This window comes from Bacillus sp. FSL R7-0685 (assembly GCF_038002425.1).
Classification (GTDB): Bacteria; Bacillota; Bacilli; order Bacillales; family Bacillaceae; genus Bacillus; species Bacillus subtilis.
Genome location: NZ_JBBOCN010000001.1, coordinates 1,779,376 through 1,837,046, shown reverse-complemented (window position 1 = coordinate 1,837,046; position 57,671 = coordinate 1,779,376). Strand labels below are relative to the sequence as shown.

Annotated in this window: 5 protein-coding genes (2 of these 5 only partly in view); all 5 read right to left on the bottom strand. The window is 46.3% G+C overall.

Features of this window, described 5'->3' with window-relative positions:
• A protein-coding gene (locus tag MKY50_RS09365; RefSeq protein WP_341116541.1) for a beta-ketoacyl synthase N-terminal-like domain-containing protein crosses the window boundary here: on the bottom strand, positions 1–149 show its beginning. The gene continues 7,486 nt to the left of window position 1, outside the view; only the first 149 of its 7,635 coding nucleotides appear in the window; the start codon lies at positions 147–149; its stop codon lies beyond the left edge, outside the window.
• Between the two features lie 14 nt (positions 150–163).
• The gene (locus MKY50_RS09360; RefSeq protein WP_341117302.1) at positions 164–16,630 is read right to left on the bottom strand and encodes a non-ribosomal peptide synthetase; all 16,467 of its coding nucleotides are present in this window, start codon (positions 16,628–16,630) and stop codon (positions 164–166) included.
• A gap of 67 nt (positions 16,631–16,697) precedes the next feature.
• Complete coding sequence (pksM, locus tag MKY50_RS09355; protein ID WP_341116538.1) at positions 16,698–29,498, bottom strand: polyketide synthase PksM; 12,801 nt, start codon at positions 29,496–29,498, stop codon at positions 16,698–16,700.
• Positions 29,499–29,513: 15 nt separating this feature from the next.
• Positions 29,514–43,130, bottom strand: coding sequence for a polyketide synthase PksL (gene pksL / locus MKY50_RS09350; RefSeq protein ID WP_341116537.1), 13,617 nt, complete (start codon positions 43,128–43,130; stop codon positions 29,514–29,516).
• Positions 43,114–57,671 carry the 3' portion of a polyketide synthase PksJ gene (gene pksJ / locus MKY50_RS09345; RefSeq protein ID WP_341116536.1) on the bottom strand. Its footprint extends 574 nt past the window's final position, so only the last 14,558 of its 15,132 coding nucleotides appear in the window; its start codon lies off the right edge, out of view; it ends in the stop codon at positions 43,114–43,116. Before pksJ ends, pksL begins: the two co-directional genes overlap by 17 nt.

Genomic DNA, 57,671 nt, shown 5'->3' with positions numbered 1-57,671 from the left:
TGATGCCGTTCTAAAATCGATTGGCTTTCTTCAAACCATCTGCCATAGAAATTCTCCAATACCGGCTGGGATTTACTTTCTTTGAAAAACCCTATGGACTGTAATTGTGCGAAAAGCATTTTACAGAGAATGTCTTCTGTGTTCAGCATTGGCGCTTCCCCTCCTATAACAGTTGTTGAATCTTTGTGCTGTCACCCGGGTGATAGCTTCGCAGCTTTTGAATGGCGGAGCCGTGAGTTTCCGGGTACACTTCAATCGTTTCTTCTGTCTGTTCCGCTTCATCATTCGTTTCGTTTGCCATTTTCATCATCACTAGCTGCTTCAGCGGTCCCCCGAGCAGCAATTCCAAAGCTTCCATTGCTTCAGGGGCTTCAATTGAGCCTATGCCTGCCTGAGCCATTCTCTTCTGGTAATCCGGTGATGAAACAACACCAATGCTTCCCCAATAACTCCAATTCATCACGGCCACTGTACAAGGCCATACTTGAGAAAGCCGTTGTGCAAAAGCATCCTTAAAACTGCAGCCCGCAGCGTAGTTGCTTTGTCCGGAAGCTCTTGCAAACGATTGTACGGAAGAGAAAAACAAAACAAAATCCAGTGGTTCATGCCGGAAAACTTGGGCCATTCGCACGCTTACATCAACCTTTGCAGCAAGAACGTTTCTGAAACATTCCTCACTCATATTCATCAGGCTTCGGTCTTGTAAGACAATCGCAGAATGGATGATGCCGTTGATTTCTCGATGCGTTTGTTTCATTGTTTCATACGCTCGTTCTAATTCCTCTCGGTTAGCCGCATCAGCTTGAATGTAATACGGGGCTGGCCCTAGACGCGCAAGTCTGTCCAGCTTGCTTTGAATGGCTGCATCCTTTTTCCTTCTGCCAATCCAAACGATCTGCGCCCGATATGTTCTGATCATATATTCACTCCACGCCTCACCAATACCACCAGCTCCGCCTATGACAACATAAACACCTCCGTGCTTATACTTCGTGTGCACCGGTTGATTGTTGTGTACTGGAATCAAACGAAGCTTATGCCAAATCTTGTTTCGATAGGCCCACGTATTCCCTTCTTGATCGGCAGGCAAGGAAAGGAGTTGAGATAACGGCAAATCTTCGTATTTTTTAACATCGATCAGCTTTGTCTGCCAATTTGGATATTCTTTTGCCATTGAACCGATCAGGCCGTGCACCCCGGCATCGACCGGGTCGACAATATCATGCTGATCAACATATTGTGTATTCACCGTCACGACCGTCCAGCTTATCTCCTTCTGTCCATAGCCTAAAGAAAGCATTGCCTTAATGAGCCTATACATTTGAATGACGCCTTGATCTTGGGCTTCAATCATTTCATCGCCGACTTCGCACTCTGTCACACGAGAAGGAGACATCCACACGATGTGGTCAAACGATCCGAGTGCTTCAAGCTGGCCTGTAATTCTATGAATTGATGCGTTCGGCTCAATGTACAGCTCCTTGGCAAACGGAAACTCCCTTTGAACAGCTTTTCTGCTGTTGTCATCCCCTCCGAGGATGACAACACGCTCATCAGCAGGCGAAATGATCCTCTTCTCCAGCTGCACTCGATCCCATATCGGCGCCATAAGAAGCGCTCCGTTAAGAGTTGCTTTGGAGTTTCCTAGTGATGTCGGCCCGTCTGGCGGTTGTATGCCTTCTTCCAGCAGCCTTGAGGTAATCCCCTTGATTCTTACACACACTCGGCCTTGTTCATCACACAAATCAATATCCAGTCTCTGTATTTTGTCCTCATTAGGACGAGATGTCACAGACACCCACATTTTATTTGTACACGGGCTGAATATTTCTAGCTCTTGCAGCGCAAAAGGCAGAGAAAGCTGCTCGTCACCGGAATTCAGCTTTAGCCCGATCGACGCTTGTAAAGCAGAATCGGCCATACTTGGATGAAGAACGAATTCATTCAGTGTGTGAGTTACACCAGCAGGCAGAGAAAGCTCTGCCAAGGCTTGATTGCGGCCGATGTAAAGCCGATCTATCCCTTGAAAACCAGGTCCGTAGTCAATGCCGATCGCCTTAAACAATTCATAACACTGGTCGTGTGAGAGTGTGCTTAAACTGCATTGATCTTGAAGCACGCTGATATCCTGGACTGGAATGTCTCCTGCCCCACGGATTGAAGCACTGCCTTGACAATGTATCTTTCGATCATTATGTGCAGCCTCTGTATAGACGTTAAAAGCAATCTCGCCGTCCTGCTGGGGATTTAGACTGATATCCACTTGCACAGGCTGGCCGTCCGCCACAATCGGCTGCACCCACACAACATTTTTGATGTGAATAACAGATTGTTGATCTTCGGTTCTTCTCACTGCTCTTGTAACGGCAGCATGAACCATCTCAAGATATGCCACGCCCGGCATAACCGGTTTTCCCTTCACCTTATGATCGGCGAAAAAGAACTCAGCACCTGTAAAGGCCGAGCTGAAACGCTGCTCTGACAAATCAGATGTGTTGACATGTATCAATGGATGCAAAGCTGCTGATTCGACTGTTTTTAAAGCTGTTTGATGGGCGGCTGCCTCCTCTTTCGTATCCGTTATCCAGTAGCGTTCTTTCGCAAATGGATAGGTAGGGAGGCTTATGCGTTTCGGCTGTTTGCCGTCATACAGTTTACTCCAGCCTATTTCCATGCCTTTTACCCATAAATCAAGCAGTCTTTCATATATGTGAGGCTCCCAGCTATTGTTGAGCGTTTTCTGTACTTCGTCATCTGATCTCAATGTTTGTGCGATACCTTTTTCTGCTCTGCCTCTGTACATGTACTTCGCATTGGTGCCCCCTTCTATAAAGAGGTTCAGTTTTTCCAGCAAGTCCCCAGTCGAGACAGCGATGATCCCTAATCTCTCCTCCATTGCATCACGCCCCTCTTGGAGTGTATAAGCAATATCAGTGAGGTCACGAGCAGTGATAGATCGCTTGCTGATAAAGTCTGCTAATTCACGGGCTTGGTCTTTCAGACGATCTTCATCCTTTGCCGACAAAATAAAGATGCCCGGGTGCTGTGCTGTCACAGCTGATGCTGTTGCAGGATGGGTTGTTTCTTTCGGAATATATTCCTCAATGACCACGTGGGCATTGACGCCGCCTATCCCGAACGAACTGATGCCTGCGCGGCGCGGCAGCTCTCGGCCGGCTTCATCCCGAAGCGCCTGCCACTCTCTCGATTCCTGCACAATATAAAACGGGCTGTCATCCAGTCTGATATATGGATTAACAGTTTCACTGTACAGACTTTTGACAAGCGTTTTATGCTTGAGCTGCAATAACACTTTAATGACACCCGCCACACCGGCCGCAAGCGATAAGTGACCGATGTTTGTTTTCGCTGATCCAAGTCCGCAATGGCTGCCATGAACAGCCGGGTCCCCCGTTTTTTCATACAGCTCTTTAAATGCCGCTTTTAAGCCGTTGATTTCTACTGGATCGCCCAGCTCGGTTCCAGTCCCATGCGCTTCAATATAAGTTACGGTTCTTGGATCAATTCCCGCTTTTTCATATGCTGTTTTTACGACATCCGCCTGAGCTTTCGGATTAGGAGTCGTTAGAGAATTTGCGCGGCCACCGTGGTTTACCGCACTTCCTTTAATGACACCGTAAATATGATCACCGTCTCGTTCAGCCGCTGTCAGCTTTTTCAGAAAGAGAATGCCGGCACCTTCACTGACTGCGAATCCATCGGCTTTGTCAGAAAATGTTTTGCATCTTCCTTCTTTGCTCAGCGCCCCGGCCTTATCATAGGCGATATGGCCTTGCGGAGTTACGACCGTGTTGACCCCTCCCGCAATCGCCATTTCACAGTTTCCATTTTCAATGGCGCAAACCGCATGATGAATGGCGACCAAAGAGCTTGAGCACGCAGTGTCGATCGGTTCACTCGGCCCATGAATGTTCAGGAAATAACTGACTCTATTCGGTCCTGCAGAAGGACTCATATTCGCAGCCGCTGAGCCTTCGATGTCTACATTTGACAGAAGTGAACTGTACCCTGTGTTTCCTGTCCCGATGAAGATGCCCGTTTTAGTTCCTGCCAGGCTTCTCGCTGAGTGTCCCGCTTCTTCTACCGCCTTCCACGCATAGGTCATTAACAGGCGCTGCTGAGGCTCCATCTGCTCAGCCTCCAGCGGAGATATGCCGAAGAACAATGGATCAAAGTCAGCTACTTCATCAATAAAACCGCCCCATTTGACGTTTGTTTTATTCGCTTCTTTCAGAGGGTCTCCGTAATACTCCTGCCAATCCCAGCGGTCTTTTGGAACCTCTGTAATACAATCTGTGCCCGATGACAGGTTCTTCCAATATTCCTCGACGTCCTTCGCCTTTGGGAAAACGCCGCTCATCCCAACAATCGCAATAGGCTCAGGCTTGTGATCAGCTTCCTTTTGCATTGGTGTTACCGAAGGTTTTACAAAGCGGTTTTCAGTCGAAAATCTCATATTTTTTATATTCTGTTCGACAGGCTGCATCGGCACCTCAGCTTTGGCAGGCGTTTGAGCTGTAAAAGCATTTGGATATTCTTCTGACAGATACCCTGCAAATGCATAAACAGTTGCGTGCTCAAAGAAGATCGTAGGCGTAAGATCCAGCTTGTACTTCTCATTCAGTGTATTTGCGAATTCAGTTAACGTAATCGAATCAAATCCATATTGATTAAACTCCATGTCCTGGTCAATCTCTTCAGGTTTGATTTTGAGCAATTGAGAGATTGTTTGCTTTAAAACTTCTTGAATGTGGTCGAACATATTTCCTTGATCCATTCTTGCTTCAGATGTCACCGGTACTTGCACTGTTTTCATTGGTACATCATCAGAAGACGGCTTTTGAGTCAGCTTTTCCCTCATCATGTCTTTGATTCCTTCCATGACGATGACTTGATCTTTGCCAAATGCCAAACCTTTATACAGCGCTTGAATGCCGGTCTCGGTCCGCATTGGAGTCACACCTGTGTTTTTCAACGTCATGTTTTCAATTTCTTTATTCGCGCGCATGCCGCCTTCTTTCCAGAGCGGCCAATTGATTGACAACGTTTGTCCGTGCCTATACATGGCGGTTACAAGCGCATTTCGATAAGCAGCATAACTGTCCATAAATGCATTAGCCATTGCATAATCGGCCTGTCCCGCGCTGCCGGCAACACTTGATATTGAAGAAAAGAGGATAAAGAAATCTAACGCAAGATGCTCGGTTGCCTCATCCACATTCACAAGCCCTTTCACCTTAGGAGCGAGAACTTGTGTCAGCTCTTCATTGGTTTTGCTCATAAGATAGTTATCTTTAATCAGCCCAGCGCTGTGAATGACACCATTCAAGTCTTCGTAATCAGACGTAATGCTTGTGATAAGCTCGGAGGCTGCTTCCGTTTGTGTCACGTCAACCTGCCTGTATTCTGCGCGAGCCCCTAATTGCTGAAGTTCGTTAAGCTCCGCCTGCTGATCCGCATTCAACGCGGATCTGCCTGTCAGAATGAGCACAGGCTGTTCGGCTTGGCGAGCAATCTCTTTTGCAAAAATAAACCCAAGTCCTCCTGCGCCGCCCGTGATGAGGTAAACACCTTTATCTCTCCACGGCATGCTTATTTCCCGATCATCTATTTGCATTTCATCCAGATCATTGATGTACCGTTTGCCTTTTTCATATTTGATGTGCTGATCTTCTGTGTGCCTTTTATTCTCTTTCAGTTTTTCTATTACACTTTCAATATTTTCATGTGAATCGATTTCAATCGTCTGGCCGATTAGTTTTTTATTCTCCAGGCCGGCGGTTTTAAGGAGCGCCGATAGCCCTGAGAATGAGTACTGCTTTCTTTGTGCAGAGGTAAGCAGCTGGATCAGAACATTGCCCTGAGGTCTGCTTTTGAGAAGACCCTGGACCGTCTCAAGCGCTTGTTCGGCATAATCTTGGAACCTCTCTGCAAGTCCTTCGCGGAATGACTCCAAAACGATGCATTCCGCTCCTGTCAATCTTGATTCAATGCGATCTTTTGAGAGGCCATTCATGTCGCAAAGCATGACAATGTGCCGTTCGTAATGAGGCTCAGGACTTTCTTTTTTAAAATCCTTAGGCACCCATTTTTCTTCAAACATCAGGGTTTCCAGCGTTTGATCAGATTCCGCCGATCCAGAGCCGCCTTCCGCTGCTCTGAAAGATAATCCTTTCATCCGTACGCAAACATTGCCGCTCTCATCTAAAATATCAATATCGCGCTTTTGCACCTTATCAGTTGCCTTGCTGCCTTGGCTGTATCTTGCGTATACCCACATTTCTGACGAACATGCTCCGAAGACTTCAAGCTCCTGGACCGCAAAAGGCAGTGTCAGCTGGTTATCCCCGGCGCCTGTCAAAATGCTTGACGCCTGCAAAGCAGAATCCATCAGCCCAGGGTGCATTTTGTATTGGCTGAGCGTATCTGCAGCTGACGGATGCAATGACAATTTTGCCAAAACAAATTGTTCAGCTGTATAGATTTTTTTCACTCCGCGATAAGCAGGACCATATTCAAATCCAATCATTCGATAGGTGTCGTATACTTCGTTTACGCTGAAATGGCTTTCCTGACACTGCTCCCGCAGAGATTGCAAATCAACCGCCGGCAGATTTTCAGCAGGATTCAATACCGCGCTGCCTTGACTGTAGACGATTGACTGTTCGCCAGTAACGTCTGAATGACCATAGATTTCATAAGAGATCTCACCATTTTCCCCCGGTAAAAGCCTAATGTGTACTTGTTGCGGCTGATCCTCTACAACAATAGGCCGCACCCACACCGCGTTCTTTAGCTTCATGGTGCGCGGTACACCTTGTACCTCTGCGGCCTGCTCAACAGCTGCCCGCGCCAATTCAAGATGAGCCACTCCCGGCAAAATTCGTTGGCCTTTCACAACATGATCAGCAAGGAAAAACTCTTCTCCCGTATAAATAGAGCTAAACCTTTGTTCCGAGAGATTCGATGTGTTTTGATGCATTAATGGATGCAGCACGGCTCCGCCAAGGCGGGAGGCTGCTTGATTTGCAACAATGCTGCTGCTTTTTTCAATATGATCAGAGATCCAATAACGGTCTTTTGCGAAAGGATACGTGGGCAAGCTGATGCGCTTTGGCAGATTCTCGCCATACAATTTCGTCCAGTCTACATCAAGCCCCTTTACCCATAATTCAAGCAATTTTGCATACTTTCCCCGTTCCATCCATTTCTCGACAGCTTCTTGAATCTCTTCGTCCTCTGTAAGCATTTGGAGTGTGCCTTTATCAATCCTGCCTTTAAATACATCCTCCACACCGCTTTTCTCCGCTGCAAAGTCTTTTAACTTTTGCTGTACATCCTCAATGGAACCGGAAATAATCCCGAGACGTTCTTCCATCGCATCCCGTCCGGCTTGCAGTGTATAAGCGATTCGGGCGAGATTTACGTCACTATATGTTTGCTTATCAAGCGCATCTGCCAGCTGCTGTGCATGTTCTTTTAGCCGCGCTTCATTTTTAGCCGATAAAACGAAGATACCCGGATGTTCCGGCGTGATGGATGGTATATTCTCATCGGATGCTTCCGGAATATATTCCTCGATAATCACGTGGGCGTTTACCCCGCCGATTCCAAATGAACTGACACCTGCCCGGCGAGGAAGCTCTTCTCCCCGTTCATTTTTCAGCGCTTTCCATTCTTCCGTTTCCCGTACAATATAGAACGGACTGTTTTTCAGCTGAATGTATGGATTCACGGTTTCGCAATGCAGACTTTTCACTAAGGTTTTATGCTTAAGCTGCAATAATATTTTAATAACTCCTGCTGCACCGGCTGCCAGCGATAAGTGGCCGATGTTTGTCTTTACAGACCCTAATCCGCAGTAAGGATTGGCTGATGTGTCTCCTTCATTTACACCCAATGCTTTAAAAGCTGATTTCAAACCGTTAATTTCAACCGGGTCTCCAAGCTCCGTCCCGGTTCCGTGGGCTTCAATGTAGGTCACGGTTTTCGGATCGATTCCCGCTTTTTGATATGCCGACTGAATAACATCTGCCTGTGCCTTCGGATTGGGAGTCGTTAAAGAGGCTGCACGGCCGCCGTGATTGATTGCACTGCCTTTTATGACTCCGTAAATGTGGTCTCCCGCTTCTTCAGCCGCTTTTAATTTTTTCAGGAACAGTATGCCGGCACCTTCCCCATGCGCAAAACCATCGGCTTGATTTGAAAACGTCTTGCATTTTCCTTCTTTGCTCAGTGCTCCCGCCTTATCAAAGCTGATATACACCTCAGGAAGGATAATCGTATTTACACCGCCGGCTAATGCCATGTCACAAGTGCCTTCCTCAATTGAAGAGATGGCATGGTGGATCGCCACTAGTGAACTTGAGCACGCTGTATCAATCGGTTCGCTCGGCCCGTGCAGATTAAGGAAATAACTGACCCGGTTCGGACCGACCGATGGGCTCGTATTGGCTGCCGCTGATCCTTCTATTGCCGAGTTCGCTTTAGATAGAAGAGAGCTGTATCCTGTATTTCCCGTTCCGATGAAGACGCCGGTCTTTGTGCCTGACAACCTTTTCGCCGAATATCCTGCATCTTCGATCGCTTTCCAGGCGTAAGTCAGCAGTAAGCGCTGCTGAGGTTCCATTTGTTCAGCTTCACGCGGGGAAATGCCAAAGAATAATGGATCAAAATCTGCAATACCGTCAATAAAACCGCCCCATTTCACGTTCGTTTTATTGACTTCCTTCGCCGGATCACCTTCATATTCACGCCAATCCCAGCGATCTTTCGGGATTTCCGTCATGCAGTCTTTGCCCTCTTTTAAGATGTTCCAGTACGCCTCAACGTCTTTCGCCATAGGGAAAATACCGCTTATGCCCACAATGGCAATTGGCTCAGGCCCAGCATCACTCTGTATGGCGTTTGGCAGCATGACTTGCTGCTTTCTGCGTCTTTTAGCTTTGGCACGCACGGCTTGTTCCTGTTTCGCGGCAGGCTGAATCTGAGCCGATACAGCGCGCACAGCAAATGTCTTCGCAAATACCGATTGATATTCTTCTGACAAATGCTTGCCAAACGCATGAATCGTCGGGTGGTCAAAAAATACGGTTGGCGTCAGCTCTAACTGATAGGCGCGATTGATATGGTTGGTGAATTCAGTCATGGAGATAGAATCAAAACCATACACCGTCATCTCGGCATGATCATCAATCGTTTCAAGCTTGACCTTTAACAGCTTGGCGATCTCTCGCTTTAACATCGCCTTTACTTTATCCAGCAAACTGTCTGTATCAATGCTATTTATTTGTTCAGTCATGTGTTCTGCTTCCTTCTTTTCCATAGGTGCTGAGGCGTTTTTGGCCAGCATGTTTTGTTTTATTTTCTGCACATCGCCTTCGATCACCATTACTTGGTTTGCTTCTGAATGAAGTGCTTGATATAATGCCTGAATTCCTTTTTCTGCCCTCATAGGAACAATACCGGCAAGTTGCACAAGCCTTTTCTCAGTTTCTTGATCGACCTGCATGCCTCCATCTCTCCATAAAGGCCAGTTTACAGAAAGCGTCTTCCCATGCCGCTGGCTGAGGTCGGCAAGCCTATTTCGATAGCCTGCATACATATCCATAAATACATTGGCTGCCGCATAGTCAGACTGGCCAATGCTCCCTAAACTTCCTGAAAGAGATGAAAAGAGAATAAAGAAGTCTAAAGGCAAATCCTTGCTCGCTTCGTCTAGATAAACAAGCCCTTTTACTTTAGGCGCCAGTACATCGTGCAGATCTTTTACCTGTTTATTAACCAGGTAGCTGTCCTTGATGATTCCGGCACTATGAAGAATACCGTTCAGACGGCCATATCTTTTTTGAATGTCGTCAATGAGCTGATAGACTTCAATTTTATTGGTAACATCTGTTTGCCGGTAGGTGATGTCAGCCCCCTTGCTATGAAGCTCTTTCAGCTTTTTGCTTTTGCTTTCGCTAAGAGGTGAGCGGCCCGCCAGAATGACTGTCGCATTTTTCGTTTGTTCCGCAATTTCCTTTGCAAAAATATGACCTAGTCCGCCGGCACCTCCTGTAATGAGATAAACGCCATTGTCTTTCCACAGTTTGCTGCCGTCTCCTTTTGCCTGTTTGATTTCACGCCAATCAGCAATATACCGTGTCCCGTTTTGATATTTGACATATGAATCGCTGCTCATTTGATTTTCTAACAGTTTGCCAGCAATGCTTTCTCCACTTTCTTCACTGCTGACTTCAATCATTTGGCCGGTTAGTTTGGCATTTTCCTGACAAGCTGTTTTCAGCAGTCCTGTCAACCCTGAAAACAATTGCTGTTCTCCCTCGGCAGAGGTCACGATCTGAACGAGAATGCCGTCTTTCGGTTTCGTACGAATGATCTCTTGTACCTTTTTAAACACTTGTTCTGTATAAGAATGGAAACGCCCATCTACTGAAGAAGGCCTTGCTTCCAGGCTGTATACATGGACATCCTCGATGGCTGCTTCAATTTGTTTTCTCGTCTCATGATCATATTCACATAGGAATACGAGATGCTCTGCATATTTTTTTGCAGCTAAGCTGTTAGCAGCCTTTTGTTCTTGCCAAACGGGCTGAAGCAATAAAGTTTCAGCGTTGATTTTTGATGGTTCGGTTTGTATATCTGCCTCCATCACTCTCGTCGAAAATCCTTTCAGCCGCACACAGATCATGCCATGCTCATCACATAGGTGAATATCGACTTTCTGTATCAAATCTCCTGGTTTGTTTTTCGAGTTGAATTGAACATAAACCCACATGTCAGAAACGCACTGACGAAAAACCTCAAGTTCCTCCAGTGCAAATGGCAGTGCTGCCTTAAAGTCTTCAGTGTCTGAAAGTTCCGCTCTGACGACATTTTGCAAATATTCAGCCGCCTGTAACGCCCCGTCCATTACACTTGGATGAAGAACATAATCGCCCAACGTATGTGCAACAGATTCTGGCAGTGATAATTTGGCAAGCAGCTGGCCGTCGCCTTTATATACGGCCTCTACACTCTTGTAACCTGGACCGTAATCGGCGCCGATCATCCCTTCATAAAACGAGGCAGCATCCATTTTGCTTTGATCACATTGTTTCTTGATCTTAGAAAGATCCAGTGCTTTTTCTCGCTTTAACTGAATCAATTCCGCTTTACCTTGGTTATATACAACTGGTTCTGCATCAGCGGATTCCGGCTCGCCATACATCCGATAAGCAATATGTCCGCCATCTTCATCGTAAAGTCCGATATTTACCTGAACCGGCTCACTTCCTGCTACAACCGGGCGAACCCACACGACATTTTTCAGCCTGATTCCAGTTTCATGATCCTCCAATCCGCCAATTCCTTGTTCTATAGCGGCTCTTGCCATTTCAAGCGTGACCGCCGCCGGCAAAATCGCCATGCCTTTAATGATATGCTCGGCAATAAAATACTCTTGTCCTGTGAAAATGGAGCTGAAACGCTGCTCTGACAGAACCGATGTATTATGGTGCACCAAAGGATGCAAACGAGATGGTTCAATTGTTGTGATAGCGCCGGTGCTGCTTTCAGGCCAGTATCGTTCTTCGGCAAAAGGGTATGTCGGCAAGCTGATGCGGCGTGGCTTTATATTTGGATAGAGCCTGCGCCATTCAACGTGAAAGCCATTTGCCCACATCTCGGCAAGCTTTCTCAATTCTTCTTTTGATATCCGCGATGAAGCCATATCATCTGCTTCAGCATTTCCAAACAGCTGTTCAGCGGATGTCATTCTCGTTTTTTCTCCTTGAATACAGCCTTCTGCGAGCGGCTTTCCAGTCACAAAAGCTTCCAGCTGATGTTTCCACTCTTCCAGATCGTTCACTATAAAAACGATCCTGTTATCCATTGCTTCACGGCCGACTTGGAAGGTATATGCAATATCTCTTAAAGAGAAATGCCTTTGCTCGTCTTGACTGATATAGGACAGCATTTCCTTCGCGTATACTTGGAGCCGTTCACTATTTTTAGCTGATATAGGAATGATGTAAGGCTGATTGCCTTCGTTTTCGGTACCTGCATCAGAAATGTTTTCATATTGCTCAAATATTGCATGGGCGTTAGTTCCGCCAAGGCCGAATGAGCTCAGAGCCGCCCGATGGACACCTGCGTGTTTCTCTAACGATTTTCGTTCACGGACAACATAAAAAGGAGAGCTTTCAAACTTTATATCCGGATTCGGCTCCGTACAGTTGATGGTCGGTGCAAGTTCATTATGGTATAAACTCATCGCAACTTTAATGCATCCGGCTAACCCCGCAGCTGTATCCAAATGGCCGATATTCGTTTTCACTGAACCAATTCCGCAAAATTGTGTTTTGTCGGTGTATTGCTTGTACACTTTATTTAGCGCAGACATTTCAATAGGATCGCCTAATTTCGTTCCCGTACCGTGTGCTTCAATATAACTGACCGTTTCAGGATGGATCTTGGTTGTATCCAATACATGCTGTATCACTTCTGTTTGGCCTTTTACACTTGGCGCATAGAAGCCGGCTTTTTCTGCCCCATCATTATTGATGCCTATTCCGCGCATAATCGCATAAATATGGTCTCCGTCTTTTACGGCATCCACAGCTTTTTTCAGCAGGATGACCGCTACGCCTTCGCCCCCGGCCATTCCGTCCGCCGAAGCATCGAACGCCTTTACATGCCCGTCGCTTGAAAAATTCAACCCGTTTTGGTGCACGTAGCCGATCGCTGATTGTGCGTGCAATGTTGCGCCTCCGACAAGCGCATATTGTGATTCGCCCGATGTCAGGCTTTTGTATGCTTGATATAAACCGACTAGTGATGAAGAACAGTTAGAATGAACAAAATAGCTTGGCCCTTTTAATCCGAGCTTATGTGAGATCATTGTGGGAATGGTTCCGCTTTGGGCTAAAACCCATGAGACATAGCCATCCGGTGATTCATGTCCTTCTGTTGTCTCCTTCGGCAATAACGTTCTATATGAATTGCTGCTTGCAGACATATATACACTTGTTGCCGGAATCTCCTTAGCCACATATCCTGCATCTTCAATCGCTTTCCAGGAGTGCAGCAATAAGAGGCGGAGCTGAGGGTCCATATACTCAGCATCTTTTGGCGAGATTTGAAAGAAACCGGGATCGAATAAGTCTTTCCCTTCGATCACAGATTGCACAGGCACATAGTCAGGATGCTGTATCAATTCTTCGGGAACTCCATTTGCGCGAAGCTCTTCTTCAGAAAAGAATCGTATGCTTTCTTTGCCTTCTTTGATGTGGTTCCAGAAGTCATGATGATTTTTCGCACCCGGGAACTGGCAAGATATCCCCACAATCGCAACACTGTCATCAAAATAAGGGGGAATCTTCTGTTCTAGGTGTTTTCTATCTTTTTTGATATCATAATGATCTTCATTTTGTGTCCCGGCTAGATCTGAGTTTTTCATCTCCAAAATATATTCACTGATTGCACGGATCGTGGAAAACTCAAACAGCTCAGTAACATGAAACTCACAATCGAATTCTTTTTTGATTCGTTCAGCCACAGCTACAGCCAGAAGCGAATCGCCGCCCGCATCGAAAAACCCGTCTTCCGGCCCAAATCCGCTGACCTTGAGCGTTTCCTCCCAAATACGCAGCACCTGATCCTCTATTTCCGTTAATTGCAAGTGATTTGGTTTCCTTCTGTTGAACACGATCTCGCGTTTTTCTAATTCTTTACGGTTCACTTTTCCGCTGGGCGATAATGGAAGCTCATCTAAGCGGATAAAGTGTGAAGGTATCATATATTCGGGCAGACTCGATTTTAGATGAAGGCGCAAATCTTTTGGATTGGCAGAGGCATGTCCGCTTTCCTCTGTATAATAAGCAGCGAGCTGTTGATGGCCCTCAAGCTGCTTCACCACTACCGCCTGATCTAAAATGCCCGGAAATTCACCGAGCTTTGTTTCTATTGCGCCCAGCTCGACGCGAAAACCGCGTATTTTGACTTGGCTGTCAATCCGTCCCAAGTATTCTATGTTGCCGTCAGGAAGCCACCTTGCTGAATCACCCGATTTATATAGCTTCGTCCCTGATTCAAAGGGATTATCAATAAATTTTTCAGCCGTAAGCCCCGGCTTTTTAAAGTAGCCTCTTGCTAAGCCGGCTCCAGCGATGCAAAGCTCACCTGGCTTTCCGATCGGGACAGGCTTCAAATGCTGGTCCACAATATAAATTTTCGTGTTGGAAACAGGCTTTCCAATCGGTGTATGGTGACTTGCGATATCTCCTTTTCCGCATCCGAAATACGCAGCGTAAATGGAGGCTTCCGTCGGTCCGTATATATTTTCAACACGGCAGTTTGTAAAGAGCGATACCGCCTTTTTCACTAATTCTTTAGGGAAGGCTTCACCTGCAACCATCATATACTTCAGCGGACCGTCCTCTGTGAATCGCTTGTTGTCTTTCGCCATTTCTAAAAAAACATGCAGCATGGCCGGCACAAAATTAATGTGAGTCACTTTATATGTTTCAATATAATCCATGCAAAGCTGCGGTGATTTCTCCCCATTAGGCGGAAGAATCACTAGACGGCCATCTCCAATAAACCATCCGAATAATTCTGAGATCGATACATCAAACACATAGTTCGTCTTCAATAAATATGCATCCTCAGCCGTTACAGGATAGTGAGATTCAAGAAAATTCAGGGTATTCATAATGCTCCGATGCTCTACCATAACCCCTTTAGGCTCTCCAGTGCTTCCCGATGTATAAATAATATAAGCGAGGTGTTCCGGTTTTACTTCCCGCTTTAAACCGCTGCTTTGCTGGTCTGTATAACCGTTTCGGCAAGCTAACTCGATATTGATCGCTTTTACACGGCTGCCAGTTAATCCGCTGATCCTATCATGAACGTTAGGTTGGGTGAGGACAATGGATGCCTGACTGTCTTTGAGCATGTACTTTAATCGTTCTTGCGGAAAACTTGGATCTAACGGCACATACGCTCCGCCAGCTTTCAGTATTCCTAAAATTCCGATGATCATATCAAACGAACGCTCTGCACAAATGCCAACGGGCTGTTCAGGTCTAACACCCTGATGTTGAAGGTAGACTGCCACAGATGTGCTTTTTTCATCTACTTCTTTATATGTAAGTGATCTGTCTTCAAACATCACAGCAACCGCATCGGGGGTTTGTTTCGCTTTTTCCTCAAACACCTCATGTATACACTTGTCATTTGCGATGTTTGTCCCTGTCGCATTCCATTGTTCCACCAAATTAGTTTGTTCTTGATTTAATCGCAAAGAGTAGGCTTCAAGCGGCAAAGACGGGTCCTCCATCATGTGCTGCGCGAGCTTCATATAGTTCTCCATCATGCTTTCAATGGAGGACAGTTCATACAAATCAGGGTTGTACAGAAGATGAAGCACTGTTTCATTTTCTTGCTCATATATTTCGAGCGCCAGCTCAAATTCACCCTCTTGCCGAATGTCTTCAATATATTCGATGCCAAGCGTTTGATACGGTTCGAGCACTTTTTGCAAGCCTGTTGCTTGAAAAAAGTTTTGGTACAGAAAAGCTGTTTGAAAAACCGGAGAATCCGCGGCCGAGCGGTCTACATTCAGCTCTCTTACCAATGCAGGGAACGGAAACGCCGCATGATCCAGGCCGTCAGCCACTGTCAGCTGCAGTTCCCGAATAAATGCTGTTAATGGCTGAGATCCGATATTCTTGCTCCGAACAGCCATCATATTGATAAAATAACCGATTAGGGTTTCAAATCTGTCTTCTTGCCGACCCATTGTCGGAACGCCAACAATGATATCCTTTTGTTTTGTATAATGATGCAGCAACACTTTGTAAATGGAGAGAAACACAACCGATTCATTCACATGATTGGTGCGGGCAAACGATTTAATTTGATTGCTCAGGTGATGAGGGAGCAAGCTTTTATAAGCTTGCCCCTTGAATTTTCGTGCTGAAGACCGCGGACGGTCAGCAGGCAAATCAAGAACTGGCAGACTCCCAGACAACTGTTCTTTCCAGTAAGCGAGATGCTCTTCCCCTTCTCTGCCAGTCAGCATCCGTTTTTCCCAATCGACAAAATCGTAATAATCAGCTGTTAATGGCTGCTGCAAGGGCTCAATCCCATTCAGCAATTGTTGATACGCTTCGAATAGCGCCGATATCAATGTCAGCATCGACACACCATCAAATATGATATGGTGAATTGTTATAAGAACAATGCATTCTTCTAACCGATGAAAAAGGTGTGTGCGCCATAACGGACCAGCATCCAACTGGAAAGGTTCTTTTGCTTTTTCTTTTAGAAAAGGAAAGATATCTGCTGATTTCATTGCTGATATATTCTCTTCCACAAAATAAAGATCCTTTGATAACTGAACCGATTGAAATGGAATGCCATTTTCTTCTTGAATCACACTGGCTAAGACCGGATATTGTCTCTGTACAAACAGAAGGGCTTTCCTGAACGTCTCTGCATGTATTGGTTTGCTGAAGCGAAAGCATAAAGGAATGTTATATGCACTCATCCCAGGAGACATTTTTTGAAGCATCCACAGCCCTTTTTGCCCTTCTGAAAGCGGGCTTTTCAACTGCTGCTTCATGCCTTTAAGATGTTCTTCCACCTCAGAAATGGTTAATTCTCCTGATCTGAAGGCATCGAGAATTTCTTTATGATTCATACGATTTACTCCCTTCTATGATGTTTTGCACACTCTTAAAATCCAATTTCCCTAGCGCCACCTCTTGCATCAATCCGATGATTTGCTCGTCTGTATACGTGCCCTTTATGTGATGTGCTGCTGCGCTATAATTTTGTTTTTCCGCTTTTAAGGCCAAATGGTCAGATAGAGTTTGGACTGTCTGACATTCAAGGATTTCCCGGCCGGCCATCTTCAGCTGCGTGGTTTTTTCGATATGCCGCATCAATTTTCGGCCAAGAATTGAATCCATCCCATAATCCAAAAAGTTTCTTTTGAAATTGATTCGATCCTCAGATATGCCCAATTCTCGTGCTAAAAATTGAACAATGATCTTTTGAATATGGGTTTTGCCATTCGGCTCGTCAATCTCTGTTTTCATATCTTGTGAATGCTGTTTAACGGCCTCTGATTGCTGAGTGCCTGACGAAACCCAATACCGTTCCCTTGCAAATGGATAACCAGGTAAAGAAACCATCCGAACGTGATCGCCATCATGAAGGAGTTCCCAAGGAATCTGATATCCTTTCACCCAGCATTCCGCGATGTTTTCCAAATTTCTTTCTTTTGCGAGAGCTTGCAGAACTGCTTCATCTTGTTCTTCTAACATCCCTTCTGTATATCCTGTATAAAGGGATCTCTGTTGGCCTGATACCCCACCATTCTTCATTGCTTCCACATATTCCTTCAATTTTCGCACCAATTGCTTCTGATTGTTTGCAACGATCGCGAGCCTTGCTTCCATGGCTTTTCTCCCAACCTGAAGCGTATATGCCACATCAGGTAAAGAAAGGTTATGATTCTGCTCCAGATACGCAATCATGCGGCAGGCAGCATCCTGAAGCCGATCGTCATTTTGGGCTGAAAGCACAATGATCTGCGGTGACCCTTGATGCCGCTGTGTGGACGGCTGATCATCCGGAATGTATTCTTCAATGACTGCATGTGCATTGGTGCCGCTGATTCCAGTCGTGCTGATCGTTCCCATCCTCGGCTTCTGATTTTTCCTGATCCACGAACGGTTTTCTTTGCAAAGCACAAATGGGCTTTCTTTAAACGGAATATACGGGTTTTCCGATTCACAGTGATGAGTGGCCGGAATGATCTGGTTTTTCATAGCCATCAGCATACTGATTAAAGCAACCGTTCCTGACGCTGCAAATGTGTGTCCGATTAAAGGTTTAATTGAGCTGATCATACAGAATTGCTTCTGCTTCGTATATTTGCTGAACACGCTCGTTAACGCTTGGACCTCAAGCGGATCACCAAGATTCGAGCCGGTACTGTGCGCCATCACATATTGAATATCGAGCGGATTGATTTCATTTTTTTCATAAATGTTTTCGATCAATTCTGCCTGGCTAAAAGGATTTGGCGCAGTAATGCCGTTGGTTTTGCCATCGTAATTCACGCCGCTGGCTTTGATGCAGCCATAAATATGATCTTTATCTTCAATTGCCTTTGATAATGGTTTCAAGAGAACAGCAGCCACCGCTTCACCTGGCACAAGACCATTGGCATCCTGGTCAAACACTTTGCATTGTCCGTTCGGAGACAGCATTTCGGCCCTTGTCAGCGCCTCAAAAGACATGTGAGAAATATTCAAGCTGACGCCGCCGGCTAAAGCCATTTCACAATCCCCCTGACGCAGAGCTGAACATGCCTGGTGAATCGCCACCAGTCCAGATGAACATGCTGCTGTCAAAGCCATATTAGGCCCTTTTAAATCCAATGCGTATGCGATTCTCGCAGACAATGTGGCGTTTTGTGTTCCGTTAATGTAATCCGAATCTCCGGTTAGATGCGCATATTCCCCTTCTTCCACACCTACATAAACACCGCAGGATTTTCCTTTTATCCGATCTCCCATATAGCCGGCGTCTTCAAACGTGTGCCATGCTTCCTCTAGAAAAATGCGCTGGCGCGGATCCATGCTTTCGGCTTCTTTAGGCGATATTTGAAAAAACAGCGGATCAAACCGGTCTATGTCCTTCAAAAATGCACCCCACCTTGGCACTGCTTTTTCTGGATCTCTGTTAGCTCTCCCCCAGTCCCGGCGTTCGCCCGGAATGTCAGAGATACACGATTTACCGTTTTTCAGATTATCCCACAGCTCATGGACCGAATCAGCTTGAGGGAACCTGCCGCTCATGCCGATAATGGCAATAGGCTCATCGTGAACCTGCCGAATGCTTTGTTTACTGGTTTCCGGTTCTGGAGCTACAGGAATTACTGCATAAGCTTCAGGGGGCTTTTGCGCCTCTGATGCATCATCCCGGTAAAATGCTTCAATCAGCTCTTTATGATCGGTTAAGAAAAAGCTGATCAATTCTTGTAAAGTTGAATAGCCGAAAAATAAAGCCGGTGTCACTTCGATGTTGAAATGCTTTGATAACACGTTCGAGAATTTAGCCAAATAGATCGAATCAAATCCGAAGTCGGCCCAATTTTTGTTCAAATTCAGCTTGTCCTTTGAAATCTTAAGCAATGTGTGAATATGCTCTTTCAAGTCGTGTTCTAAACGCTTTTCAATGCTTAGTGTTTTTACCTCATCCTTGTTTTCTTGTGCTAGAGGGGCTTGAGTGGCCGGTTCTGGAATAGCTGGTTCAGTCATTCCTAAAAATCTGCTGACACGGCTGGGCTGACCGGCTATCACGAGATGCTGAGCATCCTGCTGAGCTAGGATGTGCTCAAACATACGGATACCTTCCTCGGCTTCTAGGAAGCGTTGGCCGCTTGATTTCAGGTACATATCCGTTGTTTCCTCATCACCGATCTTCATTCCGCCATCCTTCCACACAGGCCAGTTGATGACAAACGTTTTACCGTTATGCAGCTCATTTCTGTATTGTGCGTAAGCCATCTGAAACCTATTGCCAATCGCATAATCACAACATCCAAAATCCCCTAAAACCGCAGAAGAAGAAGAAAAATAACACATAAAATCAAGGTCTTCATTTTTAAGCCATTCATCAAGCGCTATCGTGCCGTTGATTTTCGGTTCAATGATGCGCTGGAAGCTTTCGATCTTTTTGTCAAAAATAGCAGAGTCGCTCTCGATTCCGGCTGCATGAATAACACCGTTGATGGCACCGAATCGGTCTTTCCCTCTTTTTACGCAGTCTCCCATTGCGATAGGATCAGACACATCTGCTTCTGCATACATCGCTTCGCCGCCTAGATCCTTTAATTCTTTTATTTGCTTTTGCTTCTCATCATTAAAAGGCGACCTCCCTGTCAAAATCAGGTTTGCGGCATAGTTTTTGGCCAAATGCTTGGCAAATAAATAACCAAGCCCTCCTACACCGCCTGTAATCAGGTAAGTACCGCCAGACTTCAATTTGCTGTTGTCCGGTTGTATCGTTGTCTGTTCAATGTGATTTACATATCGTTTCAGATTCTGATACAAAACCGTTTGTTCAGTTGAAGCCTGTAATTCTGCCCAGACTTTACGTGTCCAATCATCCATCGATCCTTGTTCCGCGGGCTGAAAGATTCCAGTCACTTTTGTGTGCGGAAGGACAAGCCCGAGTGAACGTTCGAAGCCAATCCATGATTCCAGATAACTTCGGTCAAGACTATCTTCAAAACATCCTGCCAGCAGCAGCCGTGAAGGATGAAGCTTTGCTGCGGACATACCTTGTAATAGGTAAACAATACAGGAATGGTCCTTAATACAGCGCTTGTCTTCCATAGGCCACATATAGAGGATTGCATCTGGCTCTCCAAGTTCTTCTTTAATGCTCTGGAAGGCCTTTTCAAAAGTAACGGGTTCTTGCCGCACAATCTGATAGCTATATTCAGACTGTTTGCTGTACACTTCGCCCTGTGATATAAAAATGACCTTGGTGTCTTGATCAACGTTTTTCAGGGCTGAAGCAAATGCGTTTTGCTTTTCTCTTTCAGTCAGAAAACAGATGAGCGTTTTGATACGTTTCGATGTGAGAGTCGCCGGCTCTTCTTTCCACACTTCTTGAAACGTCATAACCTTGAAAGGTTCTTCAGTTTGCTGATCATGATCCTGTTCTATAGACGCCGGAGCCTTTGCCGCGCCTGGCGCCCAGTAACGTTCTTTTGCAAATGGATATGCCGGAAGACTGATCCGGACAGGCGTTTGGGTGCCGTACAGCATGCCCCAGTCGAAAGACAAGCCTTTCACCCAAAGATCCAGCAGTTTCGTGTATTTCCCTTTGCTCATCCATGCTTCTATGATTTTTTCCGTATCCTCATCCGCTGATAAGACTGCTAACGCTTTTTTGTTATCATCGATGCGATCCAGATACAGGCTGTCTGCTTTGTTTTCGATAAAATCGTTCAGCTTTCTCTCAAGATCCTCTAGTGATTCCGCTATAAAGGCCAGCCGTTCCTCCATTGCTTCACGGCCTGTTTGCAAGGTATAGGCAATCCTGATCAGGTCTGTTTCGCGGTACCTTTTTTGTTTGATGGCTGTAAGCAGCTGTTCCGCTTTTTCTTGCAAACGTTCCATGTTTTTGGCCGACAGCACAATCAGCGCTGGAGGATGGTCTTTCGGCGTTTGCGCCCCCGTTCTTGGAATATATTCTTCCAGGATGATATGGGCATTGGACCCTCCGGCGCCAAAACTGCTCAAGCCAGCGCGCCTAGGCACCTCTTGCCCGCCAATCACCGGGCGTTTCCATTCACCAAGTTGCTGCTGAACGACAAATGGCGTATGGCTGAACTCGATGTTCGGATTCAACCGCTGAGCATGCAATGATGGCGCAATTTGGCCATATTTAAACTGAAAAAGTATTTTTGTCAGCCCTGCAATTCCGGCTGCACTTTCACAATGGCCGATATTTGATTTGCTGGAGCCGATCGCACAAAACTGTTTCTCCTGCGTATCTTTCTCGAATGCTTTTGTTAACCCCGCTATCTCAATCGGATCTCCTAATGCAGTGCCTGTTCCATGCGCCTCTAAATAACTGATGGTTCGGGCAGGAATGTCGGCGCGCTCAATTGCTTCTTTAATCACCTGTGCCTGTGCATGAGGATTTGGAACTGTGTATCCATTTGTTTTTCCTCCGCTATTAATGGCACTTGCCTTTATCACACCGTAAATATGGTCACCGTCCGCTATTGCTTGCTGCAGCGGCTTTAACACAATGGCGCCTACGCCTTCACCGTCGACAAATCCATCTGCATCATCGCCGAATGATTTACATGTATCACTAGCAGAGAGCATATTCATGACAGATAAATTCTGATAGTGAACCGGGTCGACAACTAAATTGACACCGCCGGCAATGGCACAATCACTCGATCCGCTATAGATGCTTTCCAGCGCTAAATGAATCGCTGTCAGGGAGGATGAGCAGGCTGTATCGACTGCAAGACTCGGGCCTTGGAAATTCAGTAAATAGGATATTCTGTTGGCGATAGACCAATAGCCGTAGCCAGTCGGATAATTTTTGTTCATGACTCCGGCAAAGACGCCGATTTTTCTGCTTGAACAGAGCGAGTCAGGCGTGTATCCCGCGTCTTCAATACTTGCATAAGCGGTTTGCAGAAATAATCGCTCCTGAGGGTCCATTCTTTCTGCCTCAAGCGGAGAAATCTGAAAGAATAATGGGTCAAACTTGTCCATATCCTTGATAAATCCGCCCCATTTCGTATAAATTGATCCTTCTTTTCCTTTTTCTTTATCGTAATAAGCTTTCCAATCCCAGCGATCTTTCGGAATTTCCTCAATACAATTTCTTCCTTCTTTTAGGTTGTTCCAAAAGTCTTCTGCTGTTTCCGCCTGAGGATAGCGTCCAGAAATGCCGATAACGGCAACGTCACGGCTTGCAAGAGTGTTTGTCGGTGTTTCTTTCTCCCCGCTGAAGCCAAGCTTGCGAAAGCGCCGTGTTCTTTTAGCGGCCTGATCAGGTTTCTGTGAAGATTGGGTTCTGCTTTCGGCCGGTGTATGTTGTTGAACTTGACGGTCAAGACCTGTTAATTTCATCAGAGCTTCTGTTTTTGTTTTGATGAAATGCTCCACTAATGCGTCAATGGTCTGGTACTCGAAAAATAAAGTGCTGCTTACATGGTCAAATTCTTTACGCAATGTATTCGTCAGCTGGACAACAACGATAGAATCAATACCGTACTTTTCAAGCGGTTCAGATGACTCAATCTTTCCTGCAGGAATTTTCAACGTTTCCCCGATTAGTTTTTTCATATATTCTGTGCTTTTTTCTCTTAGGAGAGCATGTTTCGATTGTCCAGCTTCCTCTGAATCTATGGTATGAATGTAGGCTGGCTCCTGATTAGACGCTTGTGAAACAACCTTCTCCGGCAGGATCACATTTTTCATCATACGTCGAACCAGCCCGTTGCTTGAGGCTGCGACGATTTGGTGACTCAGATCATGTGCCGCCTCGGCCGGGAAAAAGACAGATTCAAAGCCTTCGCTTTCAAGTGCCGCTTTCCAGCTGTCAGGATGTAAGCCTGGACAGCCGGGAATCCGCACTGCAGGATCTTCATACAGCCACCAGCCTTCCAAAAGACCAAAGGTGATGTGAGGGAACAGGCTGTTTCCCGCCATTTCATTCAACAGCAGCATTCCGTTGTTTTTCATTACCGCTTTTGTATGCCGCAGTGTTTGACGGATATTTTTTGTTGCGTGAAGGACATTAGCGGCAATGACGACATCATAGCCTCCCGCTTCAAATTCCTGCTGATCAATCGGTTTTTCCACATCAAAAAGCTGATATGTCAGGTACGGATTTTCCGCCCCATATTCCTTTTCTGCATGCAGCAAAAATGCTTTAGACAGATCTGTATAGCAATATTCATTGATGTGCTTTTGATATGGTTTCAGTTTTTCAAAGATTCCGGCACTCGTGCCGCCTGTGCCTGCGCCTATTTCCATAATGCGAATCGATGCCTCAGGGTCGTGCTTCAGACGTTCATCCAGATAAGCTAATAATGTATCGGCAAGCACTTTATTAAAATAGTCTGCCACTTGGTTATGCTTATAAATGCCTTCCACCAGTTCCATCGAGGAATGCGGGAACATGATATCTGTTGCAGGGACTTTCCCTGTCAAAATATCCGGTAATGCTTGCAGCATGGCCTCTGCTAATACAACCATCGCCTTTGTCTCGCTGTCTTTAAGCCACTTTTCTTTTTTCGCGTTCCATTCTAGCCAAAGCAGCTCGATATCCTCTGCTTGGTCCTTCCTCACCAATGAATCTCCAACTTTCTTAAGATAGCCATGCTGCAAGAGAAATTCGCTGCTTTGCCGAATCCATTTTCCATAAAATTCACGAGTCTTATATTGTTGAAGACGTTCAACCGATAATGTATAACCATCAAACAGCCCGGCTGTTTGCAGCTGTCCTAACAACAGCCTGTAAAGAAGATCATCAAGCTCTTCATGTGTCACTCTTTGAAATCGTCCCGTAGTCGGCAGACGCTCCATCAGGCTCTCTGCATCTGCTGAAGGTTGCTCTGGATAAAGAGTGATGAATTCATTCTGATTCACGCCTTCGACTGCTACAGGCTTTGTCGTATGAATGAAAGCTGTTTGGCTGACTGGCCCAGAAAGCAGCGCTTCCAGCGCCTTCATAGCCTCCGCAGGCTCAATTAAACCTAAGCCGATTTGATTCATGAGCTGTACATAATGTTCATCCTCAGCCGCTTCACTATTCCCCCAATATCCCCAGTTCATGACTTTTACAGGGCATGCCCAGCTCTGAGAAAGCCGGTGAGCAAAAGCATCTGCAAATGTACAGCCAGAGGCATAATGGCTTTGCTTCACATTTTTGATATGGGCTACAAGCGAAGAGAAGAATAAAACAAAATCTACATTCTCCTGGCGGAACACTTGGGCCATCTGAATACTGACATCGATCTTCGCCGCCAGTCCAGCGGTGAATTCTTCCGCCTTCATTTTTTCCAGGCTTTGCTCAAATAAAACCATCGCAGAGTGAACAATCCCGTGAATATGAGGATGACGTTTTTTCACTTGTTCATAAGCCTGCTGCAATGAATGCTTATCGGCTGCATCGGCTGCAATGTAGAAAGGCTCTGGGCCAAGCGCCGAAAGTCGGTCTATTTTTGACTGGATGGCAGCATTAAGTTGACTTCGCCCAATCCAAACGATTTGCGCCTGGTAGCGGCGGATCATGTACTCACTCCACGCCTCTCCGATATACCCGGCTCCTCCGATGACCACATAGACTCCGCCTTTCCGATATAGCGTGTCGCCTGACAGTGAGTGCTGATATGGGATCAATTGCTGCTGATGCCATTGCTGATTACGATAGGCCCAAGCATGGCCAAGGCGGTCAGCTGGGAGCGCAAACATGTGATTTACCGGCCATGTGCAGCCTTTTTCAAGATCGAGAAGACGGATTTTCCAGTGTGGATATTCCTTTGCCATTGTGCCGGCAAGCCCATGAATGCTTGCATGAGCGGGTTGTACTGCCTCATGTTGCGTAACCGGCTGCGCTTGGACGGTCACAAGAGACCATTCAAGTTGTTTCTCGCCATAGCCTAATTGCAGGCATGCTTTCACAAGCTTAAATAAGTGAAGAACAGCTTCTTCTTGTCCATCACTACCTATACTTCCCCGGTGTGACGGGGCAATCCACAATACATGGTCAATGCTTCCGTACGCTTGCAGTTTGTCCGCTATTCCCTCAATGTCATCTGCAGGCCGGATATCGATAAAGGATACTTGCGGATAATGATGCTTTATTAATGCCCGATCAGCTTCAGCAGCACCGCATAAAACAACTCGTGTACCAGCAAACGAAGCATTATCCTCCGTATCTGAAGAGACTGGTTCCCAGACAGGGATCATCATCGTATGCCCGGTCAGCTGAGAATCAGTTAATAGTTGCGGCTTTGAATGCTGCTCTCCATCAAGTGCCCGCATCGAGGCACCCTTCATTCGCACACAAACATGTCCGTTCTCATCACATAAATCAATATCATACTTTCTGACTTTGTCCTCCGCTTTACTGTCTGAACTGTATCGAATATAAGACCATATCTTCTCTGGACATGGGCTGAAAATATCAACCTCCTGTAACGCAAATGGAAGAGACAGCGTCTGAGCTTGTCCAGCGGCATTGACTGAGCTAACGATAAAACCGACTGTGGCATGGAACGCGGAATCCATCAAACTCGGGTGGAGCGCAAAATGCTGCTTGTCGTTTTTTAGAAAAGCGGGTAACGAGATTTTTGCAAGCAATTGATCTTTGCCGACATAGACTTTTTCAATCCCTTGATAGCCCTCTCCATAGTCAAGCCCAATCTTTCGAAACGCTGCATAGCATTGTTCTGACGTCACTGTGTCCAAACTGCATTCTGTCTGTATTGATGAAAGGTTTAAAATGGAAGTGTCCGCTTCATCTGAAATGACAGCGCGGCCTTGGCAGTGTATCGTCAGGGCTTCTTCTTTATGTTCAGAGCTGCTATAAATGTCAAAGGAGATTTCCCCGTTATCCTCAGGAAAAAGGCCAATATGTATTTCTTTTGGTTCACTTTCAATCGTGATAGGACGCACCCACACAATGTCTTTAAGCGACACCACTCTTTGTTCGCCGTCCAGATCGCCTGCAGCTTTTTCCGCTGCTTCCCTTGCCATTTCTAAATAGGCAACGCCCGGCAAAATCTTCTGTCCCTGTACAACATGATCAGAAAGGAAAAATTCCGTGCCTGTAAATACAGAGCTAAAGCGCTGCTCAGTAAAGTCTGATGTATTGCGGTGCACCAGCGGATGTAAGATATGATTCACAGTGCTGGTTTTCATTTCAGGAACCGGGATCCAGTAGCGCTCCCTTGCAAACGGATAGGTCGGAACACTGATCTTAAGCGGCTTGCGATCGCCGTACAGGTCGTCCCAGGTGACCCGCTTTCCTTGAACCCATGCTTTCGCCATTTCCATCATTTCACTGTCTGTTGTCAAATTGTTATTCAGCGCATTTACCGATGCTAGCCCAGCCGCCTCCTGATTCTCCTTGGCTTGTCCGGTCCAGTAGCCCTCGATCTCTTCTTCTCCATTGGCAAACGCCCGAAGTTTAGCCGTTAAATCTTTTATATCTTTTACGATGAAGGCCGCACGCTCCTCCATTTCAACCCGCCCTGCCTGCATGGTATAAGCTAACGCTAAAAGATTGACGTCCTCGCTAAGAAAATCAAGAAGTTTAAGAGCGTAAGCCTGCAGACGATCTTTGTTTCTCGCAGACAAAGGTATCACTATTTCTTCATTTTTCGTTAAAATCTTCTCTGAATGGCTCTCTGCCGGAATATATTCTTCCAAAATAAGATGCGCATTTGATCCTGAAGCGCCAAACGAACTTAAACCGGCACGGCGGGGATATGTGACGTCCACCCCGTTTTCTGTAAAAGATGGCTGCTCCCATTCCTTTGTTTCATGCTGGACAAAAAATGGGGTTTGATCGAGCTTCAAATAAGGATTCAGCTCTTCTGAATGTAATGAGGGCACCAAGGTTTTATGATGCAACTGCAGGACAGTCTTCGTTAAGCCGCTAATGCCGGCTGCAGCTTCAGCATGGCCAATATTCGATTTAACAGAACCGATTGAACAGAATTGCTTGTCCTGCGTATTGCGGCTGAAAGCTTTTACTAACCCCTGTATTTCAATCGGATCTCCCAATGAGGTGCCAGTGCCATGGGCTTCAACATAGCTGATGGTGCGCGGATCAATTCCTGTTTTTTCTAGACACGCTTCGATAACATCAGCTTGAGCTACCGGGCTCGGTACTGTAATTCCGCTTACTTTCCCTACATGATTGATCGCACTGCCTTTGATGACAGCATAGATTCGGTCACCGTCCTGTTCAGCTTTTCGCAGCGGTTTTAGCAATACTGTGCCGACACCTTCTCCAGATACGTAGCCATCCCCGCCTTTGCCGAAAGTATGGCAATAGCCGTCACTTGAGTGCATCCCTACACTGCCATAGCTGATATATTTAGCCGGATGCAGTGACAAATTGACGCCTCCGGCAAGCGCGGCCTCGCATTCTCCATTCCGGATGCTCTCTATTGCCAGATGAACCGCAGTTAATGAGGAAGAGCAGACCGTGTCCACCGCCATGCTTGGGCCGTGGAAATTACAATAGTAAGAGACCCTGTTGGCGATTTGCGCATAATTCAGCGATAAAGGAAATGGATTATGTTCTGATAGAGCTTCAGCCCCTATAAGGGAATAGTCCTTATGCATAACGCCGGCAAACACACCGACATGCTGTCTTTTATTTTCTCCCTGCGGTGAAGCAATCGTCTCTGGTGTATAACCCGCATCTTCAATAGCTTCCCAGCACGTCTCTAAAAATAACCGTTCCTGAGGGTCCATCATTTCCGCTTCACGCGGAGAGATTCTGAAAAATTGAGGATCAAAACAATCAGCATCCTCGATAAACCCGCCCCATTTTGACAATGGCTTGCCCGAAGGTGAATCCAGTCCATTGTTTTCTTTCCATTCCCAGCGTGAGTTTGGAATCTCTGTGATGCAGTCGGTACCCGCTTTAAGCTGTTCCCAAAATTCCTGTATATTTTTCGCCTTAGGATAGCGTCCCGCCATTCCGATAATGGCAATGTCATCCCCGATCTCTGGTGAAGAGGTAACACCATCAGGAGAATCCTTCATTGGTGAAGGAGATTGGCGGACAGCATTGTCCGCCTCTCCAATTGAATAGTGATCAGCAAGATGAGCAGCTAGTTCTGCAATTGTTGTAAATTCAAACAGCAGTGTCGGAGCAAGATCCGCTCCAACCTTATCTCCAATTTCCTGAACCACGGTAAGCAATGACGGAGAATCCAAGCCTAGCTCATAGTACCCAGCGTGGATATCCATTTGTTCTGCCGGCCTTTCAAGCTGCTTAGCAAGCAACTGACGCAAATACATTTCAAATGCGGGATAGTCCCGACTGATGTTCTGAGAGACAGCAGCTCTTTTTTCTTGAATTCCTTTTGGAGAATGAAAGGCTGACATATTCCGTACAGACTTGCCTGCAAATTGTTTCAGCTCGGCCACTTTTTGTCCTGATGAATTAAAATATTCAATCGTCATATAAGTGAGCTCTTTCTTTTGGCGCACAGATGAGGAGAGGATCCGTGCTGTACATCCTTTTTGCAATCGTTCTGAAGCAGAAAACGATTCATAATACAATGGCAGGTACATCGTTTGATCTGAGATCAGGCAGCTTGAACCTATGCCGCTGCCGTCAATAAGCGTCGGATGAAACAGAAAAGCTTCAGAATGGCGCAGGGCTTCCTGTCCAACTGCTAAATCAATTAAAGCACCCTCTTTGGTTTCATAAATCTGTCCTTCCGCCTTCATCATGCCGGTATGCACTAACTCTTGAGAGCGGCATTGTTCATATATTTCATCTAAATTCAGAATCCTGTCAGCTGTATTTTTCCAATGATTAAGGTCTATTGATTCGGCAAAAGAAGCTTGCTCTTTACGATGCATGTCAGCAGTCACATATTGTCTCTTATCAGATAGCGACTCTCCATGCTGTTTTTGTCCGTCGATGATGATGGACCATGTCCCTTCCTTTCTTTCAGACACATGAATGGTCAGGGCAATGTCATATGACTCATCTGCGATCAAAGGGTAAAAAATGGTCAGGTTTTTTAATTCAAGCTCTTGGTATGCATAACCATGTTCCTGGAATACTTGGTAGATCAAATCTATATAAGCAAGGCCGGGTAATAACGCTTGTCCATATACCTTGTGGTTGGACATGATTGGATTATTTAATGAAATATGCAGTTGTTCAGTTATCATTTTCCCACTCCTCTCTTATTTGAAAGTTTTCCAAAACATATCTTTAGAAGCCCCTGTGTCTGAATGCACTTTTTTCTGCACGTTTTGTGCTGATGGTTTGATTAAAACGGGCTGCCTATTTAATTCCGGCAAAAGCAGAGGTTTTCTTCTAATTGGACGAGCAGCCGAGTCTTTCCAACCTTCTATAATGAGATGGGCGTTCGTTCCGCCATCTGCAAAACAATTAATTGCCGCAGCCGGCGTTGTCTCCTTCCACTCGGCTTGCGATCTGCTGAAATACAAATCTGTCTTTTCTATATCAAAATACGGCATATTTTCATTACCTGACAGGAATGGAACCAATTGTCTATGCTTCAGCATTAAAGCTACTTTAATCAGGCTCGCAATCCCCTCTGCACATAATGGATGGCCGATGTTAGGTTTCACCGATCCCAGCCCTAACGGAGCCTTTGATTCAGAACGGTAAATGGACTGGATTGCCTTTAATTCAAGTAAATCTGTTACTGCCGACCCCGATCCGTTCGCTTCGAGATAGCTGATCTCTTCAGTCTTTTTGCCGCTTTTTTCAAGCGCTGACAGCATGACGTCCTTTTGTGCCTCGAGATTCGGAGATGATGGGCCAGCCGTTCTTCCATCATTATTAATTGCTGCAGCCTTAATGACTGCATATATGGAATCTCCGTCTTCAAGCGCTTGGCTGACGGTTTTGACGAGAACCATGCCCACGCCTTCTCCTAAAATGACACCGTCTGCCCGCTTATCAAAAATATGGAATGACGGTTTGTCACATAAAAGTCCGCGCTCATAAAACATTCGATGCGCATCAGCATCAAGCAAACTGACGCCGCCTACAACCGCTGCCTCAATATCTCCGCTTCGCAGAGCCTGAATGGCCATATTCAGCCCCACCAGCGCAGAGGAACAAGCGGTATCCAGGACAATACTCGGTCCCTTCAAGTCAAAAAATTGTGAGATGTTAGCCGCTAAATAGTTTTGTCCGCCAGCGACTATCGGATTTCTTGCTTTTGAAAGACTGGCCGGATCAGGCTTGTGCTGGCTGCGGCCTCCTATATAAACACCAGCCCTCATGCCCTTCACTTCTTTCTCTGTATAACCGGCGTGATACCACAGCTTCAAGCTTTCCTCCAATACAGCCAAAGCTTGAGGGTCCATCGCTTTGACATCGTTTTCGGACATCATGAAGAAATCATGATCAAATCGGTTCATTTCATCAATGAGGCCCGCGTAATTTGAGCTGGAGTTCCCGAATCGTTCAGGCGGAACAGGCGCAATCGCAGACCGTCCATCACGTATTAGTTCCCAGTATTCCTCTAGGGTTTCTGCTCCTGGGAACCTGCAACTAAGACCGATGATAGCGATGTCCTCAGCAAGAAGTGCCGTTTTTTCATGGCTTATCTGTTGCGGCCGCTGTTCTGGCACCAGCTTCTGTTTCATCGCTGATTGCGGCTTGAGCGGTGGCTGTTTCTCAGGAACAGATGGCTGTAAAACAGCTGATATGTCATATTTCGAAATGAGCCAGTGTGCAAAGGATTCTATTGTCGGGTATTCAAACAAAATTGACGGATCAATATCTCCATTTAATTGTTGGTTCATCTGCTGTACCAGCTGGGCCAATATAATCGAGTCGATTCCGTATTCTTGGAAAGGTTCATCCGTTTCAAAGTCTTCTGCAGCTATTTTCAGTTCATCTGAAAAAAGAGTTACGAGCCAGTCGACTGTTTCAGGGAACAGGTTGCGAGTGCCGGTTTGCTCTTTCGTCTCAGGATGTGAGAGAGCTTCGACAGGCAGTGACGGCTGCATTAGCTTATCCGGCTTCCAAACGTTTGTATCTGGTACTGCCGGCAGCACGACAGCATACTGTCTGTCTGATAGAATCTGGTCAAGCAGCTGTAATCCCTCGTCGTTTGTCAAACTGATCAATCCAGTTTGTTCTAAAGCTTTGCTTCGAACCTCGCCTAAACCGGTCTCCTTCCAGTTAGGCCACTGAATGCTTACAATGGGACATTTATCTTGATGAGCCTCCGCAAAATAATCCATAAAAGCATTTGCCATCGCGTAATCAGCTTGTCCTGCTGCTAGTGCAGGGATGGCCGCTGATACTGATGAAAACAAGGTGAAAAACGCCAATGGTTCATCCTGAAGCAGGTCAAACAACGTTTGCAGACCTTCAACTTTCGGTTCAAGCACCTGTTCGATCTCTTCTCGTGATTTTCTGATAAAAGCCGGGTTTTGTTTGTTCACCATCCCGGCACAATGGATGACTCCGCCAATCGCCCCCATTGTTTCGTGTATGGTCTTCAGGCTCTGTTCGACAGCAACCCTGTCTGTGAGATCCAGAGACAGCACCTGAACTTGCGCACCCATGTCTTCTAGCTCTTGAACGGCTTTTATTTTCTCGGCAAACGAGGCCATTTTTACCGAATTCCACTGGTCACGCGGCGGAAACTCTTCACGGCCGATAAGGACCAGCCGCTTAACGCCGTATGTTTTCACAAAATGCCGCGCACACAGCAAGCCGAGACCTCTTGTCCCGCCTGTAATGAGCAGGACTTTGTCTGTTGAAAACGATACTTGCTTATGACTAAGAGCGGCTTCTGCTGGCTGCTCTGCCAAATATGCTCGATATCGCTGTCCGTTTCGATAACAGACTTCTGATTCTGTGCTCTTGGCATAATATTCAACTGCAATCAGTCTGGCCAGCTCCCCATGAGAGGCTTCGCACTCCATATCTGCATGTCTTGAAGTAAGGTGGCTGTACTCACTTTGAAGCATGCGGTATAAACCGGCCCGCGAAGCACCAGACAAATGAACAGCGTCATTTGCGTAGGTCTCCAGCCCCTTTGTTACACCCAAGATCGTCAAATGATGCTTGCTTGTACGTCCTTGCTCGATCAGCTTTTGGAGCCAGTTTATCCAGCCCATAGAATGCTCATGGCTCGTTCCGCACCCGATCAGATCGATTGCTCCAGCAACGTGTTCATAGTCAGCAGCAGATACCCGATCCAGCTCTTGGCTGTCAAATATACGGTATGTCGAGAAATACGTCGAAAGCTCTTCCGCTAATGCCATTGTCTCCTCATTTGCCAAAATGGCGACGGTTTGATTCGTCATTTCTGCCGGTTCAATCGGACAAGGCTGCCACTGTTTACGCAGAAAGCAGCGCTTTGGCATCAGTTCGGATTGAGGCAGAGCTGTAGCAATGGTTTCGGGTTCACCTTCTTGAGTTGGCAGCCAGTAATACTCTTCCGCGAACGGATAAGCAGGCAGGCTGATTCGGCGAGGCGTGTATTCCCCATAAAGCTCATTCCAATCTATCTGCAGCCCTTTCACCCATAGCTCTGCTACTTTCTCCAGCCTTTTTTTCTCTATCCATGTTTGCAGCAATGCTTTGGCATCATGATCCGTTTCAAACAGCTTGATTTCGCTCTTCTTCGTTTTCACGTGAGCAGCAAATATGCTGCCGTTCGGCATTTCAGCCAAATAATCATCTAAAGCTTTGATCAGCATTTCTCTCGAATCCGCCAAAAACGCCAGCCGATAATCCATTGCTTCCCGGCCCGTCTGAAGTGTGTATGCCATATCCTCCAGATCGATATCTTCATTGGAAGTTACGAAATCTTTCATTGCTTCCGCATAGGCCTTCAATTGCTTCTCTTTTTTCGCTGAGAGTGCAAATAATGCTGAGCGGTGCTGCTTTGTTAATGGATCGTTCCTCTTGTCAGGCTGATATTCCTCTATCACAATATGGGCATTCGTTCCGCTATATCCGAAAGAGCTCACACATGCTCTCCGCGGTTTTCCATCACCCGTTTCCCAAGGCTTAAGCTCCGTATTTACGTATAAAGGAGAATGCTCAAATTCAAAATGCTCATTCGGTGTCGTGAAGTTCAATGTCGGGACAAGTGTTTTATGATTCATGCACAATAACACTTTTTGAACCCCGGCTACTCCTGCCGCCGCGGATGTATGGCCAATATTGCTTTTGACGGAACCGATTGCGCAAAACTGCTTTTTGTCTGTTTTTTCTTGAAAAACGGTGGACAGAGCTTCTAATTCAATTGGATCGCCTTGTTTTGTTCCTGTGCCGTGCATCTCGACATAACTGATACTCTCAGGATGTATGCCGTATGTTTCATATATGTCTCTTTCCAGATCCATTTGGCTTTTCGCACTCGGTGCCGTGATTCCGTTTGTTTTCCCGTCCTGATTAATACCCGAGCCAATGATAATGCCATAAATATGGTCACGGTCCGCTTCTGCATCTTTCAGCCTTTTCAGAACCAGCGCACCCGCACCCTCGCCGGGCACAAAACCATTCGCGCTATTGTCAAATGCTTTACATTGTCCATCAGGTGAAAGCATGCCGGCCTCACACATACTCATGTAAGATTCCGGCGTCAGGTATAAGCTGACCCCGCCGACCAGCGCCATATCAATTTCTTTGTTTATAAGTGCCTGGCGCGCTAAATGTGTGCCGACCAATGAAGATGAACAAGCGGTGTCAATAGGAATCGCTGGCCCTTTTAAATTAAGAAAATACGGAATACGCGCCGCAGCGATCGCAAAGCTGTTCCCGGTGGCATTTGCTCTTGCCTGCCGGTTCAGCATGACCCCGTATTCATTGCTCATAATGCCGAGATATACACCGCATTTTTTCTCATTTAAAGTTCGGGCGTTGTACCCAGCGTCCTCAAAGGCTTTATAGCCTTCCTGCAAAAAGATTCGATGCTGCGGGTCCATCAGTTCAGCTTCTGACGGCGGAATATTAAAAAACAATGGATCAAAATGTTCAATATCATCCAGCATCCCCATTGATTTGCAGTAGACTTTCCCTTTTTTGTTGAGGACAGGATCATAGTATTTGTCTACATCCCACCGTGATGTTGGAATGTCCCGAATGGCATTTCTCGCATGAACCAGGTTATCCCAGTACTCTCTTACATTACGAGCGCCAGGGTATCTTCCCGACATCCCGACAATCGCTATCGCATCCTCCGGGCGGTCTTGAAGAACAGGAACCGTTTTCGTCACATGTTCTTTCTTTATTGGATGTTGAACAGGCTGTAGGGGCCGTTCTGCCGGCTTTGGATGAGATGGTGCTGCTGGCTTTTGCTGGGCTGCTTCGAAAGAGTCAGTATGCTCTATCTTTCTATCAAGATGAGTTCCAAGCTCGGACTTTAGCATTTCGGCAAAAGCACGTATCGTTGGATAATCATATACTCTGGTTACCGTAAAAGACGTTCCGTATTGCTTGTTCACCGCTTTTATCCATTCGAGTCCGGTAATCGAGTCCATTCCGATATCTATGAACGCTTCGTCAATATCCACCTCGTATGGCTCCATGTATAACACGTCTGCTATGCTTTCCCTCAAGTTTTCATGCAGCGTTTCAATTGCTACAGTATATTGTCTTGATGCAGATATTTCTGCCGCTGCATATTGAATCGTTTCTTCAGCTTCCTCTTGCACTGGCTGATGATGTTCTAACGGCTGCAGAGATATATTAGCCGGTTTAGCAGCAGGTACCACTGTTTTTTGTCTGATCGGCGTGTACGTCTCCGTTTGTTTTTTCTCCCCAGCTTGTGTGCTTAACTCGTGTGCTAAGTAAACAGCGAAATCACGTGTTGTCGGATAATCATATACCTTTGTGACATTTAGTGATGTGCCATACTGTTTATTTATTGCTTTTATCCATTCGAGCCCGGTAATCGAGTCCATACCGATATCTATGAATGCTTCGTCTGGATCAATCTCGTTTTGGTCCATGTACAGCACTTCCGCTAAGCCCGCTGTCAGTTCATCGCACAAGGCTTCCGCCGTGATCGTCTCTGTTTCTGTATCTGATGGAACACGCTCTAAACGATCCTGATTGGTCATTAAAGGCTGTAACGTAATATTGGCAGGCTTGCCACTGGCTTCTCTGTCTACAGACGGCTTCGGAATAACGGGCTGTACTGGAGCGAATGGCTCCTCCGTTCTTTTTTCCTCAGCCTTTGCATTTACGTCTATCCAATAGCGATCTCTTGCGAAAGGATAGGCAGGTAAACTGATGCGCCGCGGTTTTTGATCCTGATATAGCGTGCTCCAGTCGATTCGCAAACCTCTTACCCACAGGTCTAAAACCTTCGCATATTTTCCTTTTTGCAGCCATGCCTCAATTGTTTTTGACATATCCTCATCAGCAGCAAAAGCAGCAATGGCTTCTTTGTTGCTCTTTACTTGTCCGCGATAGACATATTCACGATTTTCTGTTCCGGAGATACATTCATACAGCTTTTCTTCAAGCTCTTGCATCGTTTCCGCAACGAACGCCAGCCGTTCTTTCATCGCTTCCCGGCCGACTTGCAGCGTATAGGCAATTCGGTGTAAATCTGCTTCAACATATGTTTGTTCACGAATGGCATGCAGCAATCGCTCCGCGCGTTTCTGAAGTCTTTCCTCATTTTTTGCTGAGAGCACAATGACAGCCGGCTGTTTCCTCGCTGGTAAACGTTCCTCCACAGGTTCCGGAGCATACTCTTCTATTAAAATATGGGCGTTCACACCCCCGGCACCAAATGAAGAGACTCCTGCGATTCTCGGTAATTCGATGTCTTTGCCATTGACACTGATGATCGGCCTCTTCCACTCTTCTAGCTCTTGCTGTACTTTAAACGGCGAGTTAAGGAAATCAATATTCGGGTTCAGCACGTTTGAATGCAGGGAAGGCGCAAGCTGCCTGTATTTCATTTGGAGCAATACCTTCGTTACTCCTGCAATACCTGCCGCACTCTCACAGTGCCCGATATTTGATTTGGCTGACCCTATTGCACAAAATTGTTTGTCATCGGTTTCTTGCGTAAACACTTTGGACAGCCCTGTGATTTCAATAGGATCACCGAGAGAGGTTCCCGTGCCGTGGGCTTCGATGTAACTGACTGTCCGCGGATCAACCTTCGCTTCCACAAACGCCTTTTTGATGACATCTGCTTGGGCATTCGGATTGGGCACTGAGTACCCGTTTGTTTTTCCCCCGTGGTTGATGGCTGTCCCCTTAATGATTCCATAAATGTGATCACCATCTTCAACTGCTTTAGACAATGGCTTCAAAAGCACTGCTCCAACGCCTTCCCCCGGCACATAGCCGTCTCCGCCCTGTCCGAAGCTTTCACATCGGCCTTTGCTGGACATAAATTTGTTCTGCCCGAGCATCAAATATTTATTTGGATGGATTGACACATTCACGCCGCCCGCGAATGCCGCCTCACATTCTCCGCGCTGCAGGCTTTGGCAGGCCAAGTGGATAGCCGTTAAAGAAGAAGAACACATGGTGTCTAAAGCAATACTCGGTCCGTGAAAATCAAAATAATAAGATACCCGGTTCGCGATGGATGATGGATTTCCCGTTAAAGCCAGAGACCTTCCCCGCACCTGCTCTTGTGCCCCGTACAGCTGATATTCTTCGTACATGACACCGACGTAAACACCGACGCTTCCGCCAAGCTCAGCATCACGCTTACGGCCGAGGTGCTCTCTTGTATAGCCTGCGTCTTCCATCGTTTCATACACGCACTGCAAAAATAAACGCTCTTGCGGGTCCATTAATTTTGCCTCACGCGGCGAAATATGGAAAAACTGCGGGTCAAACTTGTCTACATCCTTCATGAAGCCGCCCCACTTGCTGTAGGTTTTTCCAGGCTTGTCTTTATCTTCGTCATAATAAAGACTGTGATCCCAGCGGTCTGCAGGAATTTCCGTAATACAGTCTCGCCCGTCCCTCAGTTTTTCCCATAATTCATCAATGTTGTCTGCCTGCGGATAGCGACCTGAGATACCGATGATCGCAATTTCTTCCGTTTCCTTCTCTCTTACCTGCTTCTGCTCTTTATCTTGCAAAGGAAGAAATCCAGACTTTCTTGGGATAACTGGGATTTCTTGTTTTTCAGGTTCTGATTTTCTTTCAACAGAAGGTTTTCCCGTTTCAAATCCCAAGATGTCCAGCAGTTTTTCTCTGCGGGAATCAATAAAATACCGGGTTAATGACCGAATATCCTGGTATTCAAAGAACAGCGTCTTGGACAAAGATCCGAATACTTTTTCTAATTGACCCGTTACATGCATGATCATGATAGAATCGATCCCGTAATCCTCGAGAGGAGCTTCAGCATCAATCTGGCCAGCTGGCAGCTTAATCACCGAAGAAAGCACCTGTTTAAAATAGTTCTCCGCTTTTTCTCTTAGTATCTCTTCATCAATTTCCCCGATCATGTCTGCTTTTTCTGCCTCCTGATTGAGACTGCTTTTTTTGATATTGTGAGATTGGCCTTTGCCATGTCCCGTTTCATGTAAAAATGCACGAATCCGATCAGTAACACCGGAAGCAACTAACACTTGCGGGTTCCCTGACGTCCAGCCATGATATAGCGCCTGAATCCCACGATCTGTTTCCATGGCCACCATGCCTGTTTCTCTTTTCAGCATCCTTGCAGTTTCCGCATCAATTTGCATGCCCCCGTCTTTCCACAGCGGCCAGCACACTGAAAGAGTTTTTCCGTAACGCTTGTGCAGCTCTGCTTGGCCATTGCGATATTCGCTGAATGCATTCATAAATGCATTGGCCATTGCGTAATCAGCCTGTCCCGCGCTTCCTACTGCTCCGGCACCTGAGGAAAAAAGGATAAAGAAATCGAGCGGAATATCTTTCGTTGCTTCGTCAAGGTGAACCAGTCCTGTGACCTTTGGAGCAAGAACGGTTTGAACCTCTTCTTTCTTTTTCTTCATAATGAAATTATCTTTTATTAAACCGGCGCTATGAATGATGCCATCTAAGTCTCCGTAAACGTTTTGGGTTTCTTTTAATAAGGCATCAACCGCTTGTTTGTCAGCCAGATCAGCTTGTCTGTAAATCGCTTGGATGCCAAGTTTCTGTAAGGCTTGAAGCTTCTTCTTCTTCCTTTCATCAAGCGGAGAGCGTCCTGTCAGGATCACAACCGCGTCATTCGTTTGGTTCGCAATTTCAGTTGCAAAGATGAATCCAAGACCGCCTGCACCGCCTGTGATCAGATACACGCCTTTATCCTTCCATGGCATATCAGCTCTTAGGTGCTCACCAGACACTTCTTTCCACTTGCTTACAAATCGCTTCCCTTGCCAGTGGCGGATATGCGTGTCACGCGGATAGCGTCTGTTTTCCTCCAATATTTCGAATAGGTCACCAGCTGACATCCCGGTCTCTATTTCGATCAACTGTCCTGTCAGTTTTGGATTTTCCAGTTCAGCCGTTTTGAGTAATCCCGTTAAGCCGCTTAATAGCTGAGGCTCGTCCAACGCAGGCACCGCCACTTGAATGAATGTATGTCCTCCTGTTTTTGAGTGCATTAGCTGTTTGATTTCTTCAAATAACTGTATGGCATAACCTTCAAACCGTTCATCAATTGTCTCTGTATCATGCTGCAGAACTGTACAGTCAAGATGATTTTGGAGGCTTTCCATTTGTTCTCCAACATCACAGACAACGACTTTATGCGTGTCGTACTCTATGAGCTCTTGCCTCTCTGCAGCACGTTCTTCCCAAATATGTTCGAACAATAGCGTGTCAGTCGCTTCAGAAGGACCTTCTTGATCTGTTTCTAACACTCTTGCAGAATAGCCCGTCAATCGCACGCAAACCTGCCCCTCTTCATTGCATAAATCGATATCAAGCTTCTGCATACGATCCCCAGCTGTACTGCCCTCGCTATATGTGATCCGCGCCCACATAGATGCCTCGCAGCCTTTGAAGATTTGGACATCCTGTATGGCAAAAGGCAGCATTGCCTTTCTGTCTTCTAAACTCGTAGCTCCTCCCAGCCTCAAACCGATAGATGCTTGAAATGCCGAATCTATCATGCTCGGATGCAGAATATAATGGTCTTCTGTATCAGAGATTACAGGAGGCATCGTCAATTTCACTAGAACTCCGTTTTCGCCGGCATATAGGCTGTCGATCGCTCTGTGGCTGTCACCATAATGAATACCCATTTCTGTATAAGCCTCGTAGCAATCAAAAGGTGACAGCGTCCGGCCATTATAGCTTGCCTTCAGTTCTTCAATGTTGATGACCGGATTTTCACCAGCCTCACAAAGCACTGCACTCCCTTGCCCATATACAATCGGCGACTCCTCTGCGCTTTCAGGGTCCCGGCAGATTTCAAATGTAATCTCACCATTGTCCTCAGGATATAGACGTACATCTATATCTTTCTGCTGTTCTGTGACGGCGAACGGCCGGACCCAGACGATATTCCGGAGCCGGAATCCTGTCGGGAACTGATCCGCAGCTGCCCTTTCCACAGCTGCCCGAACCATCTCCAATAAAGCTGCGCCAGGTAAAACGTGTTCGCCCTTTATGACATGATCCTTCAAGAAAAATTCACGTCCTGTAAACGCTGAACGGAAGCGGACACCCGATATGTCGGACACATTTTGATGCAGGAGAGGATGCAGGATGTGTCGCTCCTCCTTTAAACGATCAGTCTTTTTCTCCGCTTTCGGCACCCAATAACGCACCCTCTCAAATGGGTAAGTCGGCAGGCTGATCCGCTTTGGTTTGTTTCCGTCGTAAAGCAGCTTCCAGTCAACCACAGATCCGTTCGCCCACTGCTCCGCAATTTGATCGAGTTTTCTTTGCTCCAGCAATTTATGTACCGATTCGGCGGGACGCGATGGTTCGCTTCCTCTTGACACGCGGCCCTTCCAGCAATGCTGAATGGTTTTTTGTCCTTCTATAAAAGCCTTCAATTGGTCGCTTAATTCTTGAATTCCGGATGCTAAGAAAGAAACCCGTTCTTCCATTGGTTCACGGCCTACCTGCAATGTATACGCCAAATCTCTAATCTGAATCCCATCATGAAGAAAATCCAAGAGACGTTTTACATATACACGGAGACGTTCTTGATTACGGGCAGAAAGCGGAATAACTGCGAATATGTCAGAATCTGAGGACAAAGAAACGTCCTGCTCCGCTGCTTGAGGAATATATTCCTCAAGGATAATATGTGCGTTTGAACCAGTTGCTCCGAAGGAACTGATACCAGCCCGCCGCGGATAAGGGACCTCTTCCCCATTCTCCTTGATAACAGGCTGCTTCCACGTTTCTGTTTCATGCTGTACATAAAATGGAGACTTTTCAAAATCAACGTAAGGATTCAGTTCTTCCGAATGCAAAGAAGGCACAAGTTTTTGATGGTGAAGCTGAAGGGCAACCTTGCTTAAACCACTGATCCCCGCGGCGGATTCGGCGTGCCCAATGTTTGACTTTACAGAACCGATTGAACAGAACTGCCGATCCTGCGTATATTGGCGGAACGCTTTCACTAATCCCTGTATTTCGATCGGATCTCCTAAGGACGTGCCGGTTCCATGGGCTTCCACATAACTGATCGTCCGCGGGTCGATTCCCGTTTTCTCCAAGCATGTCTCAATCAGATCAGCTTGAGAAACAGGACTCGGCACTGAAATGCCGCTTACAGTGCCCACATGATTCACAGCACTTCCTTTAATAACTGCATAAATGCGATCTCCGTCTTCCTCTGCCTGGCGCAAAGGCTTTAATAAAACCGCGCCTATACCCTCGGCAGGCACATAACCGTCCCCATCCTTTCCAAACGTACGGCAGTGTCCGTCAGTGGAAAACATATCCCAGACCCCGTATGTCATATATTTATTCGGGTGCAAAGACAGGTTCACTCCGCCTGCTAACGCAACATCGCACTCACCGTGACGTATGCTTTCCAACGCCAAGTGCACTGCGGTCAAAGAGGATGAACATACCGTATCGACAGCCATACTCGGACCGTGGAAATTACAAAAGTAAGAAACACGGTTGGCGATTTGCGCATAGTTGAGCGAAAGAGGAAACACATTTTCTGCTGATGCTTCTTCAGCTCCAACTAATGTATAATCCTTGTGCATGACACCGGCAAATACTCCTACATGCTGCCTTTTATTTCGTCCTTTAGGCTTGGCCAACGTCTTTGGCGTATAGCCCGCATCTTCAATCGTTTCCCAGCATGTTTCTAAAAACAGCCGCTCTTGAGGGTCCATTGTCTCCGCTTCTCTTGGCGTGATTCTGAAAAATTGAGGATCGAAGCAGTCGGGATCATCAATAAATCCTCCCCATTTGGAAATGTCCTTACCCGAAGGAGATGTGATTCCTTCAAGTTTCTGCCAATCCCAGCGCGACTCAGGAATCTCACTAACGCAGTCCTTACCCTCTTTCAGATTGTTCCAAAATTCATGAATATTGGCTGCCTTCGGATACCTGCCCGCCAAGCCGATAATCGCAATATCGCCTGCTGCCTCAATAGGTGCAGGACGAGAGCCTTCAACAGTCTTATGGTCGTTTATGCTGTCGGAAACGCGTGCTCTTTCATTCTGGCCAAGAGAACCAGCGGCACTAAAATGCTCAGCATATTCCTCGGCAAGAAACGCTGACAGTTCCGCTATGGTGGTATGCTCAAACAGAAGAGTCGGCGAAAGGCTCTCACCGATCTTATCACTGATCGTTTCTACCACCTCAAGCAAGCCCGATGAATTCAGTCCCATTTGGTAATAACCGACCTGTTTTTCAACTTGTCCTACCGGCTTATTGATTTTCTCTGCGATTAATTGGCTTACAAACTGTTCAGCCTCACTATAGGAATTAACGGGAGAAGATACCATGTCAGCAGGTTTATCACGCTCAGCAGTGTCCGCTCTTGTCATCTGTGTCTCCTGTGCACCTTGATGTTTTCCGCTAATCAGCTCCGCTTCTCGCACCAATTTGCTTGTAAAGTTTTTCAACTCAGCCACTTTTTCTCCCGACGCATTAAAAAATTCAAGTGTTACATAAATCAGCTCTTTTTCCCGCCGGACGGAGGAGCGCTTAATTCTCGTCATGCAATTCGACTGCAAAAGTGCAGAAGCGGAAAAGGATTCATAGAACAGAGGCAAATACAGCCTCTGTTCTCCTTTAAGCAAAGATGTGAGCAAATGATTGGCACCCACCCCGCTCCCGTCTATGAGAGTCGGGTGAAACATAAAGCCTTCTGCGTGAAGCATGGCTTCCGAACCGAGAGAAAGCTCAAGAAGGACGCCATCTTCCTCTTCATAGATGCAGCCTTTTGCTTTCATATATTCGCTGTGCACCAATTCCTGACGTCTGCATTGTTCATATACATCATCAAGCTGAACAACGTTCTGTGCAGATGCTTTGATTTGACTGAGATCCAGTGTTTCTTCAAATATGGCTGGGGAGTCTGCGTACATATCAGCCTTCATATAGAGCTTTTCTTCTGAAGCTTCTTTCCCATCACGTTTTTCAGTTCCCTTGGCTGTGATTTGCCACTGTCCTTCTTTTTTCTCCGCGCATTGGATATTCAGAACAATTACTGCATCCTGTTCCGCCGTCAATGGCTGATAGATGGATAAATTCCGCAGCTGAAGCTCTGAGCAGGAGAAGCCGTGTTCTCTGAATATCTGGTAGATTATATCGATATAAGCCAATCCCGGCAGGACATTTTGTCCGTAAACCACATGGTGATAAATAAACGGATTTTTTAACGATAATGTGAGTTGTTTCGTTATCTTTTTCACGTTAGACCTCCACCTCATAAGTATCCCATATGTTTGCCGCAGTCATTTTCGAAGTCTCCGCTTCCAGCTTTGTCTCGCCTGGCGAAAGCATTCGTTTCTTTAATTGAGGAGGCGATATTGGACTGCGCTTGATGGCGTGTTTTTCATCTTTTTCCCACGCCTCTACGATGACATGGGCATTCGTCCCCCCATCGGCAAAGCAGTTAATAGCCGCAGTAGGCTGCGAATCTGTCCATTTTTCCAGGGCTCGGCTGAACGTGATGTTCGCTTTCTGTTGATCGAAATGCGCCATCTCTTTTTCACCTGATAAAAATGGGACAAAGCGGCGCTCTTTCAGCATCAGCACAACCTTAATGAAGCTGGCGATCCCTTCAGCACATAGCGGATGCCCGATGTTCGGCTTGATTGAGCCAAGAGAAAGAGGCGATGAGTGCCCAGAACGGTACACTGATTGGATCGCTTTTAGCTCAAGGAGATCGGTTACGATTGAACCTGACCCGTTTGCCTCAAGATAGCTGATGTCCTCTGGTTTTTTTCCGCTTTTGGAAAGCGCATCTTTCATGACTTCCTTTTGCGCCTCCAGATTAGGTGTTGCAGGCCCCGCCGTTCTTCCGTCATTATTGACCGAGGCCGCTTTCACAACAGCATATATGGTATCTCCGTCTTCCAGCGCCTGTTTTACCGTTTTTAGCATGACCATTCCGACGCCTTCACCTAACACAACTCCGTCAGCACGCTCATCAAACACATGGAAGGATGAATGCTTGCTTAAAATGCCGCGCCGGTCAAACAGCCTGTGAGAGGCATCTGAGCTCAGTAAGCTGACACCGCCGACTATGGCGGATTGAATATCTCCGCCACGCAGCGCCTGAATGGCCATATTCATGCCGACCAAAGCTGACGAGCATGCGGTGTCAACTACAACACTCGGGCCGCGGACATCAAAAAATTGTGAAAGATTAGCCGCTAAATAATTTTGGCCGACTGTCACGATCGGATTCTTGGCATGATCAAGGCTGTCTTCATCAGGTTTGTGCTGGCTTCTGCCTCCGATATAAACACCGACGGGCTTGCCCTTTATTTCCTCAGGTGTATAACCGGCGTGATACAAGAGCTTCAGACACTCTTCCAACACGAGCAGTGCTTGCGGATCCATCGCCCTTACGTCTTCTTCGTGAAGCAAAAAGAAATAAGGATCAAAATAGCTGACGCCATCTATCACGCCGGCATAATATGGCGTCTTACAGCCCCAACGCTCTGCCGGAATCGGGCCGATTGACGAACGCCCCTCGGATAGTAACGACCAATATGACTCCAATGTCTCTGCCCCAGGGAATCGGCAAGAGAGTCCGACAACGGCAATACCTTCTGCATGAGAGTCCGGTGACAAAATCGCTGGCGCCTGAATCTGAGGTGTAAGAGCTCGATCCTTCGCAGAAACAGATGCCTCCGCCTCTATTTTGTTCTCCAAAGGTGCTGATGCATCCGATATCCTGCCTCCGAATAAAGCGGACAGCCTTTCGGAATAAGAACCGATCAGCCAATCTGCGAACCTTTGAATTGTTGGGTATTCATATAGAATCGATGGATCGAGCGCTGCCTCTAATTTGCGGTTTATACGCTGGAGCACCTGTGCCAAAATGATCGAATCCACGCCATAATCCTGAAACAACCCGTCAATCTCGAAGTCTTCACGATCTATTCTCAGCTCTTCGGTAAACAGATCAACAAGCCAGGACTGTGTTTCAGATAATAATCCATCACATTTGGAAACTTCATCGGCCTCTTCAATGTCTCTGGCTGGCGGGCTCTGTAAAGCAGCTTCCTGCAAACCGCCCTCATGCGGTTTCCTCCTCTTCATCAGCAGTTCCGGCTCCCAGTTTGTTTGATTCGCCATTGCAGGGAGAACAACCGGTCCGAACATTTTCGATACAATTTGATCTAGAAAACGTAAGCCTTCTGAATTCGTAATGCTCAACAAGCCGCTGTCCCGATACGCTTGATTTGTCACTTCACCCATACCGGTTTCTTTCCAGTTCGGCCACTGAACACTGATGATCGGCACATGTTTCTGATGTGCTTCTGCAAAATAATCCATATAGCTATTGGCCATCGCATAGTCAGCTTGTCCCGCCGAAAGCTCCGGAATAATGGCTGAAACAGAAGAAAATAAGACAAAAAACTGTAAAGGCTCGTTACACACATGGCGATATAACGTTGTAAGACCTGACACCTTAGGTTCCAGCACCCGCTGGATATCATCTGAAGTTTTTCGGATAAATGCCAGCGTATCCATATCCGTCAGACCTGCACAATGAATGACACCGCCAATCGGTCCTAATGTTCGCTTGATATGTTGCAGCGTTTGCTCAACCTGAGCATCATCAGATAACGTCAGCGACAGCATCTCCACCTGTACACCCTTCGCTTCCAGCTCCCTCACTGCCTGGATTTTCTCTGCCAATGATGTGTTTGATGTCTTAAAACGCGCCCACTCCTCTCGCGGAGGAAGCTGTTCTCGTCCGGTCAGCACCAGTTTTTCCACTCCATAGCACTCTGCAAAATGACGGGCGCATAATAGTCCGATGCCTCGTGTGCCGCCTGTAATGAGAAGCACATGATCTTTCGGGAAGACCGCGCTCTGTTCCGTGGCCTTACCTGTTTCCGGATGAACTTTTAGAAAAGCTTGATACCGTAAACCATCTCTGTAGCAAACCTCGGCATCATGAGAATCGGAATAAAACTCATCAGCGATCAACTTCGCGAGACGGCGATGATCAGTAACCTCCTCAGCATCCATATGCCTTGATATAAGATGGCTGTACTCGCATTGGAGCATTCGATACAACCCAGCCCGTGAGGCGCCAGCCATCCGGACAGATGTGTTTTGAAACGATTCGAGCCCCTTCGTCACACAAAGCAGCCTGAGCCCCTCTTTATGCCCGAATTCAACCAGTCTTTGCACCCATTCAATCCAATCCAGCCGGCCCTCATCATCCTTACCGCATCCGATGACATCCACTAGGCCGTCAAACTCTTTCCAATCAATGTCTGACTGATCATTTTCTATCCGGCTCACATCTATTAAGAGATGATTCGGAAAATACGAAGACACTTCTGCTGCTAAATCTGCTGTCTCTTGATTGCTCAAAATGGCAACAGTTCTTGTCCCCGGCACTGCTGAGCCAATTGGACTCAAACTCCATTGTTTCGTCAAAAAGCATGCGGCGCGATCTTCAATCGCATTAACCAGTTCTTTTTTGTCTCTTTCTGAATGTTCCTTTGCCGGCACCCAATAGTGATCCTTCGCAAACGGATATGAAGGGAGGCTGATCAGGCGCGGTTTGGTCTCTCCGTATAATGTGTTCCACTGGATTGAGACCCCTTTGACCCATAAATCAGCAAGTTTGGCGTATTTTCTTTTTCTGATCCAAGCATCAAGTGCCAACGCCATATCTTCATCCGCTGTAAAAATAGTCTGGGTCTCTTTATTTCGATGAGACTGTCCCCGGAAAAATTCGTCTGTTTCTTCCTTACCGTCAACAAACGCCTGCAGTTTCTCTTCAAGTTCCTGCATCGTCCCCGCAACACACGCCAGACGCTCATCCATTTCTTCGCGCCCGACTTGCAGGGTGTAAGCGATGCGGTGCAAATCCTGATCTGTATATTTTTTATTGCGAATCGCCTCAAGCAATTGCGAAGCACGATCTATCAGCCTGCTTTTATTTTTAGCCGACAGCACAATCACGTTTGGCTGTTCTGTAGCCGTGTGTTCTGAATTGGCTTTTGGCATATATTCTTCAATCACAATATGCGCGTTCACTCCGCCAATCCCAAACGAACTGATTCCGGCACGGCGCGGAAGCTCGTTTCCGTCACGATCTGTGACAGACTTCCATTCCTGTTTTTCTTGAACGATGTAAAACGGACTGTCAGTCAGCTGAAGATAAGGATTAAGCGTCTCGCAATGCAGGCTTTTCACTAACGTTTTATGCTTCATTTGCAAAAGCACTTTGATCAAACCGGAAATACCTGCTGCTAGCTCTAAATGACCGATATTGCTTTTAACTGAGCCGATGCCGCAACGGTGATCCGGAACATCCGGCTGGCTCTCGCCTCTCATATTGGATAGTTCCTTAAACGCGGCTTTCAGCCCATTTATTTCAATCGGATCGCCCAATTCCGTCCCTGTTCCATGTGCTTCGATATATGTGACAGTGCTTGGATCTATGCCTGCTTGGCGATATGCACGCACCAACAAATCAGCTTGTGCTTTCGGATTAGGCGATGTCAGGGTATTGGCTCTTCCGCCGTGATTTTCCGCTGTCCCCCGAATAACGCCGTAAATATGATTTCCGTCGCGCTCGGCATCTTCCAGCTTTTTCAACATGACCATTCCGACCCCTTCGCCTCTGACATAGCCATTCGCATCGGCGGAGAAGGTTTTACACCTGCCGTCTTTGCTGAGCATCCCCGCCTTGCTGTAGCTAATATGCGCCTCCTCGGTTAAGATCGTATTCACGCCTCCAGCGATCGCCATCTCACAATCACCGTTTTGCATCGCAGTCACAGCACGGTGAATGGCTACAAGAGAGCTGGAACAAGCCGTCTCTACTGGTTCGCTCGGACCATGAATATTTAAAAAATAACTCATTCTATTCGGGCCTACCGAAGGAATCATATGACCTGTAGCAGCATGGCCTTCAATTGGAAGATTCGCTCTATGGAATAGATCTTTATAACCGGTGTTTCCCGTACCGATAAAGATACCGGTCCCTGTACCCGAAAGGCTTTGCGGCGGGCAACCCGCATCTTCCAATGCCTTCCACACGTATGTCATTAACAAGCGCTGCTGAGGGTCTACATAATCAGCTTCTCGCGGCGAAATACCAAAAAACAACGGATCAAACTCTGCGACACCATCAATAAACCCGCCCCATTTGATGTCGGTTTTATTGACGTCAGTGTCTGGGTTTCCATAATGCTCCCGCCAATCCCATCGATCTTTTGGAACTTCTGTGATGCTGTCTTTTCCTTCTTCTAGGTTTTTCCAAAATTCATCTATATCCATAGCGCCAGGGAATCGGCCGCTGATGCCGACAATTGCAACCGGCTCAAAATCGGCAGCCTGCTTTTTGTTTCTTTCTGCTTTTGCAATAACAGGCTGTGTAAAGCGGCGCTTTCTACGTGATGTGATTTTCGGCGCTTCAGGGGATTTTGTCTGTAACTCTTCCTGCCCCTCTGGTTTTTCGCGCTCCTGAACCAGGGTGTCCTCATGTTCAGCAGTCAAATACTCAGCCAGGCTTTGGATACTTCCATATTCAAAGAAAATGGTCGGCGTTAGCTCCAACTGAAATTCTTCGTTAATCTTGTTTGTAAAGACCGTAAATGTAACGGAATCAAATCCGTATTCACTCAGCTCTGTATTGACATCAATATCTTCACTATTTACTTTTAAAATTGCACTGACCATGTTGCTTAATGATGCCTCCAGGCTGTTTAAACTGTGCAATGAGTTTGTTCTTTCATCTATGCCTTTAGCAGTAGCATCTTGATTCCATTCGCCCTGATACGCAGCAACTACATATTCAGCCAGGCTTTGGACGCTGCCATATTCAAAGAAAATGGTCGGTGTTAGCTCCAACTGAAATTTTTCGTTGATCTTGTTTGTAAAGACAGTGAATGTAACTGAGTCGAATCCGTACTCACTCAGCTCTGTGTTGACATCGATATCGTCAGTGTTTACTTTCAAAATTGCGCCAACCATTTGGATTAAGGCTGCTTCCAATTTTCTAGTTTGTCCTTGATCCTGATCCGCCTTTCTCTGATCGTTCCGCTTGGCTTTCGATCCTGCGGAAAGCAGTTTTTGTTTCATTTTCTGAAGCTGTCCTTCCATCACAAAAACTTGCGGCTTATCAGATGCTATCCCCTGATAAAATGCTTTCAAGCCACTATCTGTCGGCATCGGGACCATTCCCGTCGTTTTCAGCATTCTCTTTTCATCTTCAGCGCCGACTTGCATACCGCCTTCTTCCCATAACGGCCAATTGAAGGAAATGGTGGAGCCGAATCTCTTTTTTGATGCCGCAAGAGAACGGCGGTATTCAGCAAATGCATCCATAAACGAATTGGCTGCCGCATAATCGGCTTGTCCAGCGTTTCCTAAACATCCCGAAACAGATGAGAAGAAAATGAAAAAGTCCAATGGGAAATTCTTGCTGCATTCGTCTACATGTAACAACCCGCTCACTTTTGGCTGCAACACTTCTTGAAACTCTTCATTCGTTTTATGAATGATGAAGTGATCTTTAATGCTGCCTGCACCGTGAATAATTCCATTGAGAGTGCCATATCTTTCTTTGATTTCCTCAAAAAGATGACGAACCGCATGCTGATCACTTACATCAGCCTCCCGATAGACAACCTCCGCTCCGATGCTTCGAAGAGCCTCCAGTTCGTTTTCCTTATCCTCACTTAAAACAGATCGTCCCGTCAGCACAATAGTAGACCGGCCAGTTCGATTGGCAATTTCCTTTGCAAACAGAAGGCCTAAGCTTCCTGCTCCGCCTGTGATTAGATAAACGCCTTCGTCTCTCCACGGCATGTGAAGCGTATCAGCTGAAGGAAGCACCATTTCCCTCCAGCCTTTCACAAAACGGTGTCCAGCCTCATATCGAATCTGTTTGTCAAATGGTCTCCGGCTGTCGTCTTTCAGCTTGAGGTGAAGGTCTATCATCTCTTCAGGTTTCTCAATTTCGATGACCTGAGCAGTCAGTTTGCTGAACTCTATTTCTGCTGTTTTAAACAGACCGGAAACGCCGGCAAACAATTGCTTCTCTTTTTCCAGCGGAACAATCGCTTGAATGATGATATGGCCTGCAGAAAGCTCACGGACCTTGCTTTGCAGGAGTTCAAAAATGTTCTGCATGTAACATTGATAACGTTCAGCAATATGTCCTACAGCTTCGTTTAGAGTAATCACACGGGCATCTTTCATGTGGGAGGCAATGCTGTCTGTGACACTTCGTTCAGTTTCGAAGAGAACAATGATATGCTCCGTGTACGAAAGATCTTCGTCCTCTCGTTCTTCATTCTGTTTTTCCCACACTGGTTCAAGCATTAAGCGTTCGTGCCGTGTTGAAGGCTTTGAAGTATGAACCTCCCCTTCTAATACTCTCGTTGAAAATCCTTTGATCCTGACACATACGCTTCCACTCTCGTCAATGACATCGATATCCGCTTTCTGAACAACCCCTCCGGAGTGATCGCTGTCACTTAAGCGGGCATAAGCCCACATAGAAGAAGAACACCCTTTGATCACTTCAAGCTCCTCAAGCGCAAATGGCAAAATCAGCTTTTGATCCGTCAATTCCTGCATGATACATATTGTTGCTGTCTGCAAGGCGGAGTCCATGATACTTGGGTGCAGCACAAACTGTTCATTCGTTCCAGAAACGATTTCTGGAAGCTGCAGCTGCGCCAAAACCTCTCTGTTTCCTATATTCACATTCTTAATTCCTTGAAAGGCCGGACCATGGAACATTCCTCTGCTTCTGCCTTCTTCGTAAAATTGATCAGGCGACATCTTTCCTTTGCCGCAGCGGCGTGACATTTCAGTGAGATCTGCGACTGGCGTTTCGGCGGCAGATGCCAGCTCCGCACTGCCTTGACTATGAATAACAGGGTCGTCCCCGTCTTCCTGTGTACTGTAAATATCAAAGGTGATTTTTCCATCTTCTTCAGGAAAGAGACTGATATCCACTTGAGCTGAATGTCTGTCAACCACAACAGGCTGAACCCAGACTGTATGATTCAATCTGATTCTGACATCTTGGCCAATTTCACTTCCTGCCGACTGGTTTATAGCTGCGTACGCCATTTCAAGGTACGCAACACCAGGAAGCACAGGCTTTCCTCTTACCACATGGTCTCTCAGGAAGAATTCTTCACCAGTGAAAACCGAACTGAATTTCTGTTCAGAAAAATCAGATGTATTCTGATGAAGCAATGGATGAATAGAGCCGATCCCTGTCTGATTTCCGGATATCTGCGCCACCGGTTTGCGGTCATCCTGCGACGGCCAGTATCGTTCCTTTGCAAATGGATAAGTCGGCAGACTCATTCTGTTTGGGCGCTCTCCCTTGTAAAGCTGCATCCAATCTATATGCGCTCCCTTGCTCCACATTTCTGCAAGCTTGTTTACTTTTCCTTTGGCCATCCACTTACGTATGAGTTCAGCGCTGTCCTCATCCTCCGTCAGCCATGAAACCTCTCTAGCATTGTGCTTACTTCCTTGAAAACAGCCTTCAATCGCTGTATTTCCATTGATAAAATCTGTGAGCCTCTGTTTTAACTCATTTACATGATCGGCAATAAAGACAACGCGATGCTCCATCGCTTCGCGCCCCACCTGAAGGGTATACGCAAAATCAGGCAGCTGGCTGTTCTCAAGCCCTCTTCTTTCTAAATAGGCCAGAATGTCTTCTGCATACTCTTGCAGCCTCTCTTTATTTTTCGCCGAGATCGGGACGATGCAGGTTCCGTCTATCTTTCCCTTATCTGAATCCCTTTTGAATTGTTCAAAAATGGCATGGGTATTTGTCCCGCCAAGCCCGAACGAGCTAAGTGCAGCCCTGTGCGTTTTGATCTCACGGCTTAACGTTTTCTTTTGATCGACGACATAAAAAGGAGAGCTGGCTAAGTCTGTATTTGGATTCGGCTCCTTATAATTGATACTCGGTGCAAGCTCTTGATGATAAAGACTCATCACAACCTTAATGCAGCCCGCAAGACCGGCGGCTGTATCTAAATGTCCGATATTGGTTTTCACCGACCCAATGCCGCAAAATTGCGTTTTATTTGTATATTGCCTGTAAACGTTTGTTAAAGCCGCAAGCTCGATCGGGTCCCCCAGCTTCGTTCCGGTCCCGTGTGCTTCTACATAGCAGATGGATTCAGGATGTATCTTCGTTTGATTCATGACCTGTTGGACCACGTCAGCCTGGCCTTTAACGCTTGGAGCATAAAAGCCGACTTTGTCAGCGCCGTCGTTATTTACACCAATGCCTCTCAGCAAGGCATAGATATGATCCCCGTCCTTTACAGCATCAGCTGCTTTTTTCAGCAATACAACAGCAACGCCCTCACCGCCTATCATTCCGTCAGCTGAAGCGTCAAAAGCTTTAATATGTCCATCACTCGAAAAGTTCAGCCCAGGCTGATGCACATATCCGATATTTGACTCAGTATGCAGCGTTGCACCGCCAACTAAAGCATAATCAGATTCAGCCGACAGCAGGCTTTTATAGGCAGAATGCAATCCAATCAGAGAGGATGAGCAGTTGGCATGAACGAAATAGCTTGGCCCTCTCAGCCCGAGCTTATGAGAAATCATTGTCGGAATCGTCCCGCTCTGTGCAAGCACCCACGAAACATAGCCGTCCGGCGTCTCCAGGCTCTCTGTTGTATCTGACGGTAACAGCGCGCGATAAGAATTATTGCTTGCCGACATAAAAACACTGGTTTGCGGAATCTGTCCCGCAGCATAACCGGCATCTTCTATTGCTTTCCATGAATGAGTCAGCAGCATCCGAAGCTGAGGGTCCATAAATTCAGCGTCTTTAGGAGAGATTTGAAAGAAGCTTGGATCAAATCTGTCTTTCCCATCAATTGAAGCTTTAGCAGGGACATAGTCGGCATTCTCCGCTATCTCCTTTGAAATGCCAAAGCGCTGAAGCTCTTCTTTATTGAAAAACGCAATACTTTCCTTGCCGTCTCTGAGGTTCTCCCAAAATTCATCATGATTTTTTGCCCCTGGAAATTCACACGATATGCCAATAATCGCCACACTATCGTCATAATAGTCCGGGAGATCACTCATCTCGGTAGACTGATCTTCTATATGAGCTGGCGGGTCTGTCGGCATATGGTCACTTGCATTGCCCATTCGCTGTTCAGTGATGTACTGGCTGATATTTTTAATCGTTGAATACTCAAACAGGTCTGTGACAGAAAACTCACAGGATAGTTCATGTTTGATGCGATCAGCCACAGTGACCGCGAGAAGCGAATCCCCGCCCACATCGAAAAATCCGTCATCCCATTCAATGTCACTCGTTTTCAGCACTTCCTGCCAAATGGTAAAAACAGTATCCTGAATGTTCTTAGGAGAGGTCTGCCTTTGCTTTAGCTGCTCCCCTGATAAATCGATATTCTTAAGGCTGTTTCTATCTATCTTTCCATTCGGAGTTAACGGCATATGATCAAGCTGAATAAAATAAGAAGGCACCATATAGGCAGGCAAAGCATTTTTCACAAAATGACGCAGCTCTCTCGCTGTGAGAGAAGCATTTGCATGTTTAGCTGTATAATAGGCAGCCAGGTTATCCATATCTGCGACCACAACGCATTCCAGAATGCCGCGATGCTCACTAAGCCTGCTTTCAATGTCACCAAGTTCAATACGGAATCCGCGGATTTTTACTTGATTATCGATGCGGCCTATATATTCAATTCGCCCTCCCGGAAGCCAGCGGGCCATGTCTCCCGTTCTATAAAGCTTAGACCCAGGCTCAAAAGGGTTGTCAATGAATCTCGAGTCCGTTAATTCTTCCTTTTTGTAGTAGCCCTTCGCCACACCGTCTCCTGCAATGCACAGCTCACCCGGGACACCTGCCGGCACTGGCGCGAGCTGAGAATCCGTAATATAGATTTGTGTATTGGCGATTGGCCTTCCTATCGTGGCATGAGAGCATTCATCGTTAATGCGCTGAACCGCTGACCAGATAGTTGTTTCGGTTGGCCCGAACATATTCCAGGCTTCGCTGCCCGTATGCAGGAAATATCGTTTTAATGTCTCAGGCAATGCTTCGCCTCCGCATAAAATTTTCACGCTCTCTTCATTTTCCCAGCCTGAATAAAAGAGCATCTTCCACGTAGCGGGGGTTGCCTGCATCACTGTCGGTTTGACCGTGCGGATGTCCCGTTTCAGTTTTTCAACGTCTTTTGTATGCTCCGTTTGACAAATATAGCAGTGTGCGCCCTTTATTAAAGGCAAAAATAATTCCAGAGCTGCGATATCAAAACAGTAGGTTGTGACAGCAAGCATTTTATCCTCTGCCGTAAGACCTGGTGTTTCCCCCATCGAAACGAGAAAGTTTGTCAAAGCTTTATGCGGTATCATGACACCTTTTGGCTTTCCTGTGCTGCCGGATGTATAAATGACATATGCCAAGTTCTCTGGCGTGACAGTGCGTGTAAGCACTTTTCGATCAGAGGCTGTTTGAGCAATTTCATCCCAATCTTGATCTAAAAGAGCTGTTGTGACACCGTTCCAACTCAACGTATTTACTAATTCCGATGTCGTCAGTGTAATGAAAACTTCACTGTCCTCAAGCATGTATTCTAATCGTTCAGCCGGATAGGACGGGTCTAGCGGCACATACGCTCCCCCAGCCTTGAGGATCGCTAATAAACCCACTAGCATGTCCAGCGATCGATCCACATAGATCCCCGCCAGACGGTCAGGACCCACTCCATGCGCCTGCAAATAAATGGCCAGCTGTGTGCTTTTCTCATCAAGCTCCCGATACGTTAATGTTTGACCTTCATAGCTGACAGCCGCTCTACCAGGCGTCTTTTTCGCCTGCTGCTCAAACAACTCATGAAAAGTTATATATGGATACGTTTTTCCTGTGGCGTTCCATGTTTTGAGAATCATCTGCTTCTCTGCCTCAGGTAATAAAGAATACTCTTTTAAAGGCTGAGAAGGATTCAACATCGCCTGCTCTGTTACATAAACAAAATGGTCGAACATGGCGGATATAGAAGCCGCATCAAACAGCCCAGTATTGTACTTGATGTTCAGCTCCATTTTTTCTTCTGTTTCCCACAGTTCAAATACTAATTCGTATTCGCCCTCTTGGTGAATATACTCAACGTAATCGACAGAAAAGAAGTCAGCATAGCGGCTCAGCAAGCTTTGATAGCTTCCGGATTGAAGAAAATTCTGATAGAAAAAAGCGGTTTGAAATACCGGTGAACCTGCTTGACTGCGAGGAATATTCAGATCCCTCACCATTTTTGGAAAAGGATATGCTGCATGATCAAGCCCATCCAATATCGTTAATTGCAATTTTGATATAAAGCTAGAAAAAGTGTCTGCCGGGTTCAGCTCACTCCGAATCGGGAGCATATTGAGAAAATGTCCAATGGCATCATCAAATCTTTCTTCCGGCCTCACCATGGCCGGCATGCCGACGATCTGTTCCTTTTGGCCGGTGTAACGGCCAAGCAGCATCATATAGCAGCTTAAGAATACCGTCGTGACATTTACAGAATGCTCTTTCGCAAACGTTCTGACCTGATTCATGAAGCCGCTGGACAGCCGCCTGGTGTATGTATCCTCTCTAAACTCAGAATCGACTGAACTTGCGCAGACATTAGGCAGCTGAAGATTCGGCAAAGTTCCCGATAGCTGTTTCTGCCAATATGTACGGTGCTTCACACCGTCTTTGCCGGCAAGCATGTTTTTCTCCCATGCCGCAAAATCATGATAAATAGCAGGAGAAACAGCTTTTTCCGGCTGCTGTCCTTTTAAAAGAAGCTGATAGGTATCAAACAGACTGCGTATAAATGTGACAGACGAAACTCCGTCAAAAATCAAATGGTGAATGACAACTAATAAAAAATGCTCTTGTTCAGATCTGGAAAAGCTCATGACACGCACTAACGGGCTGTTTTCCTTTACATACGGTTCCTTTACTTTCTTTCTAAGAAAAGCAGGAATATCAGACTCTTTCATACTTGAGATATTTTCTGTCTTGATTTCAATTGAAAGTGCTGGCTCATTTTTAAGAAATGGCACTCCGTCTTTCTCTTGGATGACGTGCTTTAAGATTGGGTGCTGATTCAATACAAGGCCAAAAGCCTGCTGGAATGTTTCATGGTGAAGCCCTGACGAAAATTTAAAACAGAGAGGTACGTGATATGCACTTTTTTCGGGTGACATTTTTTGCAATGTCCATAATCCTTTTTGAACCTCAGAGAGAGGCTGAAAAGTTGCCTGACTCCTTTCCGGTTCGGTTTTATATGTGTCCGTGCCCTTTTTGTCAGCAGACGAGCTGCTGAGGTCTTCATGTTCTGATAGATAGCTGGCTAAGCGTTCAATTGTAGGATATTGATGTATCTCTCTGGCTGTTAGTTTGATATGGTAGTTTTTCTCGATCGATCGAATGAGCTTCATCATCTTAATAGAATTCACACCAAGACTTTGGATATTTGCATTTGGCTCCACCCAATCGCGGGAAACATGCAGCTCCTCAGTCAAACAGGTGAGCAGATGCTCCTGTATTTCTTCCCTTACTCTTTTCACATGGTCTGCTTGCTGCATCTCCTCATCCTGGACCGCATCGTTCATCCGATTGGGTTTATGTAGCAAGTGGTCGAACTCTCCATTTTCAAATGAAGTTTTTAGCTGGGTGCGCTGGATCTTTCCAATAGCCGTTTTTGGAATCTCTTCTTTTTGTACAGGCAGCAAATATTCCGGGGTGACTCCGATCACCTGTGAGACATGGGATTGTATGTTTCTAAGAAGCTGAGACATCTGCTCATCATTTAATTTTGCGGAAGTAACAAAGAAGATAGCCAGCTGATCTGTTGAATTCTGGCCCAGACGGACAGCGCAAGCAGCAGTATAAGAAGTTTCAATTTCAGATAATTCTTCAACTGCAGACTCAATTGCATGACTGTAATAATTAATGCCGTTAATGATAATTGCATCTTTCGTACGGCCTGTTATGGTTAAGTGCCCGTTTCGCAAAAAGCCAAGATCTCCGGTTTCAAACCAGCCGTCTTCTGTAAACACACTCTCATTCAAATCAGGCCGCTGGTAATAACCGCTAGTAACAGAAAGACCCGAGACTTGAAAACGGCCGATCTCACCCTCTTCAACCAATTCATTATGGTCATTCACAATTCTCATAGAGAAGCCGGGGATTGGAGAGCCTATTTCAACAAAATGATCATCATCACTTGTTCCAGCCCGGGTAAATTCATGAGAAAAAATAACGCCCGATGAAGTTTCGGACATTCCCCAGGCAGGTCGGATGGCGTCAGCAGGCAGTCCATGTGGTTCTAAAAGCTCAAGTATTCTGCGCCCTACCTTGGCTACCATTGCTTCACCGCCATTGAGCATGTATCGCATTGAAGACAGATCCCATTTCTTATCTTTTATTTCTTCTGCAAAATCAGTAACCAGACCAAACGCAAAATTCGGCGCCCACGTAACAGAAGCTCGGTAATGATCAATCCAATCCAGCCATTTCAACGGCTCCATTAAGATCGTTTCGCTTGAGACGTTAATTTCCTGACAGCCAAGATAAACATCCCGCAAATGCAGCATTCCGATCCCTCCGACATGGTCAAACGGCATCCAGTTAAACGTAATATCCTCTCTGGTGAAGCCTTGCATTTGAATAATCCCTTTCACCATGCTCATAATGTTACGATGATTAAGCATAACTGCTTTGGGCGTTCCCGTACTGCCTGAAGTCAGCAATA

What these genes read in the sequence shown, in the direction of transcription:
- pksL (WP_341116537.1), bottom strand. Translation starts at nt 43,130, where the DNA reads ATGAGGTGGAGGTCTAACGTGAAAAAGATAACGAAACAACTCACATTA.
- MKY50_RS09360 (WP_341117302.1), bottom strand. Translation starts at nt 16,630, where the DNA reads ATGAAGCAGCAGTTGAAAAGCCCGCTTTCAGAAGGGCAAAAAGGGCTG.
- pksM (WP_341116538.1), bottom strand. Translation starts at nt 29,498, where the DNA reads ATGATAACTGAACAACTGCATATTTCATTAAATAATCCAATCATGTCC.